The organism is Pseudomonas sp. TE24901, from assembly GCF_054058375.1.
In genome coordinates this window covers 230,132-286,825 of sequence record NZ_JBSSAF010000008.1, presented here as the reverse complement: position 1 = coordinate 286,825, position 56,694 = coordinate 230,132, and the positions used below count along the sequence as shown (strand labels likewise).

Genomic DNA, 56,694 nt, shown 5'->3' with positions numbered 1-56,694 from the left:
CGTTCGCGGCCGGCTTGCTGTTTGGCCTGGGCAGCGTGTTCTTCCTCATATTCAACGGCTTGATCATCGGCGCAATCTCCGGGCACCTGACCGATATCGGCTACGGCCAGACCTTCTGGTCGTTTGTCATCGGGCACGGCGCCTTCGAACTGACGGCCATTGCCCTCGCGGGCGCGGCGGGCTTGCAACTGGGCTGGGCACTGATTGCTCCGGGACGACTGACCCGAGGTGAATCCCTGCGCCTGGCAGCCCGCAAAAGCGTGCAGATGCTCTGCGGCGTCATGATATTCCTGCTGATCGCAGCCTTCATCGAGGCCTACTGGTCTTCCACCACAACGATCGCGCCCTGGGTCAAGTACCTGGCAGGCGCCGCACTCTGGCTGCTGGTGGCAGCCTACCTGACGTTTGCCGGGCGGGTATCCCATGCGCCTGAGTGATGCCAGCGTAGTGATCCGCCCGCGCACCACCTGGGAAGCCATGGACCTTGGCGTGCTCATGGCGCGTCAGCACCGTGGGCTGTTGATGGGCAGTTGGGCGCTGATTACCTTGCCGGTATTTGCACTGCTTACCGTCTTGCTCTGGGACTTCCCCACCCTCGCCATGATCCTGTTCTGGTGGCTCAAGCCCGCCTTCGACCGCCTCCCCCTGTACATCCTGTCCACGGCATTGTTTGGTGACGCCCCAAGCCTGAGGCAAGCGGTGCGCCACTGGCCAAAGTTGCTCAAGAGCCAGTTGCTGGTCAGCCTGACCTGGCGTCGGTTCAGCCTCAGTCGCAGCTTCCTGTTGCCAGTCAGCCAACTCGAAGGACTGGACGGCCAGGCACGCCAGCGACGCCTAGGCGTGTTGCTGCAACACAACGCCGGGGCTGCACGCTGGCTCACCCTCCTTGGAATGCATCTGGAAATCGGCCTGTGGTTCGGCTGCATGGGCCTGTTCTACTTCTTCATTCCTCAAGAAGTCGAACTGGACTGGGACTGGCAACGGCTGGCACTTGCAACCGCCTCCGAAGGCCTGTGGCTGGAGCATCTGGGTAACGCGTTCTATGCGTTGGTGTTGATATTCTGGGAGCCCATCTACGTCGCCTGCGGCTTCAGCCTCTACCTCAACCGCCGCACCGTGCTGGAAGCCTGGGACTTGGAGCTGGTGTTTCGCCGTCTGCGCCAACGCCTGGGCAGCGTTGCGATGTTGATGTTGCTGGTGGTCGGGCTGCTGCTCGTACAGGCCAGCCCTCCGGCCTGGGCCGAGGAGCCCAATAGCCACACGCAACTGAGTACCCAAGCTGCGAGCCAGGCCATCAAGGCGCAAATGGAAAAGCCGCCCTTCAAGAACCCGGAAACCGTCACGCGGTATCGTTTCGGTGAGGAAAAAACCGCCGTCAAAAACCGCGCGCACGGTGAAGGTCAATTACCCGCCTGGCTGCAGGCCCTGCTGGACAGTTTCAACAGCAATACCTTCAAGCACGCTGCCCAGGGCTTGGAGGTCATCCTGTGGAGCGTGCTGATCGGCGGTCTGGCGCTGCTGGTCTGGCGCTATAAGGACTGGCTTCGCGCCTTCGTCAGCCGACGCCCCACACTCCCGCACAAAATGCCCAAGCCGGTCCCCGCCCAATTGTTCGGCCTCGACCTGGGCCTCGAAACCTTGCCCGAGGACATCGCAGGTACCGCCGAAGCACTCTGGGCCACGCGTCCCAGGGAAGCCCTTGGCTTGCTGTATCGCGGCTTGCTCAGTCGCCTGTTGCACGACTTCCACCTGCCACTCAAAGACGCCGACACCGAAGGCCAGGTCCTGGAACGCGTTCACCACCTGCAACAACCGCAGTTGCTGGCCTTCAGTGATGAACTGACGCGCCACTGGCAGAACCTCGCCTACGGTCACCGCCTGCCCCCGGTCACAACCCAGCAAAAACTGTGCAGCGACTGGCGCGCATTGTTCAGCTCGGGAGCCGTACGATGAATCGGTTTTTACTGTGGGTCGGTCTGCTGCTGACATGCCTGCTGGGTGCCGGCGCGTTTTACGCCTGGCACAAGGCAATCCCCTATGAAGAAGTCGTCGACCGTGGACCATCGCCGGAGGCCCGGGCGAACCCTTATCTTGCAGCCGAGCACTTCCTGCGTCAGCAAGGCCTGACCGTAACCCATGCCAATAGCCTTGAACCGCTCGCCGACCTGCCCCCCAAGGGCAACAGCCTTTTGCTACTGGGTGAACGCAGCAATATGACACCTGGCCAGGTGAGCCAACTGCTCGACTGGGCAAAGTCCGGCGGCCATCTGCTGGTGGTCGCCGAAGCGTTGTGGGATGAAGAGGCAGGTAGCAGCGGTGACCTGCTGCTCGATCGCCTGAATATTCATCAGGCATTGAGCGAGGCATTCGACGAACCGGCCTCCCCGAGAAAGAAGAAAGCGCCGGACCTGACCAAGCTGTATGTCGACAATGAAACCGCGCCGGCCTATTTCAACTTCGACACCGACTTCAACCTCACCGACCCCAAGCACCTGGCGCAGTTTTCCGCCAACAGCGCCAAATCCAGCCACTTGATGCAACTGGATTTCGGGGACGGCCGCGTGACGGTGGTGACCGACAGCGACCTGTGGAAAAACCCGAGTATCGGCCAGTATGACAATGCCTGGCTGCTCTGGTATCTGAACCAGGGGACTGACGTGACGCTGCTGTTCCATACCGAAGTGGACAGCCTGCTCACGCTGTTGATGCGTTACTTCCCCCAGGCGCTGGTGGCCCTTGTCGCGCTGATTGCCCTGGGGCTCTGGCAGGCCGGCGTGCGTCAAGGCCCTATCACGGCGCCGGCGCCCAAGGCCCGTCGCCAGTTGCAGGAACACCTGCAGGCCAGTGCCGATTTCTTGCTGCGTCGCGGTGGCCAAGGCGCCTTGCTACGCGCTTTGCAACAAGACATTCAACGCGCCGCTCGCCGACGCCACCCAGGCTTCGAGCACCTTGAAACGGCAGAACAGTGGCAGGTGCTTGAACGCCTGACGCACCAACCCTCACACGTCATCAGCCAGGCCCTTGGTCCACTTGGCGAAAAACGGCTCAACAGCGCCGATTTCAGTCGTCAGGTGGCGTGCCTGCAAACTCTCAGGAATGCCTTATGAGCGATTTTCCAACGGCTATGACCTCCGAACACCTGCTACACGCCAGCCAGCAAGCACAGGCCCTGCGCATCGAATTGCGCAAGGCGGTGATCGGCCAGGACCCGGTGATTGACGATGTGCTGACCGCCTTGATCGCCGGTGGCCACGTGCTGCTCGAAGGCGTACCCGGCCTCGGCAAGACGTTGCTGGTGCGTGCGTTGGCGCGGTGTTTTGGTGGTGATTTCGCGCGTATTCAGTTCACCCCCGACCTGATGCCCAGCGACGTCACCGGCCATGCCGTGTACGACTTGCACAGCGAGCAGTTCAAGTTGCGCAAAGGCCCACTGTTCACTCACCTGTTGTTGGCCGACGAAATCAACCGTGCACCTGCCAAGACCCAGGCCGCGTTGCTTGAAGCGATGCAGGAGCGCCAGGTCACCCTTGAAGGTGAAGCACTGCCCATCGGGCAACCGTTCATGGTGCTGGCCACTCAGAACCCCATCGAACAGGAAGGCACCTACCCCTTGCCTGAGGCCGAGCTGGACCGGTTCATGCTCAAGGTGCGCATGGACTACCCCGATGCCAGCCAGGAACTGGACATGGTGCGCGAGGTCACCCGCTCCTCCAGGGCCGACATGCTCGACGTGCAGCCGCTGCGCACTGTGCTTCAGGCTCAAGACGTGCTGCGTCTTCAGGAGATCGCCAGTGAGCTGGCCCTGGACGAACAGGTGCTCGACTACGCCGTGCGCCTGGCCCGTGCCACGCGCAGTTGGCCAGGCTTGACCCTGGGCGCCGGCCCGCGGGCCTCCATTGCCCTGGTGCGCGGCGCCCGGGCCCGGGCCTTGTTGCGTGGCGGGGAATTCGTCACCCCGGATGACATCAAGGGCTGCGCATTGGCCGTACTGCGCCATCGGGTGCGTATTGCACCGGAGCTGGACATCGATGGGCTGGAAGTAGACCAGGTGCTCAAACAGATGCTGGACCAGATTCCGGCACCTCGACAGTGACGCCCTCATGAAGCCGACCCGACTGTTGTTAAGCTGGCTGGGTGTGCTGCTAGGCCTGAACATCCTGCTCGGCGCGGCTGAAGCCTTGCAGCTCAAGGTACCCGGCACCCTGCACTCGATTGCCTGGGGCCTGTTGCTCGCGCTGTTATTGCTGTCACTTCTGGATGCTGTGCGGTTGCGTCGCAGGCCCCCCGTTCAGATCGAACGGCAGATGCCTGGCAGCCTGGCACTCGGACGTTGGGGTGAAGTACGCCTGAGCCTGGCACACGGCTTCTCACAGCCCCTGACGGTGCACGTGTTCGACCACACGCCCGATGGCCTGAGCGTGGAGAACCTGCCCCAATCCATAATAGTGCGCCCCGGCGAACGCAGCGAGCTGGGCTACCGCTTGCGCCCTCTGCGTCGTGGGCATTTCAGTTTCAGCCGCTGTGAGGTCCACCTGCCCAGCCCGCTTGGGCTATGGTCGGCACGACGGTTTGTCGAGGTGAATGACACCACCCGCGTCTACCCCGACTTTGCCCGATTGTACGGTGCACAGCTGTTGGGTGTGGATAACTGGCTGAGCCAACTCGGCGTGCGACAACGCCAACGCAGGGGCCTGGGGCTGGAGTTTCATCAGCTGCGCGAATTTCGTGAAGGCGACAGCCTGCGTCAGATCGATTGGAAAGCCACTGCCCGGCAACGCACCCCCATCGCACGCGAGTACCAGGATGAGCGTGACCAGCAAATCGTGTTCATGCTCGATTGCGGCAGACGCATGCGCAGCCAGGACGGCGAGTTATCGCATTTCGACCACGCGCTCAACGCCTGCCTGCTGCTCAGCTACGTAGCGTTACGCCAGGGTGATGCCGTGGGGTTGTGCACCTTTGCCAGCGATCCGCCACGCTACCTGGCCCCGGTCAAGGGAAGCAGCCAGTTGAACCTGCTGCTCAACGCGGTTTACGACCTGGACACCACCCGACGCACAGCCGACTACGAGGCTGCCGCCAGCCAATTGCTGGCTCGGCAAAAACGCAGGGCGCTAGTGATTGTCGTGACCAACTTGCGGGATGAGGATGATGAAGCCCTGATGGCTGCGGTCAAGCGCATCAGCCGACAACACCGGGTGCTGGTAGCCAGCCTGCGCGAGGAAGTCCTCGACCAACTGCGTCAGGCACCCGTGCAAACCTTGCCCGAAGCGCTCGCCTACAGCGGTACGATCGACTACCTCAACACTCGAAACGAGCTGCATGACCGCTTGGCCGCACAGGGTTTGTCGCTGCTGGACACCTTGCCTTCGGAACTGGGGGCCGCCTTGGTGACACGCTATCTGGGCTGGAAAAAAGCCGGAGCATTCTGAAACATGCGTCGACCGCAGCCTGGGCTGGCCCAAAACCGGGTCGACAGGGCTTGATGACTAGGCAGACGCCTGCAAAGGATCGAAGCTGAAATAGTCCTGCAAAGCGCCGATCACGCGCGCGTACTCATCGGACGCCTGCGTCACACTGAACCCAGAGTCGTAGTGCTGAGGGTTGACATCTTCATGACTCCACAGGCACGTCGCCGTGATGTCGACGGCGTGGAAGTCGCCCTCAGGCCCCGGGATCTTAAAGCGCAACTCGAAGTCAACATCGACCATCATGGGCAATTGGCTGATCAACATCAGGCCGTCTTCGGAAACATTGCCCAAATAACCAATAGGTTTATCCGTGCGGCGATTAAACACCTGCAGGAAATAAGGAAGTTGGTGTCGCTCGATCCGTCGCTCGGTAAACATGGTCGTCATCCAGTGGCCATGAGTCAGGCCATGTCAGTAATTCGGAACGGGCCAAGAGCCCACTCTCCCCCGGATCTCGGTGTGGCAACAGGTCTCCCTGTGTCACTGGACTGCTGCCGAATCAGGGCCCTGTATTCGCTCAAAAAAACTTGTACAAACGAACAATCGAAGGATAGCCCAAGACTGGCAACGGGCCAGCTATAGGATGACAAATATCATTACAAAGACGCCGGACGCGGTTGTGCAACGCTGGCCCCCGGGTAATGCCCCAACTGCTGCAAGGTGTCGAGCCGGGCACGGGCACGGTACGCGTACTCACTCGAGGGGTACTGGGTAATGATGAACTGGTAGGTCTGGACCGCATCGACGAACAGCTTCTGCCGTTCCAGGCATTGCCCGCGCAACATCGACACTTCCGGCTGCACATAACGACGGGTGCGGCTCTCACGATCAACCTGGGACAACTCCAGGGTGACGCGCTCGCAATCACCCACCCCGTAGGCACGGTAAGCGTTGTTCAAATGGTGGTCCATCGACCAGCGGGTACAGCCGACAACACTGACGGCCAGGGCAGCAACGAGCAAAATTCGCATGAGGGTTCTCCTGTCTTGTGCAGTGTATCGACCCCTCGTCGAAAATCTTCAAGGGTGTTCGTATTCACTCGCAGCAAAAACAAGTCAATCGTCGATAAGTAGTGCAAACGAACAATGACTACAACGAAAGAGCATAGTAGCCTTCCTCAGCGCTTGAACTCAGGAGTCTGTGCATGTCCGTCCGTCGTACCAAAATCGTCGCCACCCTTGGCCCGGCCAGCAACTCGCCGGAAGTCCTCGAACAGCTGATTCTGGCTGGTTTGGACGTTGCCCGTCTGAACTTCTCCCACGGCACCCCGGACGAGCACAAGGCTCGCGCCAAGCTGGTGCGTGACCTGGCTGCCAAGCATGGCCGCTTCGTGGCGCTGCTGGGTGACCTGCAAGGCCCGAAAATCCGTATCGCCAAATTCGCCAACAAGCGGATCGAGCTGAAGATCGGTGACAAATTCACCTTCTCCACCAGCCACCCGCTGACCGAAGGCAACCAGCAAGTCGTGGGTATCGACTACCCGGACCTGGTTAAGGACTGCGGCGTCGGCGACGAGCTGCTGCTCGATGACGGCCGTGTGGTAATGCGCGTCGACACCGCCACCCCGACCGAACTGCATTGCACCGTGATCATTGGTGGCCCGCTGTCCGACCACAAAGGCATCAACCGTCGTGGTGGCGGCCTGACCGCACCGGCCCTGACTGAAAAAGACAAGGCTGACATCATTCTCGCCGCCGAAATGGAAGTGGACTACCTCGCCGTGTCCTTCCCGCGCGACGCCGCCGACATGGAATACGCCCGTAAACTGCGCGACGAAGCCGGCGGCACTGCCTGGCTGGTGGCAAAGATCGAACGCGCCGAAGCCGTGGCAGACGATGAAACCCTCGACGGCCTGATCAACGCGTCCGACGCCGTGATGGTTGCCCGTGGTGACCTGGGCGTGGAAATCGGCGATGCCGAGCTGATCGGTATCCAGAAAAAAATCATCCTGCACGCTCGCCGCCACAACAAGGCGGTGATCGTGGCGACCCAGATGATGGAGTCGATGATCCAGAACCCGATGCCGACCCGCGCCGAAGTGTCCGACGTGGCTAACGCCGTGCTCGACTACACCGACGCCGTAATGCTCTCGGCTGAAAGTGCTGCCGGCCCCTACCCGCTGGAAGCGGTGCAAGCCATGGCGCGCATTTGCCTTGGCGCTGAAAAGCACCCGACCAGCAAGACCTCCAGCCACCGCATCGGCAAAGAGTTCGAAAGCTGTGACCAGAGTATCGCCCTGGCCGCCATGTACACCGCCAACCACTTCCCGGGTGTGAAGGCGATCATCGCCCTGACCGAAAGTGGCTACACGCCGTTGATCATGTCGCGTATCCGCTCTTCGGTACCGATCTACGCGTTCACCCCACACCGTGAAGCTCAGGCCCGCACGGCGATGTTCCGTGGTGTGTACACCGTTCCGTTCGACCCGGCTTCGCTGGCACCGAACGAAGTCAGCCAGAAGGCAATCGACGAGCTGGTCAAGCGCGGCGTTGTGGAGAAAGGCGACTGGGTCATCCTGACCAAGGGCGACAGCTACCACACCACCGGTGGCACCAACGGCATGAAGATCCTGCACGTGGGCGACCCGCAGGTTTGATGTGACACGCTGAAAAACAAAAGCCCCGCCATGTAGATGGCGGGGCTTTTTGCATTTCATGGGTTCGTGTCGAACTCGGTCAAATGTGGGAGCGGGCTTGCTCGCGAATGCAGTGTTTCAGTCGACGGATTCATTCGCTGATCCACCGCATTCGCGAGCAAGCCCGCTCCCACATTTTGATCAGCGCTTGGTAATAAACGCCGACAACGCCTCAATCGCCTCCGGCGACTTCAAGCGCTGGGTAAACAGGGCGCCCTCCTCCTCGATCACCTGCCGCAGCTGTTCGCGGTCGACGCTCTTCATCAGCTGTTTGGTCACTTGCACCGCTCCCGGTGCCAGGGTTTCAAACCGCTCGGCCATTTCCCGCGCCTTGACCAACGCCGCGTCGCCGCTACCCAACGCCTCGGTGGCAATGCCCCACGCAGCCGCCTGTTCGCCTGTAAACCCCTCGCCCAACAGCAACAATTCAGCCGCCTTCGCGTGCCCCAACAAGCGCGGCAGGATCAGGCTCGAACCAAACTCCGGGCACAGGCCCAGGTTGACGAACGGCATGCGCAGGCGCGCATCGCGACTGATATAGACCAGGTCGCAATGCAGCAACAGCGTCGTGCCGATTCCCACCGCCACGCCTGCCACCGCAGCGATCACCGGCTTTCGGCAGTTGAGCAGGCTCTTCATGAAGTGAAACGGCGGGCTGTCGAGGTCGCTGGGCGGCTGCTCGAGGAAATCGCCGATGTCATTGCCGGCGGTAAAGCACTCACTGCTGCCCTGGATCAGCACGCAGCGGATGTCGGCATCCGCGTCAGCGCCTTCGAGGGCTTCGGCCAGTTGCGTGTACATGGCGCGGGTCAGGGCGTTTTTCTTGTCGGGGCGATTGAGCTGCAAGGTCAGCAGCCCGCGCTCGCGTTGTTGCAGGATGGCGTCGGTCATGGTGAGTCTCGCGACAGTGGAATTCAGCGCTCAACCACGGGGCAGGAACACGTCGGCCAGCAGTTGATTACGCGGCAGCCCCGCCAGGAACAGGCGCTTGGAGAACGCCTCGACATTGCCAGGGTGCCCGCAGAGTAAAGCCAGAGTTTGCCGCGAAACAAGCCGCAGTTGCGCCAATGCCTGGGTCGCCTCGGCCGCGGTCCACAGCTCCACTGTCAGGTTCGGGTGCTGCGCGGCCAGCTGCGCCAGGGCTTCGGCAAGGTAATGTCCGTTGACATCATGGGCCAGGTGAATCAGGCGAATCGCGCCCTGGTGATCCTGGCGCAACGCCTCACGCAACACGCCCCACAAAGGCCCCAGGCCGGTACCAGAAGCCAGCAGCCACAGCGGCCGCGTATGCCAGTCCGGGTCGTAGTGCAATGCACCGCCGCGCAGTTCGCCCAGGCGCAGAGGGTCTCCCACCTGCAGTTGACGGGCCAGGTCGCTGAATTCGCCGGGTTGGCGGCAATCCAGATGAAACTCCAGGAACGCCTCTTCCTGGGGCAGGCTCGCCAGGGAATATGGCCGCGCCACCTGCCCCGCCCACAACACCAAGTGCTGGCCGGCGCGATACCGCAGGCCGTGCTCCGGCTGCAGGCGCAGGCGCAGCACCGTCGGGTTCAGCCAGTCGGCACCCACCACGTGCGCGGGCAGGCCATCGCGCTGGGGGTCAAAGGTTTCGACGTGCACATCCCCCAGGACCTGGCACTGGCACGCCAGGCGCCAGTCGTCCTGGCGCTGCGTGGGGCTCAAGGCCTCGGGTTGCTTGTCCTCGACCTCGCCCCGGCAACGCACCAGGCAAGTGTGGCAACTGCCGGCGCGGCAACTGTAGGGCACGGCCACACCCGCCTGGTTCAGCGCATCCAGCAGGTTGCTGCCGGGGGCGACCGACCAGTGGCGTTCGCCGACGTGCAGTTCAGGCATATAAAGGTCTCAGACACAGGGGATGCGCACAGGGAATCATGCCTGCGACAGTTTGACCATAGTCGGGTGTATCGGCCACCGAGCCGGGTTATACTGCCGCGCCTTTTTAGCGTCGCGCCTGCATCATTTTGGCGTGCCTTGGAAAGGTGGCTTTAGCCGACCGATGCAACACTGAAGCCACCTTTATTGAATGTTCCCTTATAGAGGAGCGCGACTCATGACCGTGATCAAGCAAGACGACCTGATTCAGAGCGTTGCCGACGCCCTGCAATTCATTTCCTACTACCACCCCGTTGATTTCATCCAGGCCATGCACGAAGCCTACCTGCGCGAAGAATCGCCAGCGGCCCGTGACTCCATCGCCCAGATCCTGATCAACTCGCGCATGTGCGCCACCGGCCATCGCCCGATCTGCCAGGACACCGGTATCGTCACCGTGTTCGTGCGCGTGGGCATGGACGTGCGTTGGGACGGCGCCACCATGGGCCTGGACGACATGATCAACGAAGGCGTGCGTCGCGCCTACAACCTGCCGGAAAACGTCCTGCGTGCATCCATCCTGGCCGACCCGGCAGGCGCGCGTAAGAACACCAAGGACAACACCCCGGCGGTGATCCATTACTCCATCGTCCCGGGTAACACCGTGGAAGTGGACGTGGCAGCCAAGGGCGGCGGTTCCGAGAATAAGTCGAAAATGGCCATGCTCAACCCGTCCGACTCGATCGTCGACTGGGTATTGAAGACCGTTCCGACCATGGGCGCTGGCTGGTGCCCACCGGGCATGCTGGGCATCGGCATCGGCGGCACCGCCGAGAAAGCCGCGGTGATGGCCAAGGAAGTGTTGATGGAGTCCATCGACATCCACGAGCTGAAAGCCCGTGGTCCGCAGAACCGTATCGAAGAGATGCGCCTGGAGCTGTTCGAGAAGGTCAACCAACTGGGCATCGGCGCCCAGGGCCTGGGTGGCCTGACCACCGTGCTCGACGTAAAGATCATGGACTACCCGACCCACGCCGCCTCCCTGCCGGTGTGCATGATCCCCAACTGCGCCGCCACCCGTCACGCACACTTCGTGCTCGACGGTTCGGGCCCGGCGTCGCTGGAAGCACCACCGCTGGACGCCTACCCGGAAATCGTCTGGGAAGCCGGCCCATCGGCCCGCCGTGTCAACCTCGACACCCTGACCCCGGAAGAAGTGCAGAGCTGGCAGCCAGGTGAAACCGTATTGCTCAACGGCAAAATGCTCACCGGTCGCGACGCTGCGCACAAGCGCATGGTCGAGATGCTGAACAAGGGCGAAACCCTGCCGGTGGACCTCAAAGGTCGCTTCATCTACTACGTCGGCCCGGTTGATCCAGTGCGCGAAGAAGTGGTGGGCCCGGCGGGTCCGACCACCGCAACGCGGATGGACAAGTTCACCCGTCAGATCCTTGAGCAAACCGGCCTGCTGGGCATGATCGGCAAGTCCGAGCGCGGCCCGACCGCAATCGAAGCGATCAAGGACCACAAGGCCGTGTACCTGATGGCCGTGGGCGGCGCTGCTTACCTGGTGGCGCAAGCCATCAAGAAGTCGCGCGTTGTCGCCTTCGCCGAACTGGGTATGGAAGCGATCTACGAGTTCGACGTAAAAGACATGCCGGTGACCGTTGCAGTTGATAGCAAGGGTGAGTCGGTGCACATCACCGGTCCTGCGATCTGGCAGAAAAAGATCAGTGAAAGCCTGGCGGTAGAAGTGCAGTAAGCACCTGACCGTTTGAATGAAGGCGACTGCGGCTCCACGGCCCAGTCGCCTTTTTTATGGCTGACACTTTTGTCAGGCCGAGTGCGACCAACTGTGGGAGCGGGCTTGCTCGCGAATGCGGTGTGTCAGTCACTGAATGAGTCTGCTGATATACCGTTTTCGCGAGCAAGCCCGCTCCCACAACAGCCCGCTCACTACAGACCTCGTGGCGCATGGTATGGTGCTCACCCCTTACTGTGCCTGCCCCTCACCGTATGATCGTGATCCCTCGCCCGCTGCGCCTGACCTTCTATTCGCTGCTGATCATTGCCGGCGCGGTGCTGGCCGCTGCCCTGGCCACACGCCACGCCGAACGCCAGGCCCTGGTGGACGATGCCGCCCGCGCCAATCAGCAGCTGGCGCTGTACGCCAACTCCCTGCACACCCTGATCGAACGCTACCGCGCCCTGCCCGCCGTGCTGGCGCTGGACTCGGAAATGATCCGCGCCTTGAAAGGCCCGCTGGATGCCAGCACCCAGGACCTGCTCAACCGCAAACTGGAGCGCATCAACGGCGCCGCCCAATCCTCCACCCTGGAGTTGATGGACCGCACCGGCCTGGCCGTGGCCGCCAGCAACTGGAACCTGCCGAGCAGTTACGTCGGGCACAACTATGCGTTTCGGCCCTACTTCAGCCAGACCCTGAGTCAGGGCACCGGGCGCTTTTATGCCGTGGGCGTGACCACGGGCATACCCGGCTATTTCCTCTCCAGTGCGGTGGTGGATGAGCACGAGCAGTTCCTCGGTGCGATGGTGGTGAAGCTGGAGTTTCCCGAGCTGGAACGCGAATGGGCACAAGGCAATGACCTGCTGCTGGTCAGCGACGCGCGGGGCATTGTGTTCATCGCCAACCAACCGGGCTGGCGCTACCGCAACCTGCGCCCGCTGTCGGAGCAGGACCTGGCGGAGCTCAAGGCCACCCGTCAGTACGATAAAAAACACCTGCAGCCGCTGGAAAGCCAGCCTCTGCAACGCTTCGACGACAACAGCCACCTGATGCGCGTCAACGGCCCCGACGGCAGCGCCAATTACATCTGGGAATCCCTGCCGTTGAAGGCCGAGGGCTGGACGTTGCACCTGCTGCGTAAACCGCAGTTTGCCTTTGAAGACCAGCGCAACGCCGGCCTCGCCGCCGCCGGTTCCTGGCTGGCCCTGGTGTTCCTCGTGCTGTTCCTTACCCAGCGCTGGCGCCTGGCCCGTTTGCGCCAGCGCAGCCGTGAAGAGCTGGAACGATTGGTGGAAGAGCGCACCCAAGCCTTGCGCACCGCCCAGGACGGCCTGGTGCAATCGGCCAAGCTGGCGGCACTGGGGCAGATGTCCGCCGCCCTTGCCCATGAAATCAATCAACCGCTGACGGCCCAGCGCATGCAGCTGGCCACCTTGCGCCTGTTGCTGGACCACGGCCGCGTGGACGACGCCTACACGGCGCTGACCCCACTGGATGAAATGCTCACCCGCATGGCCGCCCTCACCGGCCACCTCAAGACGTTTGCCCGTAAAAGCCCGAGCGGCCTGCGCGAACGACTGGATTTGGCGTTGGTGGTCGACCAGTCCCTGCATCTGCTCGATGCACGCCTGCGTGATGAAGGCATCGGCGTGGTGCTCGACCTGACCCGCCCAGCCTGGGTCCGTGGTGATGCAATCCGCCTGGAGCAGGTGCTGATCAACCTGTTGCGCAACGCCCTTGATGCGATGGCCGACAAACCGCGTAAGCGCCTGGAAATCCGCCTGCAGGCTGACCAGCAACTGTGGCAACTGACCGTCAGCGACAGCGGCGGCGGGATAGCCGAGGAACACCTCAACAGCGTGTTCGACCCCTTCTTCACCACCAAGCCGGTGGGCGACGGACTGGGCCTTGGGTTGGCCGTGTCGTACGCTATCGTGCATGAATTGGGTGGACGCCTGATCGCCGGCAACCGAGGGGATGGCGCCGTGTTCACCCTGACCTTGCCCATCGCGCTGGAGACCCCCGACCTATGTTGAACGCGGTGATTGTGGTCGATGACGAAGCCAGCATCCGCACGGCCGTCGAGCAATGGTTGAGCCTGTCCGGTTTTGAAGTGCAGTTGTTCAGCCGCGCCGAGGAGTGCCTGGCGCAACTGCCCAAGGACTTTGCCGGCGTGATCCTGAGCGACGTGCGCATGCCGGGTCTGAGCGGCCTGGAACTGCTGGCCGAAGTGCAGCGCCGCGACGCCGACCTGCCGGTGATCCTGCTCACCGGCCATGGCGACGTGCCAATGGCGGTCGAAGCCATGCGCGAGGGTGCCTATGACTTCCTGGAAAAGCCCTTCAGCCCGGACGCGTTGCTCAATAGCCTGCGCCGGGCATTGGACAAGCGCGGGCTGATCTTGGAAAACCGGCGCCTGCATCAGCAGGCCGATGCCAAGGCGCAACTGGAATCCAGCCTGCTCGGCGTGTCCCGTGGGTTGCAGAACCTGCGGCGCCAGGTGCTCGACCTGGCGAGTTTGCCGGTCAACGTGCTGATCCGTGGCGAGACCGGCAGCGGCAAGGAACTGGTCGCCCGTTGCCTGCATGATTTCGGGCCTCGGGCGAAGAAGCCGTTCGTGGCACTCAACTGCGCCGCGATCCCTGAGCAACTGTTTGAGGCCGAACTGTTCGGCCACGAAAGCGGCGCGTTCACCGGCGCCCAGGGCAAGCGCATCGGAAAGCTGGAATATGCCCATGGCGGCACGCTGTTCCTGGACGAAATCGAAAGCATGCCCCTGGCCCAGCAGGTCAAGCTGCTGCGGGTGCTGCAAGAACAGAAGCTGGAACGGCTGGGCTCCAACCAGAGTATCCCTGTGGACCTGCGCATCATCGCCGCCACCAAGCCGGACCTGCTGGAAGAGGCCCGCGCCGGACGTTTCCGCGAAGACTTAGCCTACCGGCTGAACGTCGCGCAACTGCGTTTGCCGCCCTTGCGTGAGCGTCGTGAAGATATCCCGCTGTTGTTCGACCACTTCGCCCGAAGTGCTGCCGAGCGCCTGGGGCGCAGCGTTGAGCCGTTGAGCGGCGCACAGCTGGGACGCCTGCTCAGCCATGACTGGCCGGGTAATGTGCGTGAGCTGGCCAACGTCGCCGAGCGCCAGGTGCTGGGCCTGGGTGATCCGGAGCCGGAGGGCATCGAGGCCGGGCAGTCCCTGGCGGCGCAGCAGGAGGCCTTTGAAGCACACTGCCTGAAGGCGGCGCTGATGCGACACAAAGGTGATATCAAGGCGGTGTTGGCGGAGCTGCAACTGCCGCGCCGTACGTTCAATGAGAAGATGCAGCGGCATGGGTTGGTGCGGGAGATGTTTCTCTAGCGATCTTCAGGCCGCCATCGCGGGCAAGCCCGCTCCCACAGTTTGATCTGTGAACACATTCCCATGTGGGAGCTGGCTTGCCTGCGATGAGGCCGGCAGCCATAAGCGGATTTCCGCTCATCACCCAAAATTTATCAGCGACTTTCCGCTCAAAAAATCCCGCCAACCCTTCTAGGCCGGGCCTTCATCTACCTGGCACAGCTCCTGCTATAGCCCGAACCAGGCTGTGCCCAGGCACGCTCCATAAAAACAACTAGATGAAGGATCCTTCAATGGATAACTCCAACGCCCTGCCTCTGGGGTCGGCGGCCGCGCCGACGAAAGAGCGCACTACCTCAAGCCGCATCAAATCGATCTTCAGTGGTTCCGTCGGCAACATGGTCGAGTGGTACGACTGGTACGTGTACGCCGCGTTCTCGCTGTACTTCGCCAAGACCTTCTTCCCCAAGGGCGACACCACCGCCCAACTGCTCAACACCGCCGCGATCTTCGCCGTCGGCTTCCTGATGCGCCCGATCGGTGGCTGGCTGATGGGCCTTTACGCTGACAAAGTCGGGCGTAAAAAAGCCTTGATGGCCTCGGTCTACCTGATGTGCTTCGGCTCGCTGCTGATCGCCCTGAGCCCGGGCTATGAAATCATCGGCATCGGTGCTCCGATCCTGCTGGTGTTTGCCCGTTTGCTGCAGGGCCTGTCGGTGGGTGGCGAATACGGCACCTCCGCCACTTACCTCAGCGAGATGGCGACCAAGGAACGCCGTGGTTTCTACTCCAGCTTCCAGTACGTGACCCTGATCTCCGGCCAGCTCATCGCGCTGGGCGTGCTGATCGTGCTGCAGCAGTTCCTCACCACCGAACAGCTGTACGCCTGGGGCTGGCGTATCCCGTTCGCCATCGGCGCCCTGTGCGCGGTAGTCGCGTTGTACCTGCGTCGCGGCATGGAAGAAACCGAGTCGTTCACCAAGAAGGAAAAAGCCAAGGAAAGCGCCATGCGCACCTTGATGCGTCACCCCAAGGAACTGATGACCGTGGTCGGCCTGACCATGGGCGGCACCCTGGCTTTCTACACCTACACCACCTACATGCAGAAATACCTGGTGAACACGGTCGGCATGAGCATCTCCGACTCCACCACCATCTCGGCCGCCACGCTGTTCCTGTTCATGTGCCTGCAACCGATCATCGGCGGGCTGTCGGACAAGGTTGGTCGTCGCCCGATCCTGATCGCCTTCGGCGTCCTCGGCACCCTGTTCACCGTGCCGATCCTCACCACCCTGCACACCATCCAGACCTGGTGGGGCGCGTTCTTCCTGATCATGGCGGCGCTGATCATCGTCAGCGGCTACACCTCGATCAACGCGGTGGTGAAGGCCGAGCTGTTCCCTACTGAAATCCGCGCCCTGGGCGTGGGCCTGCCGTATGCACTGACCGTGTCGATCTTCGGCGGTACGGCTGAATACATCGCGCTGTGGTTCAAGAGCATCGGCATGGAGACTGGGTACTACTGGTATGTCACGGCGTGTATTGCCATCTCGCTGGCGGTTTACGCGACCATGAAAGACACCCGCAAGCATTCGCGCATCACCACCGACTAAAGGTTTAACACGGTAAAAAATGTGGGAGCTGGCTTGCCTGCGATAGCGGTGAGCCAGTCAACGAATTTAGAGACTGATCCACCGCAATCGCGGGCAAGCCCGCTCCCACATTTTAGTTTTGTGTCGCCTGGCTAATGCGGTCACGCCCATACCGCCGCTGCGCATACGACGCCCCCGCAATCATCACCACCAGCACCGCCGCCAACACCGTCGACGAACCAATCGTGCCGAAATCCAGCCCGCCCTGTTCATGGGGTTTGGTGAGGAAGTCACCCAAGGTCGCGCCAAACGGTCGGGTCAGTACAAACGCCACCCAGAACAACAGCACCGACGAGATCCGGGTGAAGTACTTGAGTGCCACCACCGCCGCAATGGCGGAACCAATCAGCAAGGCGCCACCGGCGAAACCAAGCCCCGAGTCGTCAGCCAGGAAGTCGCCCAATGCGGTACCCAGGGTGTTGGAAAACAGAATCGCCATCCAGTAGAACAGCTCCCCGCGAAAGCTCTGCACCTTGTTCACGTTCAGCGAGTCGCCGCTGACATGCCACAAGGCGAAGATGATCATCAGGATCACAATCAGGATCATCGAGCCCGTGGCATAGCCCAGGCCGAGGGTGCGGTCCATGAAGTCCGACATCGTGGTGCCCGCCGTGCTGGTGGACAAAATCACGACCCAGTACAGCACCGGGTTGTAGGCCTTGGACCAGAGTTGCGTCACCAGGGTGACCAGAAACACGCTGATCAAGATCATCGAACTGATGGCGTACCCCACATTCAGGGTCATCGACAGCAAGTCCCCGGCCGTTTCGCCCAGGGTCGTCGCGCAGATTTTCATGACCCAGAACGCCAGGGTGATCTGAGGAAGTTTGTTCATCGGGTAGAAGGCTCCAAAGCTCAGTCTTTCAATGGGCCGACTTATAGAGGGGGTGTCGACCTGGGCGCAGACTGAACGTGGCGCTGTGAAAAATAGGTGGCCGAGGAATGAAAATTCCATAGGGCCGGTGGAAATTCATCGCCACGGCTTGCAGTATGGCCACCTCACCGATCCCATTAGCAGGAACCCCGGCCATGCCTGACGATATCCACTTCTACGAACCTGCCAACGGCCATGGCCTGCCCCATGACCCGTTCAATGCCATCGTCGGCCCACGGCCCATTGGCTGGATTTCATCACAGGACAGCGAGGGCCGCCTGAACCTGGCGCCCTACAGTTTCTTCAATGCGTTCAACTACATTCCGCCGATCATCGGGTTTTCCAGTGTCGGGCGCAAAGACAGCCTGAACAACATCGAACAGACCGGCGAGTTTGTGTGGAACCTGGCCACGCGCCCGTTGGCCGAGCAGATGAACCAGAGTTGTGCGGCGGTTTCGCCAGAGGTGAACGAGTTCGAATTGTCCGGGCTGACGCCAGTCGCCTCGAAAATCATCAAGGTGCCACGGGTGGGCGAAAGCCCGGTGTCGTTCGAATGCAAGGTGACGCAGATCATCCAGCTGCAACGCGCGGACAAAGCGCCGGTGCCGAGCTGGCTGGTGCTGGGTGAAGTAGTTGCCGTGCACATTGCTAAGTGGTTGCTCAAGGACGGCATCTACGACACCGCCGCCGCCGAGCCGATCTTGCGCGGCGGCGGGCCGGCGGATTACTTCCAGCTGGGGCCGGAGGCCCTGTTCAAAATGCACCGCCCGCGCTGACTGATCACTTTCTAACAAACACAACTGAACAGTGTGGGGCGGCGGTGCGACGATTCGACTTGCCCGCGATGGCGGAGTGTCAGCCACCCGATGAGTCGGCTGACCTGCCCTCATCGCGGGCAAGCCCGGCTCCCACATTTGCTCTTTGTTGGGTAGTAAAAAGTGTTCGGCTTCAGTTAGTGGAAGTTGCCCAGGTCAACTGACCTTCTTCATCCACATCAACCAGCCGCTCAAGCTGCACCGTCGCCGCATCATCGGCATCGGAAGCGGTCTTGAACTTCTGTCCATCAAGGATCTTGTGAAACTGCGGTGCGCCCATGCCATCCAGTGCCTTGACGGCGACGGCGGCGCTGTAGCCACCTTCTCCCGGCACTACGGCGGAGACGGCTTCGTGATGGGCAAATTGTTTACGTGCCATGTTGCAGGTCCTGGCCAATGGAAAGTCGGCCATTCTAGACCTTCAGCCGGCGAGTTGCAGGTACTCGCCGTAGGCGTGTGCAGCGGATGCATCGGTGAAGGTCTGGAAGTCCATGCTGCGGACCACCATGTCGTTCAACAGCTCGGTAAAGATCATCAGGGCTGGCGAGTTGAAGTAGGCGCTCATGGCCTGCTCGCTGCTCCAGAACCCCGAGACCAGCCAGACATCGGGGTCGACCTGGGAATGCTGCAACGAAAATTGCAGGCAACCCTGAGCCTGACGGCCCGGTTCGATCAAACTGCTCAAGCGTGCACCGAGTTCGGTGCTGCACCCGGTACGGGCACGGATAAAGGCCATATGGCTCGCGGGAATGGGGGTGGACATGTTCGACTCTCCCGTTGAGAAGTGATGCTCGGCAAACACTGTGAGGGCGTGTTGCCACAGGATCAAAGATAACGGCGCGGGTGTCGGCGCAGTTAGTCAATTCCTGCAGGCTTATTGCACAATCCTGCGAGAAGCGTAGGGAGGACGTTTGCCACCCGGAGTTTATTCCAGGCCTATGTTCAGTGTTTCAAGGAGATGACAGGCCCTGTGCTTGCCTGATTCACGATGTGCCGCAGGATCAGGCAAGGATTGTGCAGAATCGACCTAACACTTTTTGAAAAGCCGCCGCTAAGCTGACCCCATCAAAGCAGCCTGTAGAGGACGCCCCATGTCGTCGCCGGAACATAAGCCCATGCCCCTCGATGCCGAGATGGAAAAACAGCGCGCCGAGCTGGCCGCCATCGTGCACCGGCACACCTGGGAAGATGGCTCCTACGGGACAGCGATCACCTCGCTGTACCTGAACCGCCACAACACACCGCGCGACTTCATGCCGGTGCTGGTGGAACCGGCCTTGTGCATCCTGGCCAGCGGCAGCAAGGAAGTGCGCCTGGCCGACGAAATCTTTGCCTACGACCCACTCAACTACCTGGTATTTTCTGTCGCGATGCCGGTGGCCGGGCGGATCATCGACGCCACACCGGAAGACCCCAACCTGTCGGTGCGTATCAACATCGACCCGGCGCAGCTCACCGCGCTGATTGCCGAAGCCGGGCCGATGGGCGTGCCTTCGCGCCCGACTTCCCGTGGCATGTACGTCGACCGCATCGATACCCAGTTGCTCGACGCCGTGTTGCGCCTGGCGCGACTGCTGGATACCCCCAAAGACATCGCCATGCTGGCGCCGCTGATCAACCGCGAAATCCTCTACCGTTTATTGCGGGGCCCGCAGGGCTATCGGCTGTATGAGATCGCCGTGACCAACAGCCAGAGCCATCGCGTCAGCCAGGCGATCACCTGGCTGAACGGCAACTACGAACAACCGCTGCGCATCGACGACCTGGCCAAGGAAGTGAACCTCAGCGTCTCGACCTTGCACCACCGCTTCAAGGCGATCACCGCCATGAGCCCGCTGCAATACCAGAAGCAACTGCGCTTGCAGGAGGCTCGGCGGTTGATGATTGCCGAAGGGCTAGAGGCGTCGGCAGCGGGGTATCGGGTAGGTTATGAAAGCCCGTCGCAGTTCAGCCGGGAGTACAGCCGGTTGTTCGGTGCGCCACCCTTGCGCGACCTGGCCCGGATGCGCCAAAGCGTCTGACACCCCACCAATCAAAATGTGGGAGCTGGCTTGCCTGCGATGGGGCCCTTGAGAACGCCATCGCCGGCAAGCCGGGCTCCTACAAGGGATGCGGTGTATTCAGTCGAGGGTACGGGGGAGCTGCAAGGTGACGCGCAATCCACCCTCACGCAAATTCTGCAAACTCACTTCCCCCCCGTGGCTATGGGCAATGTTGCGCGCAATCCCAAGGCCCAGGCCGTAGCCCTGCTGCTGGCCGGCGAGGCGGAAGTGCGGTTCGAAGACTTGCTCCAGGCGCTGCTCCGGCACACCCGGGCCTTCGTCATCGACGTGCAGGATAAATTCCGCACCATCGTCCTCGATGTGCAGGTGCGCGTTCTGCCCGTACTTCAAGGCGTTGTCGATCAGGTTGCCGATACAGCGTTTGAGCGCCAGCGGCTTGCCCGGGTACGGCGCCAGTGCGCGACCGTCCTGGGTGATCCGGCCGTTGCCGTTGGGGGCGAGGTAGGGTTCCACCAGGCAATCGAGGACGTGGTTGAGGTCCACGGGCTCGATGTTCTCGTGGATGTCGGTGTCTTTCACGCATTGCAGGGCGCCCTTCACCAGTAGCTCCAGCTCATCCAGGTCGCGACCGAACTTGGTTTGCAGGTTCTCGTCTTCCAGCAGTTCTACACGCAAGCGGAGGCGAGTAATCGGTGTGCGCAAGTCGTGGGAAATGGCGCTGAACAACTGGCTGCGCTCGGTGAGGTAACGGCTGATCCGCTCGCGCATGGCATTGAAAGCCCGCCCCACTTCCACCACTTCACTGCCGCCGCCTTCGGCCACCGGTTCTACATCGGCGCCCAGGGACATGTCCCGCGCGGCCCGCGCCAGACGCTTGAGGGGCCGGCTCTGCCAATGCACCAGCAGGCCGATGAACAGCAGCAGAAAACCGCTGGTGAGCACGATGAACCACACTTGCTGGGACGGCAGGCCTTGCTCTTCAAGGCTGGTGTAGGGCTCGGGCAGCAGCGAGGCGATATACAGCCATTCGCCAGGAGCGAGTTGGATCTGGGTGACCAGCACCGGCGGGTTGACCGGTTCGAGGGTCAGCGCGTAATGCGCCCATGAGCGTGGCAACTCATCGAGCTTCAAGCCGGCGTTGAAGATACGCAGGTCTTCGGCGCTGACGAATTCCACCGAGATATGCACGTCGGCGCCCAGGGTCTGGCGCAGCACTTCATCCACCGTCTGCAGCACCGCTTGCTTGCGCGGGGTCTGGGGCAGGATGGCCATGTCCAGGGGGCGATCGTTGAGGGTCACCACAAAACGGGTACCGCCCATGCTACGCAATTGGTCCAGGACCAACGGACGATAGGCCACCGGCAACGAACGGAAGTAACTTACGCTGGCCGTCATCGAATGCGCCAGGCTACGGGCGCTGGTGACCAGGCCTTCGAGCTGGGTAGCGCGCAATTGCGAGACCCAGATCACGCTCGACAGCGCTTGGGCAAACAACACCGCCAGCAACGTCAGCAGCAGCATCCGCCCCAGCAGCGAACGCGGCACCGGGAAGCGACGGCGGCGTTCGGTCAAATGTTCAGTGGGCATTGCCGGCAACCACGCTGGCTGCCAGTTGGTAACCGCTGCCGCGCACGGTACGGATCAGTCGCGGAGGTTTTTCGGTATCGCGCAGGCGCTGGCGCAAGCGGCTGACGGCCATGTCGACGATACGGTCCAGCGGCATCAGGTCGCGGCCCCGGGTGGCGTTGCCGATGGTGTCGCGGTCGAGAATCTGTTGGGGGTGGTCGAGAAACAATTTGAGCAGGGCAAAGTCGGCGCCCGAGAGAATCACCTCTTCGCCATCCACGTGGAACAGGCGATGGCTGATCATGTCCAGGCGCCATTCGTCAAAGACCAATACATCGCCCGCGCCACTGCGCTCCTGGCCAAACTGGGCACGGCGCAGCAACGCCTTGATGCGTGCCTGCAATTCACGGGGGCTGAACGGCTTGCCGATGTAGTCGTCGGCGCCCAGCTCCAGGCCGATCACGCGGTCGGTCTCGTCGGAACTGGCGGTGAGCATGATGATCGGCACCTGCGCCTGGCGCGGGTGCTGGCGGATCCAGCGGCAAAGGCTGAAACCGTCTTCGTCCGGCAACATCACATCAAGGATGACCAGGTCGCAGGGCGCCTCGTTCATCGCCTGACGGAACCCCGCACCGTCCGGCACCCCACGCACCTGGAAACCGGCGCGACTGAGGTAGGTTTGCAGCAATTCGCGGATTTCCTGGTCGTCGTCGACGAGGAGAATCGATTTACTGATTACGCTCACGGGGTCCTCCTTGTTGTTATGGCCAAGCTTAAGTCATTTGTTGCCCTTGAGGCCCCCTTCGCGAGCAAGCCCGCTCCCATATTTGCCTGCATTCCCAAGTTGGAACGCGATCGAATGTGGGAGCGGGCTTGCTCGCGAAGAGGCCATAACCAACTATGCAAATGCCTGTTCGAGCGCCACGCCAGCCCCGGTCAACCCGGAATACGGCGCGGTCACCAACCACACCGGAATGCCTTTGAAGTAGTCACTCATGCAGCCCTTGTCGCCGAAACTCTTGGCAAAACCGCTGTTGATAAAGAAGTCGGCAAACCTGGGTATCACCCCGCCCACGATATACACACCACCGCGTCCACCGGTGGTCAGCACGTTGTTACCGGCCACCCGGCCCAGCCAGATGCTGAACTGGTTCAACACTTCCATCGCCACCGGGTCGCCCGCCAGGCCCGCTGCAGTAATGGCTTCAGGCGTATCGAGCACCGGCGTATGGCCGTCGACCGCGCAAATCGCACGGTACACACGCGGCAACCCGCCACCACTCAAGGCGGTCTCGGCGCTGACGTGGCCGATTTCAGTGTAGATGTGTTGCCACAGCTGGGTTTCACGCGGGCTGCTCAAGGGCAGGTCGACATGGCCGCCCTCCCCCGGCAACGCTGCCCAACGGCCGCCACCCAAATCCAACAGGGTGCCGACGCCCAGGCCGGTGCCCGGGCCGATCACCACCGCTGGGCGCAACGGTTCCGGCGTGCCTTCGCAGACCACGCGGAATTCGTCCGGCTTGAGGCGGGTCATGCCCAGGGCCATGGCCGAGAAGTCGTTGACCAGCAGCAGCTCATCCACCTGCAGGGTTTTGCAAAACGCAGTCTTGCTCAGGCGCCAGTGATTGTTGGTGAATTTAAATTCATCCCCGCTCACCGGCCCGGCGACTGACAGGCACACCGCACCGATGTCCCCGATTTCCAGGCCTTCTTCCTTGAGGTAGACCTTGATGGCCTCCTCAGGGCTTTGGTGATCCGCCGTGGCATGCACGCGGATCGAATGCAGTTCCTGGTCCCGCCACAACGCAAAACGGGCGTTGGTGCCCCCGATATCACCGACCAGCGCAAGCTTCACTTAAGCGTCTCCAAGGCAGCGGTAAAGGCGCTGGCGCCCTGCTCTGCGGAGCTTGCGGCCAAGCGCATAAATGCAAACAGCTCGCGACCGGCCCCCACGTTATTGCCCAACAGGCCCGTGGCAGGCGTGCGCGCTGCAAATTCTTCGGCGTCCACCTTAAGCTCCAAGGTGCCGGTAACGCCATCGACGCGAATGATATCGCCATCTTGCACCCGCGCCAGCGGCCCGCCGCTCTGGGCTTCGGGATTGACGTGAATCGCGGCGGGGATCTTACCCGAGGCGCCGGACATACGCCCGTCAGTTACGAGGGCCACTTTGAAACCACGGTCCTGCAACACGCCGAGGAACGGGGTCATCTTGTGCAGTTCAGGCATGCCGTTGGAGCGCGGGCCCTGGAAGCGCATCACCGCGACGAAATCTTTTTCCAACTGGCCAGCCTTGAACGCATCGGCCAGGTCCTGCTGGTCCTGGAACACTACCGCAGGCGCTTCGACGACTTGGTGTTCAAGGGCTACCGCCGAGACTTTCATCACGCCACGGCCGAGGTTGCCCTCCATTACACGCAAGCCGCCTTCTGGCGAGAACGCACGGGCCACGGGGCGCAGGATGGTTTCGTCGAGGCTTTCGATAGGGCCGTCGCGCCAGATCAGTTCGCCGTCCACCAGGAACGGCTCCTGGGTGTAGCGGCTCAAACCCTTGCCGGCCACGGTGTTGACGTCTTCGTGGAGCAGGCCGGCTTCGAGCAGTTCGCGGATCAGGAACGACATGCCGCCCGCTGCCTGGAAGTGGTTGATGTCGGCCTTGCCGTTTGGATACACGTGGGACAGGGTCGGCACCACCTCGGAGAGGTCGGCCATGTCCTGCCAGGTGAGGATGATGCCCGCCGACATGGCGATGGCCGGCATATGCAGGGTGTGGTTGGTGGAACCGCCGGTGGCGTTGAGGGCGACGATGGAGTTGACGATGGACTTCTCGTCAACGATCTCGCCGATCGGCGTGAAGTTGCCATTGGCCTTGGTCAGTCGCGTGACCTGGTGCGCGGCTTCACGGGTCAGCGCGTCACGCAGCGGCGTGTAGGGGTTGACGAACGAGGCGCCCGGCAAGTGCAGGCCCATCACTTCCATCAGCAACTGGTTGGTGTTGGCGGTGCCGTAGAAGGTGCAGGTGCCCGGGCTGTGGTAGGACTTCATCTCCGATTCCAGCAGTTCTTCGCGGGTGGCCTTGCCTTCGGCGTAGCGCTGGCGCACGTCGGCTTTCTGCTTGTTGGAGATACCCGACGGCATCGGGCCGCCCGGTACGAAGATCATCGGCAGGTGACCGTAACGCAGCGCGCCCATCATCAGGCCCGGCACGATCTTGTCGCAGATGCCCAGCATCAGCGCCGCGTCGAACATGTTGTGGGACAGCGCTACCGCCGTGGACATGGCGATGACCTCACGGCTGAGCAGGCTCAGCTCCATACCGGGCTCGCCCTGGGTCACGCCGTCGCACATGGCGGGGGTGCCGCCGGCGAACTGGCCGACCGAGCCGACTTCGCGCAGGGCTTTCTTGATCTGTTCAGGGAAATGTTCGTAGGGCTGGTGCGCCGAGAGCATGTCGTTATATGACGAAACAATTGCCACGTTGGCGGCATTCATCATGCGCAGGCTATTTTTATCTTCGGTGCCGCAACCGGCCACGCCGTGGGCAAAGTTGGCGCATTGCAGCTTACCGCGCATCGGACCGTCGCTGGCAGCGCCGCGAATGAGCGCAAGGTAGGCCTCGCGGGTGGCGCGGCTGCGGGCGATGAGCCGTTCGGTGACCTCAAGGACGCGGGGATGCATGTGTAGAACTCCAGGCTAACGGATGTGGCGACCTGAGTGTCTATGCTGGTCAAACGCCCGCCGTGAAGAGGTTGGCAGGGTGTTACTTGACCAATCGGACCAGTTGATTCAGGTCACTCGTTGTAGATTGAACAAAATATTGCCACTAAAAAGGCTTGTTTTCTATTTTTATGCGAATAATCTTGTAATTCTTACAACAAATCGACGACAGGCACTTTCCAATGACTCTTCGTATCGCAATCAATGGTTTTGGCCGTATCGGCCGTAATGTCCTGCGCGCACTGTATACCCAAGGCTACCGTCAGGATTTGCAGATCGTCGCCATCAATGATTTGGGTGACAGCGCAATCAATGCCCACCTGCTCAAGTACGACACCGTGCATGGCACTTTCGAAGCAGAGGTCGCCCACGATCAGGAAAGCCTGACCGTCAACGGTGACCGGATCGCCGTCAGCGCCATTCGCAACCCGGCCGAACTGCCCTGGGCGGCGCACAAGATCGACGTGGTGTTCGAATGCACCGGCCTGTTCACCGACCGTGACAAAGCTGCCGCCCATATTACCGCTGGTGCGCGCAAGGTGATCATCTCCGCACCTGCCAAGGGCGCTGATGCCACCGTGGTTTATGGGGTTAACCATGACATTCTGCGTCAATCCCACCAGATCATCTCCAACGCGTCGTGCACCACCAACTGCCTGGCGCCCGTGGCGCAGGTGCTGCACCGTGAGCTGGGCATCGAAAGCGGCCTGATGACCACCATTCACGCCTACACCAACGACCAGAACCTGACCGACGTCTACCACACCGACCCGTACCGTGCGCGTTCGGCCACCCAGAACATGATCCCGAGCAAGACCGGCGCCGCCGAAGCCGTGGGCCTGGTGCTGCCGGAACTGGCCGGCAAGCTGACCGGCATGGCCGTGCGTGTACCGGTGATCAACGTGTCGCTGGTGGACCTCACCGTCACCCTGAAAAAAGACGCCACGGCCGAAGAAGTCAACGCACTGCTCAAGGAAGCCAGCCAGCATTCGAAGATCCTCGGCTACAACACCCTGCCGCTGGTTTCGAGCGACTTCAACCACAACCCGCTGTCGTCGATTTTCGATGCCAATCACACCAAGGTCAGCGGCAAGTTGCTGAAAGTGCTCGCCTGGTACGACAACGAGTGGGGCTTCTCCAACCGCATGCTGGATAACTGCCTGGCGCTGTGCAACGCAGAATAATCCCGTAGGGCAGGCTTGTGTGGGAGCGGGCTTGCTCGCGAATACAGGCACCTCGGTTCGTCTGAATACCGAGGTGATGCATTCGCGAGCAAGCCCGCTCCCACCTTTGTCCTGCGCAAATCCGTTCAAAGTGCCACTTGCCATTTGAGTTGATGATAAGCATTATCATTCACTGCAAATCGGTCTGGTATCACTGTGAGCCAATCTCGCTTCAACCAAGTCTTTCTCACCCAACGGGTGATTCTGCTACGCACCTTGCAGCGGATGGTGAACAACCACAGCACCGCCGAGGACCTGTTGCAGGAAACCTACCTGCGCGTCACCCGGGCCCTGAGCGAGCGGCCCATCGATCACCTTGAACCTTTCGTCTATCAAACCGCGCGCAACCTGGCGCTGGATCACCTGCGTTCGCGCAGGATCCAGGCTCGCACCCTGCAGGAAGATGTGCCGCTGGACATCCTGCAAAGCGTCGCCGCCCCCACCAGCACCCCGGAAGACGCCACCCAGGCCGAGCAATTGCTTGAGCACCTGAGCGTCAGCCTCGGCCAGTTGAGCGCCCGCCAGCAGCAGATCTTTATCCTCAGTCGCCTGCACGGCTGCAGCTATCAGGAGATTGCCGATCAGCTCGACGTGTCCTTGAGCACGGTGCAAAAGGAACTGAAATTGATCATGGCCATCTGTGTAGGTGTGGCCGAACGGCTGGATCAGCCTTAAGCTTCACCCGACAGATAGGTCGATCCAGGCTGTAGGAAAGATGAATAAAACGTGGCGAAGACCCGAGGAACACCGTGACGGACCCGAATAAACTGCGCCCCCATGAGCTGGCTCATGAGGTGCTGCAAGACGTGGCTATGGACCAGGCCCTCGACTGGCTGATCGCCTTGCAATGCCCGCAACCCGGGCAACAGGCCGAGTTCGAGGCCTGGCTGGCCAAAGACCCTGCACACGTTCACGCTTTCGCCAAGGCCCAGGCCGCCTGGGGTGGCGCGCCGGTATACAGCGCCGCCGTGGCCCTGGCAGCACCGCGCAAACCGTCGGCCTGGCGCCGGATCAAACCGCACTGGAAACCCCTGGCCACCGCCGCCGTGCTGCTGATCGGCCTGTTCAGCTTCAGCAACCTGCCCGTGCGCCTGCAGGCTGATCACCTCACCGTGGTGGGTGAGCGCCAGCGCCTGCAACTGGACGATGGCTCCAAAGTACTGCTGAACACCAACTCGGCCTTTTCCAGCAGCATCAAGGATCACCAGCGCATCGCGCGCCTGTATCAGGGCGAGGCGTTTTTCGAGGTGGTGCCCAACCGTGGCCTGCCGCTGGAAATCGACGCCGGCCCGGTGCGTGCGAGCGTGCGCGACACCTCCTTCGCCGTGCGCTACCTCAATGGCGAAGCCCAGGTGCAGGTACAGCGCGGCGATGTCGACCTGAGCAACACCTTCGACGATGCCCGTGTACGCCTGAGCGCTGGTGAAAGCATCCGTATCGGCCCCAAAGGCTTCGGCCAACCGGCCAAGCTCGACCTCAACAAAGACCTGGCATGGGTGCAGGGCCGGCTGATTTTCGAAAACTGCCCGATGAGCGAAGTGCTCGCAGAACTGCGCCGCTACTACCCGGGCTGGATCGTCAATAACAACGACAAGCTCGCCAGTGTCGCGGTCACCGGCAACTACCGCCTCGACCAGCCGCTGGACGTGGTGCGCTCCTTGGCCCACATCACCTCGGCCAAGCTCTCGGAATACCCCGCGCTGGTCATCCTGAACTAAATGAGAATTATTTTTACTCGATAGCTGTCGGTGGTACGTCTCGTCTTAGCCAATGCAACTGATTCCTATTTGGTTCGGTTCGCAACTATAAGATTCGTACCCCCGGAGCGCTCTCGATGTCCTCTTGTTTCAATCGCCGGTCTTCTTCGCCCGTCCTGTCCTTGCTGACCGCCGCCATCCTGCTGGCCGCAACGCCCGTGATGGCCGCCACGGCCACCGAACCGGCCGCGCGCAGCCACGGCAACTACAACTTCAGTATCGAACAACAGCCGCTGGTCTCGGCATTGAACGCATTCACCGCAGTGACCGGCTGGCAAGTCGGCCTGCCCGCCGAGCTGGGCCAGGGTGTGTCGTCCCCTGGCGTGCGCGGCCCGCTGTCGCCGGAAAAGGCCCTGGATCGCTTGTTGGTGGGGACCAACCTGAGCTACCGCAAACTGGGCAACAACAACATCGTGCTGGAAAAGCGTGCCGCCGGCAGCGCCCTCAACCTGCAGCAGGTGACCATCAGTGCCACCCGTACCGAGCAGGACGTGAGCAGCGTGCCCAGCACCGTCACCGTGCATGATCGCCAGGACCTGGACCGCGACAACGTGAACACCATTCGCGAACTGGTGCGCTACGAGCCCAACATCTCGGTCGGCGGTGCCGGTACCCGCGCCAGCAATGCGGGCTACAACATTCGCGGCATCGACGGTGACCGCATCCTCACCCAGGTCGACGGCGTCGAAGTGCCGGACAACTTCTTCAACGGCCCCTACGCAAAGACCCGTCGCAACTATGTCGACCCGGAAATCGTCAAGCGTGTGGAAATCCTGCGCGGCCCGGCCTCGGCCCTGTACGGCAGCAGCGCCATCGGCGGCGCCGTCAGCTATTTCACCCTCGACCCGGATGACATCATCAAGCCCGGCCAGGACTACGGCGCCCGCCTGAAAACCGGCTACAGCTCGGCCGACGACAGCTGGCTGACGTCCGGCACCGTCGCCGGTCGCGTGCAGGACTTCGACGGCTTGCTGCACCTGAGCCAGCGCAACGGTCATGAAATGGAATCCTATGACGGCAACAACGCCACCGGCCTGGCCCGCACTGGCGCCAACCCGGAGGATGCGCGCACCACCAACGTGCTGGCCAAACTGGGTTGGAACTACGGGGACGACAACCGCCTGGGCCTGACCTACGAGAAGTTCAAGGATGACCGCGACGTCAACCTGAAAAACGCCGTGGGCGGCCCGTTCACCGGCGGTCGCGGCTTCAACTTCTATCGTGCGCGTTCAGGTAACGACACCATCACCCGCGAACGTTTCGCCATTGAAAACCGCTTTGCCCTCGACTCGCCGATTGCCGATCACATCAAGACCAGCCTCAACTACCAGATCGCCAAGACCGACCAGACCACCGCCGAGATCTACCAACCCTCGCGCCGCGTATTGCGCACCCGCGAAACCCTGTATGAAGAAAAACAGTGGGTGTTCGACGCGCAGTTGGACAAGGCCTTCAGCATCGGCGAAACCGATCACCAGGTGACCTACGGCACCACCCTGAAACAACAAAAAGTCACCGGTTCCCGCGAAGGCGGCGCGACCTGCCTGGCCGTCGGCGGCGGTTGCACGGCGATTGGCGCACCGAGCCCACAGGCCAGCGACAGCGTGAAAAAGGCCAGCGACTTCCCGGACCCGACCATCAACACCTATTCTCTGTTCGCCCAAGACCAGATCACCTGGAACAAATGGACCTTCCTGCCGGCCGTGCGTTACGACTACACCCAGCTCAAGCCCAAGCTGACCGAAGAGTTCCTCAACACCGTTGACCCAACGCGGATCTACGACCATAGCGATGCCGACAAAACCTGGCACCGGGTCACACCCAAGTTCGGCCTGACCTACGCGCTGACCGACCATTACACCTGGTTCGGCCAATACGCCGAAGGGTTCCGCACACCCTCGGCGAAAGCGCTGTACGGCCGTTTCGAAAACCTGAACCAGGGCTACACCGTCGAGCCCAACCCGAACCTCAAGCCGGAAACCAGCAAAGGCATTGAAACCGGGATTCGCGGCAACTTCGACGAAGGTTCGTTCGACATCGCCGTGTTCTACAACAAATACCGCGATTTCATCGACGAAGACGCCTCCGTCGCCGGCGGCACCGTGCAGCAGTTCGAAGCCAACAACATCAAGCACGCCACCATCAAGGGCATCGAAGCCAAGGGCCGCCTGAACCTTGATGCGTTCGGCGCACCACAAGGCCTCTACACCCAGGGTTCGGTCGGCTACACCTATGGCCGCAACGACGACAACGGCGAGCCGCTCAACAGCGTCAACCCGCTCAAAGGCGTGTTCGGCCTGGGCTACGACCAGGACAACTACGGCGGTCTGCTGAGCTGGACCCTGGTGAAAAAGCAGAACCGTGTGGACAGCACTACCTTCCACGCCCCCGATGGCAGCACCAGCGCGCCCTTCAAGACGCCGGGCTTCGGCGTTCTCGACCTGACCGCCTTCTACAAAGTCACAGACGACGTGACCATCAACGGTGGCGTCTACAACCTGACCGACAAGAAGTACTGGAACTGGGATGACGTGCGCAGCTACGACAGTGTCGGTGAAGCTGGCGTGACCGCACCCGCCAACCTTGACCGCCTGACCCAGCCGGGCCGCAACTTCGCGATCAACCTGATCTGGGACATCTGATAACACCCGCCTCACCCCGCCGGAATTTCACCGGCGGGGTGAGGATTTTTTACTGTGCCGCGTCTTCTTGTTCGTCTAGTTGATAACAGCTCTCTTTAGAGCCACAAGGCGCTACTCTTCTCAAGGACTTTCCCAATGACCGCTTCCCCTACCGCAGAACGCCCAAGCCTGCGCTCCCAGCGCCTGAACCAGATCACCAACGAGCCACACACCAAGCTCGACGCCCTGGTCAAGGCGCACGCGCCATTTGAAACCCAGGCCAACTTCGCCCGCTTCGTGGTGGCCCAGTACCTGTTCCAATCAGAACTCGTAGCCCTGTACAACGACGCCGAACTCATCAAAATTGTCCCGGACCTTGCCGCACGCTGCCGCGCCGAAGCCGCCAAACTGGACCTGGGCGACCTGGATACCGACGTACCGGCCCCCGTTGCCGGCGCGGTTAAAAACCCGAGCAAAGCCGAAGCCCTGGGCTGGTTGTTTGTGTCCGAAGGCTCCAAGCTGGGCGCTGCGTTCCTGATCAAGCGCGCCGTGGGTCTGGGCCTGAGCGAAACCTTCGGCGCCCGCCACCTTGGCGAACCGGCCGGTGGCCGTGCTGAAGGCTGGAAGCGCTTCACCCGCACCCTCGATGGCCTGGAGTTCAGTGCCGAAGAAGAAGCGGCCGTGGAAAAAGGTGCAATCGACGCCTTCGTGCGCTTCACCGTGCTGCTGGAACAGGCGTACGCTAGCACCCCTGAACTCGCCTGATCTTTGGCTGAAATGTGATAACCCTGTGGGAGCGGGCTTGCTCGCGAATGCGGTGGATCAGACAAAAATGCATTGGCTGACACACCGCATTCGCGAGCAAGCCCGCTCCCACATTTAGATCTCATTTCAAATAGATTTTCTGTGATACCCCCACATATGACCGGCAAAACCCAATCCACCTCGAAAATCGCGCAGATCCTCTTCGGCCTGCTGGCCTACGTCAGCCTGGGCATCGGGTTGGTGGCGATTGTCATCCCGGGTTTGCCCACCACCGAATTCATCCTGCTCGCTGCCTGGGCCGCTACCAAAAGCTCGCCGCGCCTGAGCGCCTGGCTGGAAAACCACCGGCTGTTCGGGCCGATCCTGTTCAACTGGCGCAACGGCAAGATCATTGCGCGCCGCGCCAAAATCAGCGCCACCATCAGCATGTTGGTCTGCGCCGTCTTGATGCTGGTGATGCTCGAACACGGCTGGCCGGTGTACCTGGCCATTGCCGGGATGAGCCTGGGTAACCTGTGGATCTGGTCCCGTCCGGAACGCCTTGCAGCCCCCGTATAACGCTGCCTGTAGCCTTTTGCCTACCGCTCATCGCCTGCTTCTCATGAAACCTCCCGCTACGCCGATGTTCCGGACATAGCGCCGAATGGATTTGGCTCGCCCTGCTTGCATTCCAACAAGTCCATACGCGAGTGAACCTATGTTCGATACCCTCTCAATCCGCTTGAAAATCGTGTTGCTGTCCGGCCTTTGCCTTTTGGGCGTGATCACACTGGTGGTGGGTGTCGACTTGTACGAGGCCGACCAGAACAACCAACTGGTCAGTGATTCCAGCTCGCGGATGCTCACCCACAGCGTGCAGGACCTGTTGCAAGCCAAGGCCGCCGAACAGGCGGTGCAGTTGCAGAAAACCTTCGGTGAAAACCTGATCGTCGTCACCGCCCTGGCGGACCAGATCAAGGGCTTGCGCATCACCGCCGCCAAGCGCGGGCTTGAAGCCGGCGCCCTGCGTGAAGAACTCAACCAGAGCCTCAAGACCACGTTCGAGCGCAACAGCAAGGTGCTCGGCATCTGGTTGTCCTTCGAACCCAATGGCCTGGATGGCAAGGACAGCGAATTCATTGACGACAAGGCACGCGTTTCCAACGAAAAAGGCCGTTTCTCCAGCTACTGGAGCCGTGCCGGTGGCGACGGCCTGAACACCATCATGGTCGAGGACGACCTGACCAAGACCACCCCCAACCTCAGCGGCACGCCCTACAACATCTGGTACACCTGCCCACGGGACACCCGCAATGTCTGCCTGCTGGACCCTTACGCCGACGAAGTGGCCGGCAAGTCGATGCTGATGACCACCATCGCCCTGCCCTTGCTGGTGGACGGCAAAGTGATTGGCGTGGTGGGGATCGATATCGCCCTCAACACCCTGCAAGCGGTGACGGACGCCGCGCAAAAACAACTGTTCGACGGTGCGGCGCACCTGGAGATCTTGTCCAGCACCGGCTTGATCGCGGCGTACAGTGGCCAGCCGGACAAAGTCGGCAAGAACCTGATCGACACCATCGGCGCCGAAGGCAAGGAAATCGTGCAGTTGCTGGCCAGTGACACCCAGATGATCCGTGAACAGGACGACACCATCCGCGCCGTGTACCCGGTCAAGCCGATTGCCGACGCTAAAGCCTGGGGCATCGTGATCAAGCTGCCCAAGAGCGTGATGCTGGCCGATACCGTCAAGTTGCAAGGGGTACTCAACAAAGCCCAGGCAACCTCCACCTTCAAGGCGTTGGTGGTGGGCGCTGCCGCGGCCCTGCTCGGCCTGCTGCTGATCTGGCTGACCGCAACCGGCGTCACCCGCCCGATCAACAACGTGGCGGCCATGCTCAAGAACATCGCCAGCGGCGAAGGCAACCTCACCCAGCGCCTGGCCTACGCCAAGAAGGATGAACTGGGCGAACTGGCCAACTGGTTCAACCGTTTCCTCGACAAGCTGCAACCGACCATCGCGCAGATCAAGCAAAGCATCACCGAGGCGCGCGGTACCGCCGACCAGTCTTCGGCCATCGCACGCCAGACCAGCGAAGGCATGCAGGTGCAGTTCCGCGAAATCGACCAAGTGGCCACCGCGTCCAACGAGATGAGCGCCACCGCCCACGACGTGGCCAACAGCGCATCCAATGCCGCCAGTGCGGCGCGAGGGGCTGACCAGTCGGCACGTGAAGGCATGTCGATCATTGAGCAGAGCACACGTGACATCACCACCCTGGCCGAAGAAGTCAGCAAGGCGGTGAGCGAAGTTGAAGCCCTGGCCGTGAACAGCGAGCAGATCGGTTCGGTGCTGGAAGTGATCCGCAGCATCGCCGAGCAGACCAACCTGTTGGCGCTGAATGCCGCCATCGAAGCCGCACGCGCCGGGGAAAGCGGCCGGGGGTTTGCAGTGGTGGCCGACGAAGTGCGCAACCTGGCCAAGCGTACCCAAGACTCCGTGGAGGAGATCCGCCTGGTGATCGAACGCATCCAGACCGGCACCCGAGGGGTGGTGGCAACCATGCACTCCAGCCAGAGCCAGGCGCAAAGCAATGCCGGGCAGATCCATCAAGCGGTGCAGGCCCTGGGCAAGATCAGCGATGCGGTGACGGTGATCAGCGACATGAACCTGCAGATCGCCAGCGCCGCCGAGCAACAGAGCGCCGTGGCCGAAGAGGTCAACCGCAACGTCTCGGCGATCCGCACCGTCACCGAAACCCTCACCGGCCAGGCCACCGAGTCGGCGGCCATCAGCAGCCAGCTCAATGCCTTGGCGACTCAGCAGATGGCGCTGATGGACCAGTTCAAGGTCTGACCGCTTACGCCAACCCCACGCTAAACCCTGTGGGAGCCGGGCTTGCCCGCGATGACGGTGGGTCAGCAATGACTCTATTGGCTGACACACCGCTATCGCCAGCAAGCCGGCTCCTACGGATTAACGCCCGGGCCAGGCCTGGACGAACGCTGCTACGTCTTCTTTGGCCGCCGTACGTGGCGGGTTCTGCGGCGTGCCCAGGTACAGGAAGCCAATCACTTCCTCATCCGCCGTCAGCCCCAAGCCTTTGGCGACGTGGGCCGAGTAGGACAATTCACCGGTGCGCCACACCGCACCGATGCCCTGGGCGTACGCGGCCAGCAGGATGCCGTGGGCTGCACAGGCGGCGGCCAGCAGCTGCTCGGACTTGGGCACCTTGAAGTGCTCCTGCAACCGGGCAATCACCACCACTACCAGCGGCGCACGCAACGGGCCGTTCTGGGCCTTGTCGATCACCGCCTGCGGTGCGTCGGCGTCTTGCAGACGGGCGGCCTCGGCCAGCAACGTCCCCATCTGCTCGCGGGCGGCGCCTTCTACCGTGAGGAAACGCCAAGGGCGCAGTTGGCCGTGGTCAGGCGCGCGCATGGCGGCGGCGAACAGCACGTCGCGCTGCTCCTGGGTCGGCGCCGGCTCCAGCAAACGCGGCACGGAAACACGGTTGAGCAAAGCGTCGAGAGCCTGCATTGGCCACCTCCAGAGAAAAATGTGCGGCCATTCTAGCGGGATTGAATCGGATTGGACCAAACGATAATTGCTCTTATTCAATCCGCCCCGCCCTGTTAGACTTTGCGACCTTATTTTCAGCCGCCGTTCAGGAAACTCGATGTTCCGTTCGCTTTTTCGCCTGTCCGCAGCATTGATGGCCTTGAGCCTCACGGCCTGCGATGACGCCCCTCGCTTCACCAAGGCCGAGCCGGGTGAATCGCGCAGCGGTGGCGCCACGACGGTGAATAAGCGCGACCAGAACGCGTTTTCCCTGCCCTCGGCCAACCTGCCCCCTACCCGCCGCCTCGACTTCAGCGTCGGCAATAGCTTCTTTCGCAGCCCGTGGGTGATCGCGCCGTCCACCACCACTGCGCGGGACGGCCTGGGCCCGTTGTTCAACACCAATGCCTGCCAGAACTGCCATATCAAGGACGGCCGTGGCCATCCGCCGCTGCCCGACGCGCCCAACGCGGTGTCGATGCTGGTGCGCCTGTCGATCCCGGGCACGCCGGCCTATGCCAAGGTCATCGAACAGATCGGCGTGGTCCCCGAGCCGGTCTACGGCGGGCAACTGCAGGACATGGCCGTACCCGGCGTGGCACCGGAAGGCAAAGTGCGGGTGGACTACACACCGGTCAACGTCAGGTTCAAGGACGGTACGGTGGTCGAGTTGCGCAAGCCGAACCTGCAAATCACCGGGCTCGGCTACGGCCCGATGCATCCAGACACACTTTTTTCCGCGCGGATCGCGCCGCCCATGATCGGCCTGGGGCTGCTGGAAGCCATCAGCGACGCCGACATCCTGCGCAATACCAACCCGAAAACCGCCGACAAGGAAGCCCTCGTCGGCCGCGCCAACTGGGTGTGGGACGACGCCCAGCACACCACCGTCCTCGGGCGTTTTGGCTGGAAAGCCGGGCAGCCAAACCTCAATCAACAAAATGTTCACGCGTTCTCTGGTGATATGGGCCTCACCACGTCCCTGAGACCCTTTGATGACTGCACCGATGCACAAGTCGCCTGCAAACAGGCGCCCAACGGCAATGGCCCGGATGGCGAACCGGAAGTCAGCGACAACATCCTGCGCCTGGTGCTGTTCTACACGCGCAACCTCGCCGTACCCGCACGCCGAGGCGTCAACACGCCACAGGTGCTGGCCGGCAAGAACCTGTTTTACCAGGCAGGCTGCCAGGGTTGTCACACGCCGACGTTCACCACGGCCGCGACTGCCGCCGAGCCCGAGTTGGCCAATCAGGTGATCCACCCCTACAGCGACCTGTTGTTGCACGACATGGGCGAAGGCCTGGCCGACAACCGCAGCGAATTCAAGGCCGGTGGCCGAGATTGGCGCACCACGCCGCTGTGGGGTATTGGCCTGACGCAAACCGTGAGTGGCCACACCCAGTTTTTGCATGACGGTCGCGCGCGCAACCTGCTCGAAGCCGTGCTGTGGCATGGCGGTGAAGCCCACGCGGCGCAGCAGCATGTGCTGACGTTTAATGCCGAGCAGCGCGCTGCGTTGCTGGCGTTCTTGAATTCCTTATAAGCGTTGCCCCAATTACAGAAGGGAGCTCTACATGTTCCGTCCCAAGTTGTTGTTCACCAGCCTGGCCGCCCTCGCACTGGGCGCCTGCTCGCCACAAGACCCGCAGGCCGTGACCTCGGCGGCCATCGCCAAGCAAGTGATCCTGCCGACCTACAGCCGCTGGGTCGAAGCCGACCGTCAACTGGCCGTCAGCGCCCTCGCCTACTGCCAGGGCAAGGAAAGCCTGGAAACCGCCCGTGCCGACTTCCTGCATGCACAAAAGGCCTGGGCCGAGCTGCAACCGCTGTTGATCGGCCCGCTGGCCGAAGGCAACCGTTCGTGGCAGGTGCAGTTCTGGCCGGACAAGAAAAACCTGGTCGGTCGCCAGGTTGAACAGCTGGTCACCGCCCAGCCACAGATCGATGGCGCTGCGCTGGCCAAATCCAGCGTCGTGGTACAAGGCCTGTCGGCCTACGAATACATCCTCTACGACGCCAAGACCGACGTCGCCGACGAAGCCCAGAAGGCCCGTTACTGCCCGCTGCTGGTGGCCATTGGCGAGCGCCAGAAAGCCCTGGCCGAGGAGATTTTGGCCAGCTGGAACAGCACCGACGGCATGCTGGCGCAGATGACCAAGTTTCCGAACCAGCGCTACGCCGATTCCCACGAAGCCATTGCCGATCTGCTGCGTGTCCAGGTAACCGCGCTGGACACTCTGAAGAAAAAACTCGGCACGCCGATGGGCCGCCAGACCAAGGGCATCCCGCAGCCGTTCCAGGCAGATGCCTGGCGCAGCGAGTCGTCCCTGCAAAGCCTCGAAGCCAGCCTGGCCGCCGCCCAGACCGTGTGGGTCGGTGTCGACAACAAGGGCCTGCGTGGCCTGTTGCCGTCGGACCAGAAGCCGTTGGCCGACAAGATCGACGCCGCTTACGCCGCGTCCCTCAAGCTGTTCGCCAGCAACCAGCGCACCCTCAACGAATTGCTGGCCGACGATGCCGGGCGCCAGCAACTCAACGACCTCTACGACAGCCTCAACGTCGTCCACCGCCTGCACGAAGGCGAGCTGGCCAAGGCGCTGGGCATTCAACTGGGCTTTAACGCCAACGACGGTGACTGATGATGCTCAGGCGACAGGCTTTGGCCGTTGGCAGCGTGCTGCTCAGTGCAATCACATTGGGTGGCTGGACGCTGTTTAAAAGCAAAGACAAGGGCCCGCTGCTGTTGTCGGCGCGCGATGATGCGGACGGCAAGCACTATGCCGTGGGTTACCGCCTGGACGGCAAGCCAGTGTTTGCCACCCAGGTCGGCCAGCGCTGCCACGACATCATCAACCATCCGACGCTGCCGATTGCGCTGTTTGTCGCCCGTCGCCCGGGCACCGAGAGTTACTTGATCGACCTGCGTGATGGCACGCTGCTGCAAACCATCACCTCCAAGGCCAACCGCCACTTCTATGGCCACGCGGTCATCCACAAGAGCGGCGACTGGCTGTACGCCACCGAAAACGACACGTCCGACCCCGGCCGTGGCCTACTCGGTGTGTACAGGTTCGAAGGTGAGCGCCTGGTGCACACGGGTGAGCTCTCCACCCATGGCATAGGCCCGCACCAAGTGTCCTGGATGCCCGACGGCGAAACTCTGGTGGTAGCCAACGGCGGTATTCGCACCGAAGCCGAAAGCCGGGTGGAGATGAACCTCAACGCCATGGAGCCGAGCCTGGTGCTGATGCACCGCGACGGGACGCTGATCAGCAAGGAAACCCTCGGCCAGCAGATGAACAGCGTGCGGCATATGGGGATCGCCAGCGATGGCACCATCCTCACTGGGCAGCAGTTCATGGGGCCGTCCCAGGAGCGTTCCGAGCTGCTGGCGATCAAGCGTCCAGGGCAACCGTTCGTGGCGTTCCCGGTGGCTGATGAGCAATTGCAGGCCATGGGGCACTACACCGCAAGCGTTGCGGTACACAGTGAGCTGCGCCTGGTAGCGCTGACCGCACCGCGAGGCAATCGCTTCTTTATCTGGGACATGGACAGCGGCGAATTGCGTCTGGATGGGCCGCTGCCTGATTGTGCCGGCGTGGGTGCGGTGGCCGATGGGTTTGTCGTCACCTCAGGCCAGGGGCGCTGCCGTTTCTACGACTGCCGCCAGAAACAGCTGGTGGCCAAACCACTGGAGCTGCCGGCCGGGCTTTGGGACAACCACCTGCACCTGGTCTGACGCCCGGTTATTCAAGGCAAAAAAAAGGGCCTCGCATCGCAAGGCCCTTCTCCGGGGGTTTGAATGGTTTCAACTCTGCGGCCTCATGCCTTGTGACATCCCGAACATGAACAGCAACAGCTCATGATCGGGCTTGACCGCCACACTGGCCTTGGCGACGCGTGGCAACAGGCATTGCCCGCCACCTTGCACCGCATGCAACACCTGTGTGCGAGGCTGCTCCCACGCCGCCAGAGCGAGGGCTGCAACGCCCAACGCCCCGACCAGGAACAAACCTCGTGCTATTTCTAGCTTCATCTGGTTAAACCCTTGATAGCGCTGCCAAACGCCGTCTCGTAAAAGTAGCTGAGTTTTTCCCAGTCGGTACTGCTCCACGACGAATGGCGGCGCAGTTGCAGCATGTCATGGGAAGCCGCCCGATAAGCGGTCAAGCGCTGGCGGCATTTCTCGAAGTCCAGCAGCGCCACTTCCACATTGGCCGAGTCACCATCGCCCGTTACCCGCACAAAGATATGCTTGATGTAGAGGCAACCGTGCTGCCAACGGCCCTTGTGCATGCGCGCCAGGGTGCCCGCCAACTCCTTGAGCATCCGTTCATGCACCTGTTCGCCGTACTGTTCACGGCCACCGGCGGCATACCAGTTTTCGATTTCGTCGAAGCCGTCCAGGGACGCGGTCACCAACAGGGCTTTCCATTGATGCTCAGGGTCGCGACGCGCCTCACAGAACACCAGCTCCGGCACCCGCACATCCAGCAAACGCAGACCCTTGAGGGCATCACGTTCGCGCAGGACGGTCGGGCGTCCAAACGGATGCAACAAGCTGCGGTAGATATGCCCGGTCTGGCGCTTGCTGTAGAGCAAGCGGCCATTGGGGCTGATCACCCGTTGCACACCACTTTCACCGCCGCGCCGACGGTTGGGCTCTTCCACCCACTCGCCTTGCTGGCGCCAGAAAAAATCGAATCGTTCTTCGGGAGCTACATGACTGCCTACTGCGCACTCAACTGCCATCCTGTTACCTCTTACGCAAGACATACACTCGCCACATGGCATAGAGCGGTATGAAGTCCAGAGACTCCTGAACACGGAAACCGGCTTGCTCAAACTCTGCCTCAACAGTAGCAGCCGGTAACACAAACCGGTTTTGGTAACCTTCCTGCTCACCTTTCTTACGACGTTTGACTTCGGCGCGCTTGCGTTTCCAAGCCTTGAAGTTGCCATCCACCCACAGCGAAATGATCACGCTGTCGCGGGTGACCCGCTGAAACTCCCGCAGTATCGACAGCCGGTGCGCCGGATCACCAATGTGGTGCATCAAGCGCATGCAGAAAATGCTGTCGACCGAGTTATCGGGCAGATCGATATCAAAGGCAGATGTCTGCAAGGGCCGTACCCGTTTCACCACATCGGCGGGTTGGGCCGCGGTCGCCACCTTCAGCATCGACGCCGAATTGTCGGCCCCGATGATCACACGGTTGGGCTTCTCGGCCAGCAGCGGCCAGAAACGCCCCGCTCCGCACGGCAGGTCCAGCACCAGGCCGGGCTCACCGGCCATGGCCAGTGCACCGCGCGCCAATTGCTCGTCGCGTTTGTGGGACAACCGGCGAGCCAGATTGTCCTGATGCTTGAGCAAATATTTCTGGGCGTGCTGATCGTCGTACTTTTCAGAAAATTCAAGCTTGGTCGGGGTAGACATCAACGGATCTCCAGTTGCTGATGCCTACAACCTTAAGCAGCGAACTGTGATCAACAGGTCAACCCGTTGTGAAAAACTTGTCCTGTCCAATCCCATACATTTCAAGACTTTACAGATACAAGCAGTGGCATGGGGCCATCTTCGCCGAAAAGGAGGGGATCTGCCGCAGGATAGCGGCAGGGAGGGGGCTCAGGGTTTGACCTGGCTCAACTGGACGTGAAAGCGGCAGCCGTTGGGCTCCATGGTACTGAGGCTGACGCTCCAGCCCTGGTTCTCGCAGATGCGTTGCACCAGGGAAAGCCCGAGGCCCAGGCCGTCACCGCGCTTCTCATTGCCCCGTACAAACGGCTCGAACATCGCTTCGCGCTTGTCTTCGGGGATGCCCACGCCAGAGTCTTCCACCACAAAACCACTGGGTTCCAGGGTCAAGCGGATAAACCCTTGCTCGGTGTAGTGCAAGGCATTGCGCAGCAGGTTGCCCATGACCGCATGCAGGAACGTCGTGTTATAGCGTGTATCCAGCGGCTGGCCAGGCTGGTAGATCAGCTCCAGTCCCTTGCGCTCGATGGGTTCACGCCAGATGCCAAGCAGGTCGTCCGCCACCTGGGAGAGGCTGACCTGAGGCGACATGGCGCCATTATCGTGCTGGGCACGGGCGAGCATCAGGAAGGTCTGCACCAGTTCGCGCATTTCCTCACACGCCCGGGCAATCCGCTCGACCTGGTTGCGACCGCGCTGGTCGATGGCCGGGTTTTCCAACAGCAATTCGCAGGAGCTGGCCAGCACCATCAAGGGCGTGCGCAACTCGTGGCTCACATCGCTGGTAAACATCTGCTCGCGGTTCAGCGCCTGGCGCAATCGGCCCAGGGTGGCGTCGAAGGCCACGGCCAACTCGCCCACTTCGTCAGCCGCATAATCAGGCGCCAAGGGCGGTGCCAGGCCCAGCAGTTGGTCACGATGGCGAACCTGGCGGGCCAGGCGTACCACCGGCGCCATCACCTTGCGCGCCAACACCCAGCCGAGGAACACCGCCAGTGCCAGGCTGAGCACAAAACCTACCAGCACCACGGCGAACAGCACGCGCTCACGTTCTTCAAAATCACTCTGATCCTGCAGCAGCACGTAGCGCCGGCCGTCGACCACTTCCACCATGGCGTGGTACGACAGCGCCTCGCGAAACACTTCGTGAAAACCCGGCTCCAGGTGCCGCAGGTCCTTGGGCAGCTCGAAATCACCGCGCCCACCGCTGAAGTAAAACAGCTGGTCCGGCTCAGGCCGGTGGCTCCAGTCCTCGACACTGTCCATCAGCAGCAGGCGTTGCAAATCACCGCCCAAACCGGCTGAGATGAGCTTTTCTTCCACCAAATGCACGGTGGCGACAATGCCCATGGCGAAGGCTCCCGCCACCAGTGCGCTCATCAACGCAAAGGCGATGATGATCCGCTGGGCAAGGCTTTGTTTAAACTCCATCACGACCCTCGGCCAGGCGATAACCCACGCCGTGCACCGTTTGCAGCAACGGCTTGGCGAACGGTTTATCGATCACTTGGCGCAATTGGTGAACGTGGCTGCGCAAGCTGTCGCTGTCCGGGCAGTCATCCCCCCACAACGCTTCTTCGAGAATTTCCCGGCGCAGCACATGCGGGCTCTTTTGCATCAACACCGCCAGCAACTTCAGGCCGACCGGGTTGAGCTTGAGCAGGCGCCCTTCGCGGGTGACTTCCAACGTATCAAGGTCGTAGCTCAGGTCGCCGACTTGCAGGGCACGTCGCCCGCCACCCTGGGCACGGCGCAAGACGGCTTCGATGCGGGCCGCCAGTTCCGACAGGGCGAACGGTTTGAGCAGGTAGTCATCGGCGCCGGACTTGAAGCCCTGCAGCCGGTCATCCAGTTGGTCGCGAGCGGTGAGCATGATCACCGGTGTGTCGCGGCGTGCGTCTTCGCGCAGGCGTTTGCACAGGGTGTAGCCATCAATACCTGGCAACATGATGTCGAGCACGATCAAGTCGTAGTGTTCGGTGGCAGCCAGGTGCAAGCCCGACAAACCGTCCTGCGCGCAGTCCACGGTATAGCCTTTTAGCCCCAGGTAATCCGCCAGATTGGCCAGAATATCGCGGTTGTCTTCAACCAATAAAATTCGCATGGGCAGTGTCTCCGTACGCGGTAACGGCCGTGTTGGCTCGCGCAGCTTAAGGCCAAGTGTGGCTCAGGGATAGACCTGGAAGGCCCGTCGATTAAGGTTTTCAACCGATATTTCAGTTGAACGAGATTTTCACTATAGCTTCACAGTTTAACGACAGCGCTGAAGCGAAAATTTTGGATCGATGGAACATTTTTATCGACAGGCAGACCGCTTTCGCGGGCAAGCCCGCTCCCACCTGTGGAGGGTGGGCACCTTCAGAACCGTTAACGTACGCCCAATAAAAAGCCCCGCCTGCATCACTGCAGGCGGGGCTTTTTCAGTACGGGGGTAAGGCTGGCTTACATCATGCCGCCCATGCCACCCATGCCGCCCATGTCTGGCATGCCGCCGCCAGCTGCGCCTTCAGCCTTCGGCTTGTCAGCGATTGCAGCTTCGGTGGTCAGAACCAGGCCACCAATGGAGGATGCGGCTTGCAGCGCGGAACGAGTCACCTTGGTAGGGTCCAGGATGCCCATTTCGATCATGTCGCCGTAGACGCCAGTTGCAGCGTTGTAACCGTAGTTACCTTTGCCGTTCTTGACTTCGTTGACCACCACGCTTGGCTCGTCGCCGGAGTTGGCAGCGATCTGGCGCAGTGGAGCTTCAACGGCACGACGCAGAACAGCGATACCCACGTCCTGATCGGCGTTGTCGCCTTTCAGACCAGTCAGGGCTTCCAGAGCACGGATCAGCGCTACGCCACCGCCAGGTACCACGCCTTCTTCAACGGCAGCACGGGTTGCGTGCAGGGCGTCTTCAACGCGGGCTTTCTTCTCTTTCATTTCAACTTCGGAACCCGCGCCCACCTTGATCACTGCAACGCCGCCGGACAGCTTGGCCAGACGCTCTTGCAGTTTTTCACGGTCGTAGTCGGACGAAGTCTCGGCAACCTGGGCACGGATCTGAGTGATGCGAGCCTGGATGTCCTGCTCAACGCCAGCACCGTCAACGATGATGGTGTTTTCTTTGGAGATGGTCACGCGCTTGGCGCTGCCCAGGTTTTCCAGGGTGGCGCTTTCCAGGCTCAGGCCGATCTCTTCGGAGATAACGGTACCGCCGGTCAGAACGGCGATGTCCTGCAGCATGGCCTTGCGACGGTCGCCGAAGCCTGGAGCCTTCACGGCTGCGACTTTAACGATGCCACGCATGTTGTTCACAACCAGGGTCGCCAGGGCTTCGCCTTCAACGTCTTCGGAAACGATCAGCAGCGGACGGCCGGCTTTGGCAACGGCTTCCAGCACTGGCAGCATTTCGCGGATGTTGGAGATCTTTTTGTCGACCAGCAGGATCAGCGGGCTGTCCAGCTCGGCAACCATGGTGTCTGGCTTGTTGACGAAGTACGGGGACAGGTAGCCACGGTCGAACTGCATGCCTTCTACAACCGACAGTTCGTTTTCCAGGCCAGTGCCTTCTTCAACAGTGATCACGCCTTCTTTGCCGACTTTTTCCATGGCTTCGGCAATGATGTCGCCGATGGAGCCGTCGGAGTTGGCGGAGATGGTGCCTACCTGAGCGATAGCCTTGGTGTCAGCGCATGGCTTGGACAGGTTTTTCAGCTCGGCAACAATGGCGATGGTCGCCTTGTCGATGCCGCGCTTCAGGTCCATCGGGTTCATGCCGGCAGCGACGGCTTTGTAGCCTTCGTTAACGATAGCCTGAGCCAGAACGGTAGCGGTGGTAGTACCGTCACCAGCGTCATCGTTGGCACGGGAGGCAACGTCTTTGACCAGCTGCGCGCCCATGTTTTCGAAACGGTCTTCCAGTTCGATTTCTTTGGCTACGGAAACGCCGTCCTTGGTGATGGTCGGAGCGCCGAAGCTCTTCTCGATGATCACGTTACGGCCTTTCGGGCCCAGGGTCGCTTTTACAGCGTCAGCCAGGACGTTGACACCAACGAGCATTTTCTTGCGGGCGGAATCGCCGAATTTAACTTCTTTAGCAGCCATGATCGATAATCCTTAAATTCTTTGGAGTAACGGGAAAGTGAGCGGAAAAATCACGCTTCCAGAACGGCGAGAATCTCGTTCTCGGCCATGACCAGCAGGTCTTCGCCGTCGACTTTCACAGTGTTGCTGCCGGAGTAAGGGCCGAATACAACCTTGTCACCGACTTTAACGGCCAGAGCACGCACTTCACCGTTTTCCAGGGTTTTGCCTGGACCAGCAGCGACGATCACACCGTGGTTGGCTTTTTCAGCAGCCGAACCTGGCAGAACGATACCGCCAGCGGTTTTCTTTTCTTCTTCGCTGCGACGGATTACGACGCGGTCGTGCAGAGGACGAAGCTTGCTCATTGTCGATCTCTCCTAATTGTGTTTTTCATCGGCCGGTGTCAGTACCGGCGGGTTGTAATCCGGCTGTGCCGGTCGCGGTTCGCCAAGCGAAACGCGGAAGTCTGTCTGGCGTTGCCACCAGAAACCTTGCGGTGACCGATACATAAGGGCGCATAAGCTTATTACAAGGGGCCTCGGCGGATTTTTTTTGCACTCGCCGGGCGGTAAAAGCAACACGGCACCCGAAGGTGCCGTGCTGGTTAAGCGGTTACTTGGTGTCGCGGTGTTCGAATTCGCCCTCAATCACGTCGCCTTCACGCTCCAAAGGCTGGCGCGGGACTGGGCCGCCACGGGATTGCAGGTCGTCGGCGAACGCTCGCTGACGGATCGCAGCCTCTTCGGCACGCTGGCGCATCTTGCCCGCCAGCAGCTTGCGGGTGAACGGCAGCAACATGACCAGGCCGACCACATCGCTGATAAAGCCCGGCAGGATCAGCAAGCCACCGGCCAGGGCCATCATCAGGCCTTCAAGCATGGTCTGGGCGGGCAGTTCGCCACGGTTCAGGCTTTCACGGGCACGCAGAGCCGTGGCCAGGCCGGCGACGCGCAGCACCAGAACGCCGAGCATCGAGCCGAGAATGATCAGCAACAGGGCGGGGAAAAACCCGATCGCGCTGCTGACTTGAACGAAGACGAACAGCTCCAACACCGGGAACAGCAGAAAGAGCAACAAAAAAGGGCGCATCAAATGGTTCCTCAACGCAAGAATGCCTTGCCAGTCCACCTTAGATGACGTCGCCGTTTCGTGAATTCAAGCACTGGCCGCTGCTTTTTTCGGCCAGACCTCGGCGTGAGCCAAGGAAACCAAGGCTTCGCGCACTTGTGTCGGGGTGTTGCAAGACTCCGCAAAGGGCAACCAATATAAGGATTGGCCTATACGCAGGTGCATGCCTTCACTGTCGATGCCCGACAATTGAGCTGGCTCGGAGGTCGGCAAACCGGTGAGGTCGACGTAATGGGCGATGGCCTTGGTGTGATCGCTGTTCATGTGCTCGATCATGCTGCGCTCGGCCTTGCCTGCGAACGGGTTGGCGAGCGTCAGTTCATCGACCCAGTGAATCGCGCCAAACCCGCCGATATAACGGTGACGTACCGGCTTGAGTACCCAGAAGTCGAAGTCATGGGCCTTATGGTAGTTGGCCGAATCGGGAAAATAGCGGTAATAACGCTCGGCGGCCGCCTCGATGGCTGCGGCGTCTTCCAGCTTTTCGGCTTCGGCCAGGTAGGTCAGGCGCCCTACCGCTTGCACATCATCGGCCTCGCGCTCACCCACCAGCAACGAGCACTTGGGGTCTTTCTGCAGGTTATGGGTGTGCTGGGCGATGCGGCTGATCAGGATCAGCGGGCGGCCTTGATCGTCGAGGCAATACGGCACTACCGAGCCGAAGGGAAAGCCAGGCATGGCTTTGGACAGTGTGGCGAGCGCCCCACGGTATTCCTTGAGCAACAGCTCTCGGGCGTTCTTGGCAACCTGTGTGCTCAACGTATGACTCCTCGGGGTATTCAGCCGCCCATGGCATATGGGAATGGATCTCAACCACAAGGTAATCAATATCGGCAAAGGTTGCCAAGCAGGTTTTGTAAGGCTGTTTACCAGGCCACGCCGAACCCTGCGGTGTAGCGCGTCTTGCTCAGGCTGCTGTCCGAATCGCCGCTGATGATGTCGCGCTCGGCCTTGAGGTTGAGCGAGGCCCACTCGGTGACTTTGTAGCGCAGGCCCATTTCCGCATCCAGGGAGTAATCCACCGGTCCGTCGATCGGCCGGCCCAATTCACCGTTGGTAAAGAACTCGACCGTCTTGCCCACCAGGTAGCGGTTGTAGTTCCACTTCATGGCCACGGAGTAGAAGTTGTCCTTACCGCCGTCGGAATATTCGTAATCGGTGCGGTTGACCAGCGAACCCAACGAGAACGCGCCCAGCTCATCGTCCCAGAACTGGTAGCCCGGGCCGGTGCCGACGGTGCGCTGGCGGGACAGGTCTTCCACCTTGTCACGCTTGTAGGTCAGGCGGCCCTGCCAGAACCAGTGCTCAGTCAGGAAGCGGTCCAGGTCGTACTCCAGGGCCCAGTTGTCGGTGGTGGTGACGTCGTCCTGGAACTCGCGGTTGTACTCGCCCTGCCCGGTGTGGCGCCATTGGCCGTGGCGGGCGGTGGTCTTGAAGTCGATGTCGTAGTCGTTGGTGTCTTTTTCTGCGCGCTTGTAGTCCAGCGCCAGGTCGACGTTGCCTTTCCACACCAGGTCTTCGATCACAGGCTTGGGCTTGATGATCTGCTGGATGCTTGCCAATTCGACGGTCTTGGGCGCTTCGCCATTGGCCAGGACTACTTTGCCGTCGTCCGCGGCTTTGAGCGACTTGGCCTTCTCGCCCGTGTAGGCATCCTGCTTGACCAGCAATTCCTGATCGCTCTCCAGGGTTTTCACCTGCTTCCAATCCACCGGGATAGCCCCTGCGTAATCGGTCTGGATCAGCAGCTTGCCACCGTCGAAGACCTTGATCTTGCCGGTCAGGCGGTCACCGTTCTTCAACCAGACGGTGTCGGCCAACAAAGGCGTGGAGGCGCTGAAAACAGCGAGGCACAGCAGGGTTCTGGACAACATAAGCAGGTTCGGGGCTCAAGTTTGACAAAAAAGGCGGCATTATCGTGTTAGATAACGCCTTAGCAAGGACTGACTCAGGGATTTGGGTTGAGTTCATTGTTCATCGCGATATTTACAGACGTTTCTGACAAAGATGCCGACGATCTCAACGGATATGCCCACAGTGAATGAACCTGCCGAAACCCCGCAAAGCCCCGCCGAGATGCGCCGCACGGCGCTGTACCTGACCTTGGCGCAGGTCCCGCCAGGCTGCGTGGTGAGCTACGGCGAGTTGGCCCAACTGGCGGGCCTTGGGCGTGCGGCGCGCTGGGTCGGGCGTACCTTGAGCCAGCTTCCGGAAGACACCCGGCTGCCCTGGCACCGGGTGCTGGGTGCCGGCGGTCGGATAAGCCTTCCCGTGGGCAGTGCCTCAGGTGACGAGCAACGCGCGCGATTACGCAGCGAAGGCGTCACGATCCGCAACAATCGCGTGGATATTCAGCGCCATGGCTGGCGCCCGGTAGAGCACAGCGGTTAGAGTGCGCGCTTTGTTTCCGCAAATCTGAGGCAGACTCCAGCCCATGCCCCGTAAAACCTGGCGCGCCGCGCTCGCCGCCTATGCCAGCCCCTCGACGTTAGTGCTGTTGTTGCTCGGTTTCGCCGCCGGCTTGCCTTACATGTTGGTGTTCTCGACGCTTTCCGTGTGGTTGCGCGAGGCCGGTGTGGCCCGCGAGACCATCGGCTATGCGAGCCTGATCGGTCTGGCCTACGCCTTTAAATGGGTCTGGTCACCGCTGCTCGACCAATGGCGCCTGCCGCTGCTGGGTAAACTCGGGCGTCGTCGTTCCTGGCTGGTGCTTGCCCAGTCACTGGTGATCCTCGGATTGATCGGCATGGGCTTCTGCGATCCGCAGAAACATCTGTCCTGGCTGATCGCCATCGCTGTCATCGTCGCCTTCGCGTCGGCCACCCAAGATATTGCGGTGGACGCCTATCGCCTGGAAATCGCCGACGACAGCCGCCAAGCCGCCCTGGCGGCCAGCTACATGTCTGGCTACCGCATTGCCGCCCTACTGGCGACGGCCGGCGCGCTGTTCTTCGCCGAAGGCTTCGGCTCGACCGGCTTCAACTATAAGCACTCGGCCTGGACCGGTACCTACGTGTTGTTCGGCGTGCTGATGATCCCGGCGCTGCTGACCACCCTGTTCATGCGCGAGCCGAACGTACCGCTGCGCACCCAGTTGCAGGCCGGTCGCTACAGCTTCGTGCACCAGTTGGTGTCGGTGTTCGTCCTGATTGTGCTACTGGTCTCGGTGCCGGCGATGTTCACCCAGCTGTACAACACGGATTTCGCCAGCGTGCTGTTCCATGGCGTCAGCCTGTGGGAACTGCTGATGGAAGATCGCGCCTTCCTGCGCGCCATTCTCTACATCACCCTCACCTGCCTGTGCCTTTCGGCGATGGGTCGCCGTGGCCTGGCGCCGGTGCTGACGCCGGTCAACGACTTCATCGTACGCTACCGCTGGCAGGCACTGCTGCTGCTCGGGCTGATTGCGACCTACCGCATGTCCGACACCGTGATGGGCGTGATGGCGAACGTGTTCTACATCGACCAGGGCTTTACCAAGGACCAGATCGCCGGCGTCAGCAAGATCTTCGGCCTGATCATGACCCTGCTCGGCGCGGGCATGGGCGGCCTGTTGATCGTGCGTTTCGGCATCTTGCCGATCCTGTTCATCGGCGGCGTGGCTTCGGCAGCGACCAACCTGCTGTTCGTGATGCTCGCCGACATGGGCCCGGACCTGCAGATGCTGATTTTCACGATTTCCCTGGATAACTTCAGCTCAGGCCTGGCCACCTCGGCCTTCGTGGCCTACCTGTCGAGCCTGACCAACCTCAAGTTCTCCGCGACCCAATATGCGCTGCTGAGCTCGATCATGCTGTTGCTGCCGCGCCTGATCGGCGGCTATTCAGGGGTGATGGTGGAGAAGTTCGGTTATCACAACTTCTTCCTGATCACCTGCCTGCTGGGCGTGCCGACGCTGTTCCTGATTGCCTTGCATTGGTTCCAGGAGAATCGGCGGGCTCGGTTGAATCCGCCAACTGACGAAGTATCCCCCCTGTAGGAGCCGGCTTGCCGGCGATGAGGCCCGCAAGCCTCGCGTCAATCTCAAAGACGCCATCGCCGGCAAGCCGGCTCCTACATACCCCTCTGTATTCTGATGCCTGTACTCCGGCAGTTTGCGCCCGTACAATCCAGAGTCATTTCAAGTCCAAGCAACCGACAACGGCCTACCATGCGTACCAGTCAATATTTGCTCGCCACACAGAAAGAAACGCCTTCCGACGCGGTTGTGATCAGCCATCAGCTGATGCTGCGCGCCGGCATGATCCGCAAACTGGCCTCCGGCCTGTACACCTGGCTGCCCATGGGTTTGAAGGTGATGCGCAAGGTCGAAGCCATCGTTCGTGAAGAAATGAACGCCGCCGGCTCTCTGGAAGTGTTGATGCCGAGCACTCAACCGGCTGAACTGTGGCAGGAATCCGGGCGCTGGGAAGAGTACGGCCCTGAGTTGCTGCGCTTCAAGGACCGTCATGGCCGCGATTTCTGCGCCGGCCCGACCCACGAAGAAGTGATCACCGACCTGATGCGCAACGAGCTGAGCAGCTACAAGCAGCTGCCGCTGAACCTGTATCAGATCCAGACCAAGTTCCGTGACGAAATCCGTCCACGCTTCGGCTTGATGCGCGGCCGCGAATTCATCATGAAGGACGCGTATTCGTTCCACGCCGACCAGGCGTCCCTGCAGGTCACCTACGACCGCATGCACACCGCCTACTGCAACGTGTTCACGCGCCTGGGCCTGAAATTCCGTCCGGTTGAAGCGGACAACGGCTCCATCGGTGGTGCCGGTTCCCACGAATTCCACGTACTGGCCGAGTCCGGCGAAGACGATATCGTGTTCAGCAACGGTTCCGACTACGCGGCGAACATCGAGAAAGCCGAAGCCGTGCCACGGGAAACCTCACGCCCAGCACCGGCTGAAGAGCTGCGCCTGGTGGACACCCCAGAGACCAAGACCATCGCGGCCCTGGTGGAAAAATTCAATCTGCCGATTGAAAAGACCATCAAGACCCTGATCGTGCGCGCTGAAGAAGAAGGCAAGCTGATCGCCCTGGTCATCCGTGGCGACCACGAGCTCAACGAAATCAAGGCGGCCCAGCAACCTGGCGTGGCCAGCCCGCTGGTCATGGCCACCGATGCCGAACTGCGCGACGCCATTGGCGCCGGTGCGGGTTCCCTCGGCCCGCTGAACCTGCCGCTGCCGATCATCATCGACCGCTCGGTCGAGCTGATGAGCGACTTCGGTATCGGCGCGAACATCGACGACAAGCACTACTTCGGCGTGAACTGGGAGCGTGACCTGCCGGTGCCGACCGTGGCCGACCTGCGTAACGTGGTGGCCGGCGACCCAAGCCCGGACGGCAAGGGCACCCTGGAGATCAAGCGCGGCATCGAAGTCGGGCACATCTTCCAGCTGGGCAACAAGTACAGCAAGGCGATGAAGTGCGAAGTGCTGGGCGAGAACGGCAAGCCGATCACCCTGGAAATGGGTTGCTACGGCATTGGCGTGTCCCGCGTGGTAGCGGCTGCCATCGAGCAGAACAACGACGAGAAAGGCATCATCTGGAGCGACGCCCTGGCCCCGTTCCAAATCGCCCTGGTACCGCTGCGCTACGACAACGAGCAAGTACGCGAAGCCACCGACAACCTGTATGCCGAACTGACGGCTGCCGGTTTTGAAGTGTTGCTCGATGACCGGGACAAGAAAACCAGCCCGGGCATCAAGTTCGCCGACATGGAACTGATTGGCATCCCGCACCGTATCGTGGTCAGTGACCGCGGCCTGGCCGATGGCAATCTGGAATACAAGAGCCGGACCGAAGCCGAAGCCCAACCGTTGCCGGTGGCTGACGTGCTGTCTTTCCTTCAGGCGCGTATTCGTCGCTGAAAACCAGATCAAGAGAAGTCATGTTCAAGCGAAACACCAGAGCCTTGGGGGGCGCCGCCTTGTGCGGCGCCCTGCTGGTCAGCGGCTGCGCCAACCAGATGTCGCAACGCAGTGAGCACGAGGAACGGGTCGAGCGTAAGTTGCTCGACCACAGCCTGCAGATCGATGTAGGCGAGCCCAAAGTGCTGGAGCTGCCGCAACGCCGGGTTCGGATTCACGAGCAAAAGACCTTTGAGGTCACCGAGTTCGAAGTCACCCGTCGTTACGATCGCTACACCCCCTACCAACCCTGGCGCAAACTCTACGAGATGCCTCTGGGTGCGGTGGCCCTGGTGGCTGGCGCGGGTGCCAACGTGGCGAACATCTTCGCCCTCGGCAACCTGCCCACCAGCATGACCCGCGACTGGCTGAGCTACGGCGTGGACGGCATCAACCCGTTCATGAACGTGCAATCCCATGGCCGTGCGCAACAGAACCTGGCGGGTATCGACGAAGTCCAGCGCGACAAGCGCGTGGAGTATTCGAGCCTGCCCTGGAGCGAACGCCCGGTGCAAGTCACTGCCGGCAAGCAGACCCATGAGCTGACCACCGACCGCAATGGCGTCCTGCGCCTGAACCTGTTGGACAGCCCATTTGCCGAACAGGATCTGAACCGCGTCAGCACCTTGAAGATCAGCGTGGAAGATGGCCAGGACGATGTGCATTCGGACTCGACCCTGGCGATCAGCAGCACCCTTCGCAGCAAGTTGCTGGAGGCCCACGGCCTGATCTACGACGACCTGGAAGACGACGAGGTCAACCAGTGGGTGCATCGCGTCAAGCGCCTGTCGGAGTTGGGCCTGGAAGAAGAAGCCAGTGAACTGGAACAAAGCCTGATCGAACTGACCCGCAATGATCCGGAGTTGCAGCAGGAATTCCTGCAGGCATTGACCAAGGATGCGGGGCGTTTGGTGGCAGACCCTGGCGCACGCTAATATTTTTTGACCGCTGAAAATCTAAATGTGGGAGCGGGCTTGCTCGCGAAGGCGGAGTGTCGGTCAATGCTGCTGTAACTGATTCACCGCTGTCGCGAGCAAGCCCGCTCCCACATTTGGTTTCCGGTTTCTACCAAGAGAACTCCAGTTGTTCGTTACCACCACTCAAATCCAATAACCGCACGCCAATCCCCAGCAACCGCACCGGCTTGCCACCGCGATTAAACGCCTGCGTCAGCAGCTGTTGATAACTCTCAAGATCCCGCCCTGCCCCCGCCTGCTCCAAGGTGGTCTGGGTAAAGTCATGAAACTTCACTTTCACGAACGGCTTACCCGCGCGGTAACTGCTGTCGATGCGCGCCATGCGCCCGGCCAGTGTTTCCATCAGTTCAGGCAGTTTCGCCAGGCAGCTAGAAAGGTCCGGCAGGTCGACATCGTAGGTGTTTTCCACGCTGATCGATTGGCGGCGGCTGTCGTTCTGCACGGCGCGATCATCAATCCCACGAGCCAGACTCCACAGTCTTTCACCGAAACTGCCGAACTCACGCACCAGCGCCAATTTGTTCCACTCGCGCAATTGCAGGCAGTCTTCGATACCCAGGCGTGCCAGCTTGTCCGCCGTGACCTTGCCCACCCCGTGCAACTTGCTGACGCGCAGCTGGGACACAAAATCCTCGACCTGATCCGGCGTGATCACATACAGCCCGTTGGGTTTCTTCCAGTCGCTGGCGATCTTGGCCAAAAACTTGTTCGGCGCGACCCCGGCAGACACCGTGATATGCAACTGGTTGGAGACCCGACGGCGGATGTCCTGGGCGATACGCGTGGCGCTGCCGCCAAAGTGCGAGCTGTCGGAGACGTCCAGGTAGGCTTCATCCAGGGATAAGGGCTCGATCAAGTCGGTGTAATCGCGAAAGATCGTCTGGATTTCCTTGGACGCTTCTTTATAGGCGTCCATGCGCGGCTTGACGATGGTCAGGTCCGGGCACAGCTTCAGGGCGTGGCGTGAAGACATGGCCGAGCGCACGCCGTAGGCCCGCGCCTCGTAGTTACAGGTGGCGATCACCCCACGCCGGTCCGCCGAGCCGCCCACGGCCAGGGGCTTTTGCGCCAGGCTCGGGTCATCGCGCATCTCGATGGCGGCGTAGAAGCAATCACAGTCGACGTGGATGATTTTGCGCTGCGTCATATAAAGGGGTGTGGTCCAACGGGTGGCCAGTATCGCATTCACCCCTGTATATAGCACCAGTAGTTTGATTCTTCCGCCCGAGCGGTAGGAAATTTCGCCAATGAATTTATTTTCTCAATCGAATTCGACAATCCGATAGAGCTGAAAGCCACGGCCTGACTGGCCCCAAGCCCTTTCGGCAACCCACTACGAAGCGCTAACCGATTGAAGCAGAAGCGCTTTTTCTGGAATCTGCGGTTGACACACCGAAGTTCCTCTGTAGAATGCCGCCACACAGACGCGGGATGGAGCAGTCTGGTAGCTCGTCGGGCTCATAACCCGAAGGTCGTCGGTTCAAATCCGGCTCCCGCAACCAAACATCAAAAAAGGCTACTCGAAAGAGTGGCCTTTTTTGTATCCGGTGAAAAAGCTCTTCTGAAACAATGACATGGCATATTTCATGAAACCCTATACGGTTTGTTGAGTCCATGTCTTTGCAAGCTATGCTCAATGCTCAAGCGCTACCCTCTACGACCAATGGCCGCTGTCGCCGCCCCCGGCGATACGCGTTAATATTTGTAATTATTTTGTCCATAGGGATTGGTAACTTGGCTGGATACCTCCATCCTGTCGCGCACAATCCACGAGGTGATTGATGCGCGCCAACTCGTCTGAACCACAAGACACTGTTACAGCAGAACAACCGATCACTCCCACTCGTTTGCGTTGGCTGGATCTGTTGAGCAAATACCGTCAGCCCATCGGGTTGGCCGTTACCCTGTTGCTGTTCGCAATCGCCCTGATCGCCTGCCGACACCTGCTGCTGGAACTGGATCTCTACGCCCTCCACGATTCGATCCTGGAAGTGCCCAAGCCCGCCCTGCTCGGTGCATTTGCCGCCGCCGTGGCCGGTTTCATCATTTTGTTGGGCTATGAATTTTCCGGTGCGCGTTATGCCGGCGTGAAGTTGCCGGCCAAGACCCTGGCCCTCGGCGGCTTTACCGCCTTCGCCATCGGCAATGCCATTGGCTTGTCGATGCTCTCGGGCGGTTCGGTGCGCTACCGTTTATATGCACGTCATGGCATCGGCGCTTCGGAAGTGGCCCACATGACCGTGTTTGCCAGCCTGGCCCTTGGCACCGCCCTGCCGCCGCTGGCCGCCCTGGCGACCTTGAGCAACCTGCCCGCTGCCGCAACCTACTTGCATCTGCCGCAGATGGTGCTCGGCGGCATTGCCGGCGCGGTGCTGCTGCTGTCGACCGTGCTGTGCATCGGCATTTATCGTCGCCGTCTGCCCGAACAACCCTACCCTGACAACCTGCTGGTCAAGGCTGGCCGTCGTACCCTGCGCCTGCCGGGCCGCCGCCTGACGTTCCTGCAACTGATCATCACCGCACTGGACGTCGCCGCCGCTGCGACCGTCCTTTATATGCTGCTGCCGGAAGCGCCACCGTTCGGCCCGTTCCTGCTGGTGTACCTGCTGGCCCTGGCGGCCGGTGTACTCAGCCACGTACCGGGCGGCGTGGGTGTATTTGAAGCCATCCTGCTGGCCGCCTTTGCCGACAAGCTTGGCGCCGCGCCGCTGGCCGCAGCCCTGTTGCTGTACCGGATGATCTACGTGGTACTGCCGCTGTTGATCGCCTGTGTGTTCCTGCTGGTCAACGAAGCCCAGCGCCTGTTCCAGACCCAGCAGAGCCTGCGGGTCGCTTCTGGGCTGGCGGCGCCGGTACTGGCCGTACTGGTTTTTTTGTCAGGCGTGGTCCTGCTGTTTTCCGGCGCCACGCCGGAAATCGACTCACGCCTGGAAAACATCGGCTTCCTGATTCCCCACCGTCTGATTGACGCCTCCCACTTTGGCGCCAGCCTGATCGGCGTGCTCTGCCTGCTGCTCGCCCAGGGCCTGCGCCGACGCTTGTCGGCAGCCTGGATGCTGACGATGGTGCTGCTGCTGACCGGCGCCCTGCTCTCGCTGCTCAAGGGTTTCGACTGGGAAGAAGCCAGCCTGATGATCATGACCGCGGTGCTGCTGGCGATCTTCCGTCGCTCGTTCTACCGCGCCAGCCGCCTGACTGAATTGCCGTTCTCACCGCTGTACCTGGTGGCCAGTGTCTGCGTGCTGGGCGCCTCGATCTGGCTACTGCTGTTTGCCTATCAGGATGTCCCGTACAGCCATCAACTGTGGTGGCAGTTCACCCTCGACGCCAACGCTCCCCGTGGCTTGCGTTCGCTGCTGGGTGCCGCCGTGCTGCTGGTGATCGTGTCGCTGACCTGGCTGCTGCGCACCGCACGCCCGGTCATCCACCTGCCGACTCCGGATGAGCTGGAGCGCGCCACCAAGATCCTGATGGCCTCGTCCCAGCCTGACGGTGGCCTCGCGCTGACCGGCGACAAGGCGCTGCTGTTCCACCCCAACGACGAAGCCTTCCTGATGTACGCCCGTCGCGGGCGCAGCCT

Annotated in this window: 50 protein-coding genes, 1 tRNA gene and 1 pseudogene (2 of these 52 only partly in view); 29 read left to right on the top strand and 23 right to left on the bottom strand. The window is 61.3% G+C overall.

From position 1 onward, the window contains the following. The 5 genes in view from ACVWVP_RS18265 to ACVWVP_RS18245 are tightly spaced (at most 7 nt apart) and all read left to right on the top strand, a layout consistent with a single transcriptional unit that may run on beyond the window. On the top strand, positions 1-437 hold the 3' end of the coding sequence (locus ACVWVP_RS18265) for a stage II sporulation protein M (protein WP_178921760.1). 544 nt of this gene lie to the left of the window's left edge; the window shows 437 of its 981 coding nt (coding positions 545-981); the start codon falls outside the window, past its left edge; its stop codon occupies positions 435-437. Next, positions 424-1,953, top strand: coding sequence for a DUF4129 domain-containing protein (locus ACVWVP_RS18260; RefSeq protein WP_457407512.1), 1,530 nt, complete (start codon positions 424-426; stop codon positions 1,951-1,953). Before ACVWVP_RS18265 ends, ACVWVP_RS18260 begins: the two co-directional genes overlap by 14 nt. Beyond that, entirely contained in the window at positions 1,950-3,107 is a 1,158-nt protein-coding gene (locus tag ACVWVP_RS18255; RefSeq protein WP_457407511.1) for a DUF4350 domain-containing protein, read from the top strand. The genes ACVWVP_RS18260 and ACVWVP_RS18255 overlap by 4 nt, the downstream gene beginning before the upstream one ends. Beyond that, on the top strand, positions 3,104-4,093 hold the full coding sequence (locus ACVWVP_RS18250; protein ID WP_178921754.1) for an AAA family ATPase: 990 nt from the start codon (positions 3,104-3,106) through the stop codon (positions 4,091-4,093). Before ACVWVP_RS18255 ends, ACVWVP_RS18250 begins: the two co-directional genes overlap by 4 nt. Before the next feature lie 7 nt (positions 4,094-4,100). After that, positions 4,101-5,432: a DUF58 domain-containing protein gene (locus ACVWVP_RS18245; protein WP_178921752.1), complete on the top strand. Its 1,332-nt coding sequence runs from the start codon at positions 4,101-4,103 to the stop codon at positions 5,430-5,432. Between the two features lie 57 nt (positions 5,433-5,489). On the opposite strand, the gene ACVWVP_RS18240 is transcribed toward ACVWVP_RS18245, so the two are convergent. Both ACVWVP_RS18240 and ACVWVP_RS18235 read right to left on the bottom strand, forming a co-directional pair. Continuing rightward, positions 5,490-5,849, bottom strand: a complete 360-nt coding sequence (locus tag ACVWVP_RS18240; RefSeq protein WP_457407509.1) for a PilZ domain-containing protein — start codon at positions 5,847-5,849, stop codon at positions 5,490-5,492. Positions 5,850-6,067: 218 nt separating this feature from the next. Continuing rightward, positions 6,068-6,442 carry a tetratricopeptide repeat protein gene (locus ACVWVP_RS18235; RefSeq protein ID WP_176994337.1) on the bottom strand — a complete coding sequence of 125 codons (375 nt, stop codon included), beginning with the start codon at positions 6,440-6,442 and terminating at the stop codon, positions 6,068-6,070. A gap of 173 nt (positions 6,443-6,615) precedes the next feature. On the opposite strand from ACVWVP_RS18235, the gene pyk reads away from it, so the two are divergent. Beyond that, positions 6,616-8,067 carry a pyruvate kinase gene (pyk, locus tag ACVWVP_RS18230; RefSeq protein ID WP_178921747.1) on the top strand — a complete coding sequence of 484 codons (1,452 nt, stop codon included), beginning with the start codon at positions 6,616-6,618 and terminating at the stop codon, positions 8,065-8,067. 180 nt (positions 8,068-8,247) lie between these two features. On the opposite strand, the gene ACVWVP_RS18225 is transcribed toward pyk, so the two are convergent. Continuing rightward, positions 8,248-8,997, bottom strand: coding sequence for an enoyl-CoA hydratase-related protein (locus ACVWVP_RS18225; protein WP_457407507.1), 750 nt, complete (start codon positions 8,995-8,997; stop codon positions 8,248-8,250). A gap of 30 nt (positions 8,998-9,027) precedes the next feature. Then, positions 9,028-9,960, bottom strand: coding sequence for an iron-sulfur-binding ferredoxin reductase (locus ACVWVP_RS18220; protein WP_457407506.1), 933 nt, complete (start codon positions 9,958-9,960; stop codon positions 9,028-9,030). Positions 9,961-10,177: 217 nt separating this feature from the next. Between ACVWVP_RS18220 and ACVWVP_RS18215 the strand changes: the two genes are divergently transcribed. From ACVWVP_RS18215 to ACVWVP_RS18200, 4 genes are all read left to right on the top strand, one after another. Continuing rightward, on the top strand, positions 10,178-11,701 hold the full coding sequence (locus tag ACVWVP_RS18215; RefSeq protein ID WP_176994341.1) for a fumarate hydratase: 1,524 nt from the start codon (positions 10,178-10,180) through the stop codon (positions 11,699-11,701). 254 nt (positions 11,702-11,955) lie between these two features. Further along, positions 11,956-13,722, top strand: a complete 1,767-nt coding sequence (locus ACVWVP_RS18210; RefSeq protein ID WP_178921741.1) for an ATP-binding protein — start codon at positions 11,956-11,958, stop codon at positions 13,720-13,722. Then, complete coding sequence (locus ACVWVP_RS18205; protein ID WP_178921739.1) at positions 13,716-15,041, top strand: sigma-54-dependent transcriptional regulator; 1,326 nt, start codon at positions 13,716-13,718, stop codon at positions 15,039-15,041. The genes ACVWVP_RS18210 and ACVWVP_RS18205 overlap by 7 nt, the downstream gene beginning before the upstream one ends. 272 nt (positions 15,042-15,313) lie before the next feature. Beyond that, positions 15,314-16,633 (top strand): MFS transporter, encoded by a 1,320-nt coding sequence (locus tag ACVWVP_RS18200; protein WP_178921737.1) that lies wholly within the window; start codon positions 15,314-15,316, stop codon positions 16,631-16,633. Between the two features lie 112 nt (positions 16,634-16,745). Here the strand turns inward: ACVWVP_RS18200 and ACVWVP_RS18195 are convergent, their stop codons facing one another. Next, positions 16,746-17,507, bottom strand: coding sequence for a COG4705 family protein (locus ACVWVP_RS18195; protein WP_457407505.1), 762 nt, complete (start codon positions 17,505-17,507; stop codon positions 16,746-16,748). 194 nt (positions 17,508-17,701) lie between these two features. Here ACVWVP_RS18195 and ACVWVP_RS18190 point away from each other — a divergent pair, with 194 nt between their 5' ends. Then, a complete protein-coding gene (locus tag ACVWVP_RS18190) occupies positions 17,702-18,322 on the top strand; it encodes a flavin reductase family protein (protein WP_178921732.1) in 621 nt (206 codons plus the stop codon). A 172-nt stretch (positions 18,323-18,494) separates the two neighbouring features. Here ACVWVP_RS18190 and ACVWVP_RS18185 read toward each other — a convergent pair whose 3' ends face one another. Together ACVWVP_RS18185 and ACVWVP_RS18180 are read right to left on the bottom strand one after the other, a co-directional pair. Then, positions 18,495-18,773: a hypothetical protein gene (locus ACVWVP_RS18185; protein WP_178921730.1), complete on the bottom strand. Its 279-nt coding sequence runs from the start codon at positions 18,771-18,773 to the stop codon at positions 18,495-18,497. Between the two features lie 9 nt (positions 18,774-18,782). Continuing rightward, positions 18,783-19,124 (bottom strand): antibiotic biosynthesis monooxygenase family protein, encoded by a 342-nt coding sequence (locus tag ACVWVP_RS18180; protein WP_016975490.1) that lies wholly within the window; start codon positions 19,122-19,124, stop codon positions 18,783-18,785. A gap of 328 nt (positions 19,125-19,452) precedes the next feature. Between ACVWVP_RS18180 and ACVWVP_RS18175 the strand changes: the two genes are divergently transcribed. Then, on the top strand, positions 19,453-20,382 hold the full coding sequence (locus ACVWVP_RS18175) for an AraC family transcriptional regulator (RefSeq protein ID WP_178921728.1): 930 nt from the start codon (positions 19,453-19,455) through the stop codon (positions 20,380-20,382). Between the two features lie 99 nt (positions 20,383-20,481). Here ACVWVP_RS18175 and ACVWVP_RS18170 read toward each other — a convergent pair whose 3' ends face one another. The 4 genes from ACVWVP_RS18170 to edd form a co-directional block, all read right to left on the bottom strand. Beyond that, a complete protein-coding gene (locus tag ACVWVP_RS18170) occupies positions 20,482-21,909 on the bottom strand; it encodes an ATP-binding protein (protein WP_372339915.1) in 1,428 nt (475 codons plus the stop codon). Positions 21,910-21,940: 31 nt separating this feature from the next. Continuing rightward, entirely contained in the window at positions 21,941-22,675 is a 735-nt protein-coding gene (locus ACVWVP_RS18165) for a response regulator (protein ID WP_176994349.1), read from the bottom strand. Between the two features lie 153 nt (positions 22,676-22,828). Next, a complete protein-coding gene (locus tag ACVWVP_RS18160) occupies positions 22,829-23,785 on the bottom strand; it encodes a glucokinase (RefSeq protein WP_178921724.1) in 957 nt (318 codons plus the stop codon). After that, positions 23,782-25,608, bottom strand: coding sequence for a phosphogluconate dehydratase (gene edd, locus ACVWVP_RS18155; protein WP_178921722.1), 1,827 nt, complete (start codon positions 25,606-25,608; stop codon positions 23,782-23,784). The genes ACVWVP_RS18160 and edd overlap by 4 nt, the downstream gene beginning before the upstream one ends. 221 nt (positions 25,609-25,829) lie before the next feature. On the opposite strand from edd, the gene gap reads away from it, so the two are divergent. The 8 genes and pseudogenes from gap (at position 25,830) to ACVWVP_RS18115 (ending at position 34,849) form a co-directional block, all read left to right on the top strand. Continuing rightward, entirely contained in the window at positions 25,830-26,831 is a 1,002-nt protein-coding gene (gap, locus tag ACVWVP_RS18150; RefSeq protein WP_176994352.1) for a type I glyceraldehyde-3-phosphate dehydrogenase, read from the top strand. Positions 26,832-27,026: 195 nt separating this feature from the next. Continuing rightward, the gene (locus ACVWVP_RS18145; protein ID WP_259174663.1) at positions 27,027-27,545 is read left to right on the top strand and encodes an RNA polymerase sigma factor; all 519 of its coding nucleotides are present in this window, start codon (positions 27,027-27,029) and stop codon (positions 27,543-27,545) included. A 74-nt stretch (positions 27,546-27,619) separates the two neighbouring features. Next, on the top strand, positions 27,620-28,588 hold the full coding sequence (locus tag ACVWVP_RS18140) for a FecR family protein (protein WP_259174664.1): 969 nt from the start codon (positions 27,620-27,622) through the stop codon (positions 28,586-28,588). A gap of 116 nt (positions 28,589-28,704) precedes the next feature. Next, positions 28,705-31,269 carry a TonB-dependent receptor gene (locus ACVWVP_RS18135; RefSeq protein ID WP_178921717.1) on the top strand — a complete coding sequence of 855 codons (2,565 nt, stop codon included), beginning with the start codon at positions 28,705-28,707 and terminating at the stop codon, positions 31,267-31,269. A gap of 135 nt (positions 31,270-31,404) precedes the next feature. Beyond that, entirely contained in the window at positions 31,405-32,013 is a 609-nt protein-coding gene (locus ACVWVP_RS18130; protein WP_457407502.1) for a biliverdin-producing heme oxygenase, read from the top strand. A gap of 156 nt (positions 32,014-32,169) precedes the next feature. Continuing rightward, the gene (locus ACVWVP_RS18125) at positions 32,170-32,571 is read left to right on the top strand and encodes a YbaN family protein (RefSeq protein WP_176994357.1); all 402 of its coding nucleotides are present in this window, start codon (positions 32,170-32,172) and stop codon (positions 32,569-32,571) included. Between the two features lie 85 nt (positions 32,572-32,656). After that, positions 32,657-33,991 (top strand): annotated as a pseudogene (locus ACVWVP_RS18120) (PDC sensor domain-containing protein); the annotation flags it as partial. Positions 33,992-34,093: 102 nt separating this feature from the next. After that, on the top strand, positions 34,094-34,849 hold the full coding sequence (locus tag ACVWVP_RS18115; RefSeq protein WP_372339914.1) for a methyl-accepting chemotaxis protein: 756 nt from the start codon (positions 34,094-34,096) through the stop codon (positions 34,847-34,849). A gap of 120 nt (positions 34,850-34,969) precedes the next feature. On the opposite strand, the gene ACVWVP_RS18110 is transcribed toward ACVWVP_RS18115, so the two are convergent. Then, on the bottom strand, positions 34,970-35,533 hold the full coding sequence (locus tag ACVWVP_RS18110; protein WP_178921711.1) for an NAD(P)H nitroreductase: 564 nt from the start codon (positions 35,531-35,533) through the stop codon (positions 34,970-34,972). Positions 35,534-35,672: 139 nt separating this feature from the next. Here ACVWVP_RS18110 and ACVWVP_RS18105 point away from each other — a divergent pair, with 139 nt between their 5' ends. The 3 genes from ACVWVP_RS18105 to ACVWVP_RS18095 are packed head-to-tail and all read left to right on the top strand — an operon-like array spanning position 35,673 to position 39,296. Beyond that, positions 35,673-37,100 carry a di-heme oxidoreductase family protein gene (locus tag ACVWVP_RS18105; RefSeq protein ID WP_457407501.1) on the top strand — a complete coding sequence of 476 codons (1,428 nt, stop codon included), beginning with the start codon at positions 35,673-35,675 and terminating at the stop codon, positions 37,098-37,100. A gap of 31 nt (positions 37,101-37,131) precedes the next feature. After that, the gene (locus ACVWVP_RS18100; RefSeq protein WP_176994361.1) at positions 37,132-38,196 is read left to right on the top strand and encodes an imelysin family protein; all 1,065 of its coding nucleotides are present in this window, start codon (positions 37,132-37,134) and stop codon (positions 38,194-38,196) included. 2 nt (positions 38,197-38,198) lie between these two features. After that, positions 38,199-39,296 carry a DUF1513 domain-containing protein gene (locus ACVWVP_RS18095; RefSeq protein ID WP_457407529.1) on the top strand — a complete coding sequence of 366 codons (1,098 nt, stop codon included), beginning with the start codon at positions 38,199-38,201 and terminating at the stop codon, positions 39,294-39,296. 69 nt (positions 39,297-39,365) lie between these two features. On the opposite strand, the gene ACVWVP_RS18090 is transcribed toward ACVWVP_RS18095, so the two are convergent. The 10 genes from ACVWVP_RS18090 to ACVWVP_RS18045 all read right to left on the bottom strand — a co-directional run bounded on the left by ACVWVP_RS18090 (position 39,366) and on the right by ACVWVP_RS18045 (position 48,106). After that, entirely contained in the window at positions 39,366-39,593 is a 228-nt protein-coding gene (locus tag ACVWVP_RS18090; protein WP_178921707.1) for a hypothetical protein, read from the bottom strand. Next, positions 39,590-40,309 carry a lipopolysaccharide kinase InaA family protein gene (locus ACVWVP_RS18085; RefSeq protein ID WP_457407498.1) on the bottom strand — a complete coding sequence of 240 codons (720 nt, stop codon included), beginning with the start codon at positions 40,307-40,309 and terminating at the stop codon, positions 39,590-39,592. The genes ACVWVP_RS18090 and ACVWVP_RS18085 overlap by 4 nt, the downstream gene beginning before the upstream one ends. Before the next feature lie 4 nt (positions 40,310-40,313). Continuing rightward, on the bottom strand, positions 40,314-40,994 hold the full coding sequence (locus tag ACVWVP_RS18080; protein ID WP_178921705.1) for a class I SAM-dependent methyltransferase: 681 nt from the start codon (positions 40,992-40,994) through the stop codon (positions 40,314-40,316). A gap of 189 nt (positions 40,995-41,183) precedes the next feature. Beyond that, complete coding sequence (locus ACVWVP_RS18075) at positions 41,184-42,464, bottom strand: sensor histidine kinase (RefSeq protein ID WP_178921704.1); 1,281 nt, start codon at positions 42,462-42,464, stop codon at positions 41,184-41,186. Continuing rightward, the gene (gene colR, locus ACVWVP_RS18070) at positions 42,454-43,137 is read right to left on the bottom strand and encodes a two-component system response regulator ColR (RefSeq protein ID WP_003175870.1); all 684 of its coding nucleotides are present in this window, start codon (positions 43,135-43,137) and stop codon (positions 42,454-42,456) included. Before colR ends, ACVWVP_RS18075 begins: the two co-directional genes overlap by 11 nt. Positions 43,138-43,475: 338 nt before the next feature. Next, positions 43,476-45,122: a chaperonin GroEL gene (gene groL, locus ACVWVP_RS18065; RefSeq protein ID WP_178921703.1), complete on the bottom strand. Its 1,647-nt coding sequence runs from the start codon at positions 45,120-45,122 to the stop codon at positions 43,476-43,478. Between the two features lie 50 nt (positions 45,123-45,172). Then, positions 45,173-45,469: a co-chaperone GroES gene (locus ACVWVP_RS18060; RefSeq protein WP_016975516.1), complete on the bottom strand. Its 297-nt coding sequence runs from the start codon at positions 45,467-45,469 to the stop codon at positions 45,173-45,175. A gap of 247 nt (positions 45,470-45,716) precedes the next feature. Then, complete coding sequence (locus ACVWVP_RS18055; RefSeq protein ID WP_457407494.1) at positions 45,717-46,193, bottom strand: FxsA family protein; 477 nt, start codon at positions 46,191-46,193, stop codon at positions 45,717-45,719. 66 nt (positions 46,194-46,259) lie between these two features. Continuing rightward, complete coding sequence (locus tag ACVWVP_RS18050; RefSeq protein ID WP_457407492.1) at positions 46,260-46,991, bottom strand: HugZ family pyridoxamine 5'-phosphate oxidase; 732 nt, start codon at positions 46,989-46,991, stop codon at positions 46,260-46,262. 107 nt (positions 46,992-47,098) lie between these two features. Then, a complete protein-coding gene (locus ACVWVP_RS18045) occupies positions 47,099-48,106 on the bottom strand; it encodes a DUF481 domain-containing protein (protein ID WP_176994370.1) in 1,008 nt (335 codons plus the stop codon). A 154-nt stretch (positions 48,107-48,260) separates the two neighbouring features. On the opposite strand from ACVWVP_RS18045, the gene ACVWVP_RS18040 reads away from it, so the two are divergent. The 4 genes from ACVWVP_RS18040 to ACVWVP_RS18025 all read left to right on the top strand — a co-directional run bounded on the left by ACVWVP_RS18040 (position 48,261) and on the right by ACVWVP_RS18025 (position 53,072). Then, positions 48,261-48,623, top strand: a complete 363-nt coding sequence (locus ACVWVP_RS18040; RefSeq protein ID WP_256732863.1) for an MGMT family protein — start codon at positions 48,261-48,263, stop codon at positions 48,621-48,623. 43 nt (positions 48,624-48,666) lie between these two features. Further along, positions 48,667-50,211, top strand: a complete 1,545-nt coding sequence (locus ACVWVP_RS18035) for an AmpG family muropeptide MFS transporter (RefSeq protein ID WP_457407489.1) — start codon at positions 48,667-48,669, stop codon at positions 50,209-50,211. Between the two features lie 171 nt (positions 50,212-50,382). After that, entirely contained in the window at positions 50,383-52,098 is a 1,716-nt protein-coding gene (locus ACVWVP_RS18030; RefSeq protein WP_178921697.1) for a proline--tRNA ligase, read from the top strand. A gap of 20 nt (positions 52,099-52,118) precedes the next feature. Continuing rightward, complete coding sequence (locus tag ACVWVP_RS18025) at positions 52,119-53,072, top strand: hypothetical protein (RefSeq protein WP_176994374.1); 954 nt, start codon at positions 52,119-52,121, stop codon at positions 53,070-53,072. A gap of 130 nt (positions 53,073-53,202) precedes the next feature. On the opposite strand, the gene dinB is transcribed toward ACVWVP_RS18025, so the two are convergent. Next, the gene (gene dinB, locus ACVWVP_RS18020) at positions 53,203-54,261 is read right to left on the bottom strand and encodes a DNA polymerase IV (protein WP_178921695.1); all 1,059 of its coding nucleotides are present in this window, start codon (positions 54,259-54,261) and stop codon (positions 53,203-53,205) included. A 278-nt stretch (positions 54,262-54,539) separates the two neighbouring features. Between dinB and ACVWVP_RS18015 the strand changes: the two genes are divergently transcribed. Both ACVWVP_RS18015 and mprF read left to right on the top strand, forming a co-directional pair. Then, a tRNA-Met gene (locus ACVWVP_RS18015) sits at positions 54,540-54,616 on the top strand. Positions 54,617-54,895: 279 nt separating this feature from the next. Beyond that, positions 54,896-56,694, top strand: the 5' portion of a protein-coding gene (mprF, locus tag ACVWVP_RS18010; protein ID WP_176994376.1) for a bifunctional lysylphosphatidylglycerol flippase/synthetase MprF. The gene runs 844 nt beyond the window's last position; 1,799 of the gene's 2,643 nt are visible here — the first part of the coding sequence; its start codon is at positions 54,896-54,898; its stop codon lies off the right edge, out of view.

Excerpts from the sequence above, each read along its gene's own strand:
- ACVWVP_RS18260 (WP_457407512.1), top strand. The coding sequence starts at position 424 with ATGCGCCTGAGTGATGCCAGCGTAGTGATCCGCCCGCGCACCACCTGG.
- ACVWVP_RS18255 (WP_457407511.1), top strand. The coding sequence starts at position 1,950 with ATGAATCGGTTTTTACTGTGGGTCGGTCTGCTGCTGACATGCCTGCTG.
- ACVWVP_RS18250 (WP_178921754.1), top strand. The coding sequence starts at position 3,104 with ATGAGCGATTTTCCAACGGCTATGACCTCCGAACACCTGCTACACGCC.
- ACVWVP_RS18245 (WP_178921752.1), top strand. The coding sequence starts at position 4,101 with ATGAAGCCGACCCGACTGTTGTTAAGCTGGCTGGGTGTGCTGCTAGGC.
- ACVWVP_RS18240 (WP_457407509.1), bottom strand. The coding sequence starts at position 5,849 with ATGTTTACCGAGCGACGGATCGAGCGACACCAACTTCCTTATTTCCTG.
- ACVWVP_RS18235 (WP_176994337.1), bottom strand. The coding sequence starts at position 6,442 with ATGCGAATTTTGCTCGTTGCTGCCCTGGCCGTCAGTGTTGTCGGCTGT.
- pyk (WP_178921747.1), top strand. The coding sequence starts at position 6,616 with ATGTCCGTCCGTCGTACCAAAATCGTCGCCACCCTTGGCCCGGCCAGC.
- ACVWVP_RS18225 (WP_457407507.1), bottom strand. The coding sequence starts at position 8,997 with ATGACCGACGCCATCCTGCAACAACGCGAGCGCGGGCTGCTGACCTTG.
- ACVWVP_RS18220 (WP_457407506.1), bottom strand. The coding sequence starts at position 9,960 with ATGCCTGAACTGCACGTCGGCGAACGCCACTGGTCGGTCGCCCCCGGC.
- ACVWVP_RS18215 (WP_176994341.1), top strand. The coding sequence starts at position 10,178 with ATGACCGTGATCAAGCAAGACGACCTGATTCAGAGCGTTGCCGACGCC.
- ACVWVP_RS18210 (WP_178921741.1), top strand. The coding sequence starts at position 11,956 with ATGATCGTGATCCCTCGCCCGCTGCGCCTGACCTTCTATTCGCTGCTG.
- ACVWVP_RS18205 (WP_178921739.1), top strand. The coding sequence starts at position 13,716 with ATGTTGAACGCGGTGATTGTGGTCGATGACGAAGCCAGCATCCGCACG.
- ACVWVP_RS18200 (WP_178921737.1), top strand. The coding sequence starts at position 15,314 with ATGGATAACTCCAACGCCCTGCCTCTGGGGTCGGCGGCCGCGCCGACG.
- ACVWVP_RS18195 (WP_457407505.1), bottom strand. The coding sequence starts at position 17,507 with ATGAACAAACTTCCTCAGATCACCCTGGCGTTCTGGGTCATGAAAATC.
- ACVWVP_RS18190 (WP_178921732.1), top strand. The coding sequence starts at position 17,702 with ATGCCTGACGATATCCACTTCTACGAACCTGCCAACGGCCATGGCCTG.
- ACVWVP_RS18185 (WP_178921730.1), bottom strand. The coding sequence starts at position 18,773 with ATGGCCGACTTTCCATTGGCCAGGACCTGCAACATGGCACGTAAACAA.
- ACVWVP_RS18180 (WP_016975490.1), bottom strand. The coding sequence starts at position 19,124 with ATGTCCACCCCCATTCCCGCGAGCCATATGGCCTTTATCCGTGCCCGT.
- ACVWVP_RS18175 (WP_178921728.1), top strand. The coding sequence starts at position 19,453 with ATGTCGTCGCCGGAACATAAGCCCATGCCCCTCGATGCCGAGATGGAA.
- edd (WP_178921722.1), bottom strand. The coding sequence starts at position 25,608 with ATGCATCCCCGCGTCCTTGAGGTCACCGAACGGCTCATCGCCCGCAGC.
- gap (WP_176994352.1), top strand. The coding sequence starts at position 25,830 with ATGACTCTTCGTATCGCAATCAATGGTTTTGGCCGTATCGGCCGTAAT.
- ACVWVP_RS18135 (WP_178921717.1), top strand. The coding sequence starts at position 28,705 with ATGTCCTCTTGTTTCAATCGCCGGTCTTCTTCGCCCGTCCTGTCCTTG.
- ACVWVP_RS18130 (WP_457407502.1), top strand. The coding sequence starts at position 31,405 with ATGACCGCTTCCCCTACCGCAGAACGCCCAAGCCTGCGCTCCCAGCGC.
- ACVWVP_RS18125 (WP_176994357.1), top strand. The coding sequence starts at position 32,170 with ATGACCGGCAAAACCCAATCCACCTCGAAAATCGCGCAGATCCTCTTC.
- ACVWVP_RS18115 (WP_372339914.1), top strand. The coding sequence starts at position 34,094 with ATGCAGGTGCAGTTCCGCGAAATCGACCAAGTGGCCACCGCGTCCAAC.
- ACVWVP_RS18110 (WP_178921711.1), bottom strand. The coding sequence starts at position 35,533 with ATGCAGGCTCTCGACGCTTTGCTCAACCGTGTTTCCGTGCCGCGTTTG.
- ACVWVP_RS18105 (WP_457407501.1), top strand. The coding sequence starts at position 35,673 with ATGTTCCGTTCGCTTTTTCGCCTGTCCGCAGCATTGATGGCCTTGAGC.
- ACVWVP_RS18100 (WP_176994361.1), top strand. The coding sequence starts at position 37,132 with ATGTTCCGTCCCAAGTTGTTGTTCACCAGCCTGGCCGCCCTCGCACTG.
- ACVWVP_RS18095 (WP_457407529.1), top strand. The coding sequence starts at position 38,199 with ATGCTCAGGCGACAGGCTTTGGCCGTTGGCAGCGTGCTGCTCAGTGCA.
- ACVWVP_RS18090 (WP_178921707.1), bottom strand. The coding sequence starts at position 39,593 with ATGAAGCTAGAAATAGCACGAGGTTTGTTCCTGGTCGGGGCGTTGGGC.
- ACVWVP_RS18085 (WP_457407498.1), bottom strand. The coding sequence starts at position 40,309 with ATGGCAGTTGAGTGCGCAGTAGGCAGTCATGTAGCTCCCGAAGAACGA.
- ACVWVP_RS18080 (WP_178921705.1), bottom strand. The coding sequence starts at position 40,994 with ATGTCTACCCCGACCAAGCTTGAATTTTCTGAAAAGTACGACGATCAG.
- ACVWVP_RS18075 (WP_178921704.1), bottom strand. The coding sequence starts at position 42,464 with ATGGAGTTTAAACAAAGCCTTGCCCAGCGGATCATCATCGCCTTTGCG.
- colR (WP_003175870.1), bottom strand. The coding sequence starts at position 43,137 with ATGCGAATTTTATTGGTTGAAGACAACCGCGATATTCTGGCCAATCTG.
- groL (WP_178921703.1), bottom strand. The coding sequence starts at position 45,122 with ATGGCTGCTAAAGAAGTTAAATTCGGCGATTCCGCCCGCAAGAAAATG.
- ACVWVP_RS18060 (WP_016975516.1), bottom strand. The coding sequence starts at position 45,469 with ATGAGCAAGCTTCGTCCTCTGCACGACCGCGTCGTAATCCGTCGCAGC.
- ACVWVP_RS18055 (WP_457407494.1), bottom strand. The coding sequence starts at position 46,193 with ATGCGCCCTTTTTTGTTGCTCTTTCTGCTGTTCCCGGTGTTGGAGCTG.
- ACVWVP_RS18045 (WP_176994370.1), bottom strand. The coding sequence starts at position 48,106 with ATGTTGTCCAGAACCCTGCTGTGCCTCGCTGTTTTCAGCGCCTCCACG.
- ACVWVP_RS18040 (WP_256732863.1), top strand. The coding sequence starts at position 48,261 with ATGCCCACAGTGAATGAACCTGCCGAAACCCCGCAAAGCCCCGCCGAG.
- ACVWVP_RS18035 (WP_457407489.1), top strand. The coding sequence starts at position 48,667 with ATGCCCCGTAAAACCTGGCGCGCCGCGCTCGCCGCCTATGCCAGCCCC.
- ACVWVP_RS18030 (WP_178921697.1), top strand. The coding sequence starts at position 50,383 with ATGCGTACCAGTCAATATTTGCTCGCCACACAGAAAGAAACGCCTTCC.
- ACVWVP_RS18025 (WP_176994374.1), top strand. The coding sequence starts at position 52,119 with ATGTTCAAGCGAAACACCAGAGCCTTGGGGGGCGCCGCCTTGTGCGGC.
- dinB (WP_178921695.1), bottom strand. The coding sequence starts at position 54,261 with ATGACGCAGCGCAAAATCATCCACGTCGACTGTGATTGCTTCTACGCC.